The organism is Micromonospora sp. CPCC 205561, from assembly GCF_036906775.1.
Taxonomy (GTDB): Bacteria; Actinomycetota; Actinomycetes; order Mycobacteriales; family Micromonosporaceae; genus Micromonospora.
Genome location: NZ_JBAKHV010000034.1, coordinates 1 through 56,728, shown reverse-complemented (window position 1 = coordinate 56,728; position 56,728 = coordinate 1). Strand labels below are relative to the sequence as shown.

52 protein-coding genes, 1 pseudogene and 1 riboswitch (1 of these 54 cut by a window edge) are annotated in these 56,728 nt (G+C 75.4%); of the genes and pseudogenes, 38 read left to right on the top strand and 15 right to left on the bottom strand.

Annotated features, from left to right (window positions below):
- The 9 genes from V6V16_RS18545 to V6V16_RS18505 form a co-directional block, all read left to right on the top strand.
- Window positions 1-1,544: the 3' portion of an acetyl-CoA carboxylase carboxyltransferase subunit alpha gene (locus tag V6V16_RS18545; protein WP_334563700.1), read on the top strand. 166 nt of this gene lie to the left of the window's left edge; the window shows 1,544 of its 1,710 coding nt (coding positions 167-1,710); its start codon lies off the left edge, out of view; the stop codon is at window positions 1,542-1,544.
- The gene (locus tag V6V16_RS18540) at window positions 1,541-2,149 is read left to right on the top strand and encodes a biotin/lipoyl-containing protein (RefSeq protein WP_442934106.1); all 609 of its coding nucleotides are present in this window, start codon (window positions 1,541-1,543) and stop codon (window positions 2,147-2,149) included. Before V6V16_RS18545 ends, V6V16_RS18540 begins: the two co-directional genes overlap by 4 nt.
- Window positions 2,150-2,165: 16 nt before the next feature.
- On the top strand, window positions 2,166-3,545 hold the full coding sequence (locus V6V16_RS18535; RefSeq protein ID WP_334563698.1) for an acetyl-CoA carboxylase biotin carboxylase subunit: 1,380 nt from the start codon (window positions 2,166-2,168) through the stop codon (window positions 3,543-3,545).
- Window positions 3,542-4,300: an SRPBCC family protein gene (locus tag V6V16_RS18530; RefSeq protein ID WP_334563696.1), complete on the top strand. Its 759-nt coding sequence runs from the start codon at window positions 3,542-3,544 to the stop codon at window positions 4,298-4,300. The genes V6V16_RS18535 and V6V16_RS18530 overlap by 4 nt, the downstream gene beginning before the upstream one ends.
- Window positions 4,293-4,697 (top strand): cupin domain-containing protein, encoded by a 405-nt coding sequence (locus V6V16_RS18525; RefSeq protein WP_334563694.1) that lies wholly within the window; start codon window positions 4,293-4,295, stop codon window positions 4,695-4,697. Before V6V16_RS18530 ends, V6V16_RS18525 begins: the two co-directional genes overlap by 8 nt.
- 203 nt (window positions 4,698-4,900) lie before the next feature.
- Window positions 4,901-6,175, top strand: coding sequence for a beta-ketoacyl-[acyl-carrier-protein] synthase family protein (locus tag V6V16_RS18520; RefSeq protein ID WP_334563692.1), 1,275 nt, complete (start codon window positions 4,901-4,903; stop codon window positions 6,173-6,175).
- Window positions 6,172-7,419, top strand: coding sequence for a beta-ketoacyl synthase N-terminal-like domain-containing protein (locus V6V16_RS18515; protein WP_334563690.1), 1,248 nt, complete (start codon window positions 6,172-6,174; stop codon window positions 7,417-7,419). Before V6V16_RS18520 ends, V6V16_RS18515 begins: the two co-directional genes overlap by 4 nt.
- Window positions 7,416-7,793: an antibiotic biosynthesis monooxygenase family protein gene (locus V6V16_RS18510; RefSeq protein ID WP_334563688.1), complete on the top strand. Its 378-nt coding sequence runs from the start codon at window positions 7,416-7,418 to the stop codon at window positions 7,791-7,793. Before V6V16_RS18515 ends, V6V16_RS18510 begins: the two co-directional genes overlap by 4 nt.
- Before the next feature lie 351 nt (window positions 7,794-8,144).
- Window positions 8,145-9,530: a class I adenylate-forming enzyme family protein gene (locus tag V6V16_RS18505; protein ID WP_334563686.1), complete on the top strand. Its 1,386-nt coding sequence runs from the start codon at window positions 8,145-8,147 to the stop codon at window positions 9,528-9,530.
- On the opposite strand, the gene V6V16_RS18500 is transcribed toward V6V16_RS18505, so the two are convergent.
- Window positions 9,461-10,252: a 4'-phosphopantetheinyl transferase family protein gene (locus tag V6V16_RS18500; protein ID WP_334563684.1), complete on the bottom strand. Its 792-nt coding sequence runs from the start codon at window positions 10,250-10,252 to the stop codon at window positions 9,461-9,463. The two genes, V6V16_RS18505 and V6V16_RS18500, sit on opposite strands and share 70 nt — an antisense overlap.
- Window positions 10,253-10,267: 15 nt before the next feature.
- On the opposite strand from V6V16_RS18500, the gene V6V16_RS18495 reads away from it, so the two are divergent.
- From V6V16_RS18495 to V6V16_RS18440, 12 genes are all read left to right on the top strand, one after another.
- Window positions 10,268-10,534 carry an acyl carrier protein gene (locus V6V16_RS18495; protein ID WP_334563682.1) on the top strand — a complete coding sequence of 89 codons (267 nt, stop codon included), beginning with the start codon at window positions 10,268-10,270 and terminating at the stop codon, window positions 10,532-10,534.
- Window positions 10,534-10,779: an acyl carrier protein gene (locus V6V16_RS18490; protein WP_334563680.1), complete on the top strand. Its 246-nt coding sequence runs from the start codon at window positions 10,534-10,536 to the stop codon at window positions 10,777-10,779. The genes V6V16_RS18495 and V6V16_RS18490 overlap by 1 nt, the downstream gene beginning before the upstream one ends.
- Entirely contained in the window at window positions 10,772-11,854 is a 1,083-nt protein-coding gene (locus tag V6V16_RS18485) for a beta-ketoacyl synthase N-terminal-like domain-containing protein (RefSeq protein WP_334563678.1), read from the top strand. The genes V6V16_RS18490 and V6V16_RS18485 overlap by 8 nt, the downstream gene beginning before the upstream one ends.
- Window positions 11,851-12,423 (top strand): beta-ketoacyl synthase chain length factor, encoded by a 573-nt coding sequence (locus V6V16_RS18480; protein WP_334563676.1) that lies wholly within the window; start codon window positions 11,851-11,853, stop codon window positions 12,421-12,423. The genes V6V16_RS18485 and V6V16_RS18480 overlap by 4 nt, the downstream gene beginning before the upstream one ends.
- Entirely contained in the window at window positions 12,420-14,036 is a 1,617-nt protein-coding gene (locus tag V6V16_RS18475) for a class I adenylate-forming enzyme family protein (protein ID WP_334563674.1), read from the top strand. The genes V6V16_RS18480 and V6V16_RS18475 overlap by 4 nt, the downstream gene beginning before the upstream one ends.
- A complete protein-coding gene (locus tag V6V16_RS18470) occupies window positions 14,033-15,271 on the top strand; it encodes a beta-ketoacyl-[acyl-carrier-protein] synthase family protein (RefSeq protein WP_334563673.1) in 1,239 nt (412 codons plus the stop codon). The genes V6V16_RS18475 and V6V16_RS18470 overlap by 4 nt, the downstream gene beginning before the upstream one ends.
- 68 nt (window positions 15,272-15,339) lie before the next feature.
- Window positions 15,340-16,449, top strand: a complete 1,110-nt coding sequence (hppD, locus tag V6V16_RS18465; RefSeq protein WP_334563671.1) for a 4-hydroxyphenylpyruvate dioxygenase — start codon at window positions 15,340-15,342, stop codon at window positions 16,447-16,449.
- On the top strand, window positions 16,446-17,375 hold the full coding sequence (locus V6V16_RS18460) for a phytanoyl-CoA dioxygenase family protein (RefSeq protein WP_334563669.1): 930 nt from the start codon (window positions 16,446-16,448) through the stop codon (window positions 17,373-17,375). Before hppD ends, V6V16_RS18460 begins: the two co-directional genes overlap by 4 nt.
- A 48-nt stretch (window positions 17,376-17,423) precedes the next feature.
- Window positions 17,424-18,395 carry a thiamine pyrophosphate-dependent dehydrogenase E1 component subunit alpha gene (locus tag V6V16_RS18455; RefSeq protein WP_334563667.1) on the top strand — a complete coding sequence of 324 codons (972 nt, stop codon included), beginning with the start codon at window positions 17,424-17,426 and terminating at the stop codon, window positions 18,393-18,395.
- A complete protein-coding gene (locus V6V16_RS18450) occupies window positions 18,396-19,367 on the top strand; it encodes an alpha-ketoacid dehydrogenase subunit beta (protein ID WP_334563665.1) in 972 nt (323 codons plus the stop codon).
- Between the two features lies 1 nt (window position 19,368).
- Window positions 19,369-20,727, top strand: a complete 1,359-nt coding sequence (locus tag V6V16_RS18445; protein WP_334563664.1) for a hypothetical protein — start codon at window positions 19,369-19,371, stop codon at window positions 20,725-20,727.
- 572 nt (window positions 20,728-21,299) lie between these two features.
- A complete protein-coding gene (locus V6V16_RS18440) occupies window positions 21,300-22,256 on the top strand; it encodes a phosphotransferase (protein ID WP_334563662.1) in 957 nt (318 codons plus the stop codon).
- 102 nt (window positions 22,257-22,358) lie between these two features.
- Here V6V16_RS18440 and V6V16_RS18435 read toward each other — a convergent pair whose 3' ends face one another.
- The 4 genes from V6V16_RS18435 to V6V16_RS18420 form a co-directional block, all read right to left on the bottom strand.
- The gene (locus tag V6V16_RS18435) at window positions 22,359-23,048 is read right to left on the bottom strand and encodes an SGNH/GDSL hydrolase family protein (protein ID WP_334563660.1); all 690 of its coding nucleotides are present in this window, start codon (window positions 23,046-23,048) and stop codon (window positions 22,359-22,361) included.
- Window positions 23,049-23,120: 72 nt separating this feature from the next.
- Window positions 23,121-23,516, bottom strand: a complete 396-nt coding sequence (locus V6V16_RS18430; protein WP_334563659.1) for an MmcQ/YjbR family DNA-binding protein — start codon at window positions 23,514-23,516, stop codon at window positions 23,121-23,123.
- Window positions 23,517-23,525: 9 nt separating this feature from the next.
- A complete protein-coding gene (locus V6V16_RS18425) occupies window positions 23,526-24,755 on the bottom strand; it encodes an MFS transporter (protein ID WP_334563658.1) in 1,230 nt (409 codons plus the stop codon).
- Entirely contained in the window at window positions 24,752-26,347 is a 1,596-nt protein-coding gene (locus tag V6V16_RS18420) for a class I adenylate-forming enzyme family protein (protein WP_334563656.1), read from the bottom strand. The genes V6V16_RS18425 and V6V16_RS18420 overlap by 4 nt, the downstream gene beginning before the upstream one ends.
- A 307-nt stretch (window positions 26,348-26,654) precedes the next feature.
- Here V6V16_RS18420 and V6V16_RS18415 point away from each other — a divergent pair, with 307 nt between their 5' ends.
- The 7 genes and pseudogenes from V6V16_RS18415 (at window position 26,655) to araB (ending at window position 34,828) form a co-directional block, all read left to right on the top strand.
- Window positions 26,655-27,929 (top strand): SGNH/GDSL hydrolase family protein, encoded by a 1,275-nt coding sequence (locus tag V6V16_RS18415; RefSeq protein WP_334563723.1) that lies wholly within the window; start codon window positions 26,655-26,657, stop codon window positions 27,927-27,929.
- Between the two features lie 64 nt (window positions 27,930-27,993).
- Window positions 27,994-29,214, top strand: coding sequence for a cytochrome P450 (locus V6V16_RS18410; protein ID WP_334563654.1), 1,221 nt, complete (start codon window positions 27,994-27,996; stop codon window positions 29,212-29,214).
- A pseudogene (locus V6V16_RS18405) lies at window positions 29,211-30,143 on the top strand (alpha/beta hydrolase); the annotation flags it as partial. The gene V6V16_RS18410 and the pseudogene V6V16_RS18405, both read left to right, overlap by 4 nt.
- 82 nt (window positions 30,144-30,225) lie before the next feature.
- Window positions 30,226-31,338, top strand: a complete 1,113-nt coding sequence (locus V6V16_RS18400; protein WP_334563652.1) for an alpha-hydroxy acid oxidase — start codon at window positions 30,226-30,228, stop codon at window positions 31,336-31,338.
- A gap of 3 nt (window positions 31,339-31,341) precedes the next feature.
- Window positions 31,342-32,664 (top strand): aminotransferase-like domain-containing protein, encoded by a 1,323-nt coding sequence (locus tag V6V16_RS18395; RefSeq protein ID WP_334563650.1) that lies wholly within the window; start codon window positions 31,342-31,344, stop codon window positions 32,662-32,664.
- A gap of 67 nt (window positions 32,665-32,731) precedes the next feature.
- Window positions 32,732-32,992, top strand: a complete 261-nt coding sequence (locus V6V16_RS18390; RefSeq protein WP_334563648.1) for a hypothetical protein — start codon at window positions 32,732-32,734, stop codon at window positions 32,990-32,992.
- Between the two features lie 171 nt (window positions 32,993-33,163).
- Window positions 33,164-34,828 carry a ribulokinase gene (gene araB / locus V6V16_RS18385; protein WP_334563646.1) on the top strand — a complete coding sequence of 555 codons (1,665 nt, stop codon included), beginning with the start codon at window positions 33,164-33,166 and terminating at the stop codon, window positions 34,826-34,828.
- 177 nt (window positions 34,829-35,005) lie between these two features.
- On the opposite strand, the gene V6V16_RS18380 is transcribed toward araB, so the two are convergent.
- Entirely contained in the window at window positions 35,006-36,445 is a 1,440-nt protein-coding gene (locus V6V16_RS18380) for a glycine hydroxymethyltransferase (RefSeq protein ID WP_334563644.1), read from the bottom strand.
- Between the two features lie 17 nt (window positions 36,446-36,462).
- Window positions 36,463-36,552, bottom strand: a riboswitch (ZMP/ZTP riboswitch).
- A 174-nt stretch (window positions 36,553-36,726) separates the two neighbouring features.
- Here V6V16_RS18380 and V6V16_RS18375 point away from each other — a divergent pair.
- Together V6V16_RS18375 and V6V16_RS18370 are read left to right on the top strand one after the other, a co-directional pair.
- On the top strand, window positions 36,727-37,533 hold the full coding sequence (locus V6V16_RS18375; RefSeq protein ID WP_334563642.1) for an SDR family NAD(P)-dependent oxidoreductase: 807 nt from the start codon (window positions 36,727-36,729) through the stop codon (window positions 37,531-37,533).
- 90 nt (window positions 37,534-37,623) lie between these two features.
- Window positions 37,624-38,475, top strand: coding sequence for a metallophosphoesterase family protein (locus V6V16_RS18370; protein WP_334563640.1), 852 nt, complete (start codon window positions 37,624-37,626; stop codon window positions 38,473-38,475).
- A 39-nt stretch (window positions 38,476-38,514) separates the two neighbouring features.
- Here V6V16_RS18370 and V6V16_RS18365 read toward each other — a convergent pair whose 3' ends face one another.
- From V6V16_RS18365 to V6V16_RS18345, 5 genes are all read right to left on the bottom strand, one after another.
- A complete protein-coding gene (locus V6V16_RS18365) occupies window positions 38,515-39,015 on the bottom strand; it encodes a hemerythrin domain-containing protein (protein ID WP_334563638.1) in 501 nt (166 codons plus the stop codon).
- A gap of 113 nt (window positions 39,016-39,128) precedes the next feature.
- The gene (locus V6V16_RS18360; protein WP_334563637.1) at window positions 39,129-40,616 is read right to left on the bottom strand and encodes a S8 family peptidase; all 1,488 of its coding nucleotides are present in this window, start codon (window positions 40,614-40,616) and stop codon (window positions 39,129-39,131) included.
- Between the two features lie 146 nt (window positions 40,617-40,762).
- Window positions 40,763-41,632, bottom strand: a complete 870-nt coding sequence (locus V6V16_RS18355; RefSeq protein ID WP_334563635.1) for an NAD(P)H-hydrate dehydratase — start codon at window positions 41,630-41,632, stop codon at window positions 40,763-40,765.
- On the bottom strand, window positions 41,616-42,347 hold the full coding sequence (locus V6V16_RS18350) for a histidine phosphatase family protein (RefSeq protein ID WP_334563633.1): 732 nt from the start codon (window positions 42,345-42,347) through the stop codon (window positions 41,616-41,618). The genes V6V16_RS18355 and V6V16_RS18350 overlap by 17 nt, the downstream gene beginning before the upstream one ends.
- Window positions 42,348-42,488: 141 nt before the next feature.
- Window positions 42,489-43,196, bottom strand: coding sequence for an alpha/beta hydrolase (locus tag V6V16_RS18345; RefSeq protein WP_334563631.1), 708 nt, complete (start codon window positions 43,194-43,196; stop codon window positions 42,489-42,491).
- A gap of 499 nt (window positions 43,197-43,695) precedes the next feature.
- On the opposite strand from V6V16_RS18345, the gene V6V16_RS18340 reads away from it, so the two are divergent.
- Window positions 43,696-44,667 carry a DNA polymerase domain-containing protein gene (locus tag V6V16_RS18340; protein ID WP_334563628.1) on the top strand — a complete coding sequence of 324 codons (972 nt, stop codon included), beginning with the start codon at window positions 43,696-43,698 and terminating at the stop codon, window positions 44,665-44,667.
- Window positions 44,668-44,686: 19 nt separating this feature from the next.
- Here the strand turns inward: V6V16_RS18340 and V6V16_RS18335 are convergent, their stop codons facing one another.
- Window positions 44,687-45,193 (bottom strand): Lrp/AsnC family transcriptional regulator, encoded by a 507-nt coding sequence (locus tag V6V16_RS18335; RefSeq protein ID WP_334563626.1) that lies wholly within the window; start codon window positions 45,191-45,193, stop codon window positions 44,687-44,689.
- A 104-nt stretch (window positions 45,194-45,297) separates the two neighbouring features.
- On the opposite strand from V6V16_RS18335, the gene pdhA reads away from it, so the two are divergent.
- From pdhA to V6V16_RS18310, 5 genes are all read left to right on the top strand, one after another.
- Window positions 45,298-46,464 (top strand): pyruvate dehydrogenase (acetyl-transferring) E1 component subunit alpha, encoded by a 1,167-nt coding sequence (gene pdhA, locus V6V16_RS18330; RefSeq protein WP_334563624.1) that lies wholly within the window; start codon window positions 45,298-45,300, stop codon window positions 46,462-46,464.
- A complete protein-coding gene (locus tag V6V16_RS18325; RefSeq protein WP_334563622.1) occupies window positions 46,464-47,480 on the top strand; it encodes an alpha-ketoacid dehydrogenase subunit beta in 1,017 nt (338 codons plus the stop codon). The genes pdhA and V6V16_RS18325 overlap by 1 nt, the downstream gene beginning before the upstream one ends.
- A complete protein-coding gene (locus V6V16_RS18320) occupies window positions 47,477-48,832 on the top strand; it encodes a dihydrolipoamide acetyltransferase family protein (RefSeq protein WP_334563620.1) in 1,356 nt (451 codons plus the stop codon). The genes V6V16_RS18325 and V6V16_RS18320 overlap by 4 nt, the downstream gene beginning before the upstream one ends.
- Window positions 48,833-48,969: 137 nt before the next feature.
- The gene (locus tag V6V16_RS18315; protein ID WP_334563720.1) at window positions 48,970-50,634 is read left to right on the top strand and encodes a right-handed parallel beta-helix repeat-containing protein; all 1,665 of its coding nucleotides are present in this window, start codon (window positions 48,970-48,972) and stop codon (window positions 50,632-50,634) included.
- A 259-nt stretch (window positions 50,635-50,893) separates the two neighbouring features.
- Window positions 50,894-52,159, top strand: coding sequence for a L,D-transpeptidase (locus V6V16_RS18310; protein ID WP_334563619.1), 1,266 nt, complete (start codon window positions 50,894-50,896; stop codon window positions 52,157-52,159).
- A gap of 155 nt (window positions 52,160-52,314) precedes the next feature.
- Here V6V16_RS18310 and V6V16_RS18305 read toward each other — a convergent pair whose 3' ends face one another.
- Complete coding sequence (locus V6V16_RS18305) at window positions 52,315-53,334, bottom strand: SMP-30/gluconolactonase/LRE family protein (RefSeq protein ID WP_334563618.1); 1,020 nt, start codon at window positions 53,332-53,334, stop codon at window positions 52,315-52,317.
- Window positions 53,335-53,488: 154 nt separating this feature from the next.
- On the opposite strand from V6V16_RS18305, the gene V6V16_RS18300 reads away from it, so the two are divergent.
- Window positions 53,489-53,839, top strand: a complete 351-nt coding sequence (locus V6V16_RS18300) for an STAS domain-containing protein (RefSeq protein ID WP_334563616.1) — start codon at window positions 53,489-53,491, stop codon at window positions 53,837-53,839.
- 205 nt (window positions 53,840-54,044) lie between these two features.
- On the opposite strand, the gene V6V16_RS18295 is transcribed toward V6V16_RS18300, so the two are convergent.
- Window positions 54,045-54,437 (bottom strand): FKBP-type peptidyl-prolyl cis-trans isomerase, encoded by a 393-nt coding sequence (locus V6V16_RS18295; protein WP_334563614.1) that lies wholly within the window; start codon window positions 54,435-54,437, stop codon window positions 54,045-54,047.
- A gap of 263 nt (window positions 54,438-54,700) precedes the next feature.
- Window positions 54,701-55,276: a hypothetical protein gene (locus V6V16_RS18290; RefSeq protein WP_334563612.1), complete on the bottom strand. Its 576-nt coding sequence runs from the start codon at window positions 55,274-55,276 to the stop codon at window positions 54,701-54,703.
- Window positions 55,277-55,720: 444 nt separating this feature from the next.
- On the opposite strand from V6V16_RS18290, the gene V6V16_RS18285 reads away from it, so the two are divergent.
- On the top strand, window positions 55,721-56,674 hold the full coding sequence (locus V6V16_RS18285) for a TerC family protein (RefSeq protein ID WP_334563610.1): 954 nt from the start codon (window positions 55,721-55,723) through the stop codon (window positions 56,672-56,674).
- Window positions 56,675-56,728: the final 54 nt, after the last annotated feature.

Here is a 56,728-nt window from a genome sequence, read left to right as displayed (position 1 = left end):
ACTCGTTCGTCGCCCTGCCGGACCAGCCGGCGGAGGTCGACCCCATCGACTTCGTCGACCTGGTGCCGTACCCGCACCGGCTCATCGCCGCGCGGGCCGGCACCGGGCTGGCCGAGGCGGTCGTCTGCGGCACCGCCACCATCGGCGGGCACCGCTGCGCGCTCGCCGTCATGGACTTCCGGTTCCTCGGTGGCAGCCTCGGCTGCGCCGTCGGGGAGCTGGTCACCCGCGCCGCCGAGCGGGCCCTGGCCGACCGCGTCCCGCTGGTCCTGGTCACCGCCTCCGGTGGCGCGCGCATGCAGGAGGGCGCGCTGGCGCTGATGCAGATGGCCACGGTCAGCCAGGCGGTCGCGGGGCTGCGGGAGGCCGGGCTGCTCACCGTCAGCGTGCTCACCGACCCGACGTACGGGGGAGTGGCCGCCTCGTTCGCCACCAACACCGACGTGCTGCTCGCCGAGAGCGGCACCCGGATGGGCTTCGCCGGTCCCCGGGTGATCCGGCAGGTCACCGGCGGGGCGCTGCCCGAGGGCTTCCAGACCGCCGACTTCCTGCTCCGGCACGGCCAGGTGGACATGGTGGTGCCCCGGCACGCCCTGCGGGGCCGGCTGGTGTCGCTGCTGGCCGCCGCCGGGGCCGGCCGGCCGGCCGCGTCACCGCCCGGCGTACCGAGGCAGGGGAAGCCGGCGCCGGTCGGTGCCGCCCCGACGGCCCCGGCCGGGCCGGCGGACGGCGACGCCTGGGAGACGGTACGGCTGGCCCGGCACCCCGGCCGGCCGACCACGTTGGACTACCTGGAGACGGCGTTCGACGGCTTCGTCGAGCTGCACGGCGACCGGCTCGGCGCGGACTGCCCGGCCGTGGTCGGCGGGCTGGCCCGGCTCGACGGCCGGCCCGTCATGGTGGTCGGGCACCAGAAGGGGCACAGCACCGCCGAGCTGGTCGGGCGCAACTTCGGCATGGCCAGCCCGGCCGGGCACCGCAAGGCGCTGCGGCTGGTGCGCCTCGCCGCCCGTCTCGGCCTGCCGGTGGTCACCCTGGTCGACACCCCCGGGGCGGATCCCGGCGTGCGCGCCGAGGAACACGGCCAGGCGGCGGCCATCGCGGAGAACATCCTCGCCCTGACCGTGCTGCCCACCCCCGTCGTCGCGGTGATCACCGGGGAGGGCGGCAGCGGTGGCGCGCTGGCTCTCGCGGTGGCCGACCGGGTGCTCATGTTCCAGCACGCCGTCTACTCGGTGATCAGCCCGGAGGGCTGCGCCGCCATCCTCTGGCCCGACCGGTCGGCCGCCCCGCAGGCGGCCCGCGCTCTGAAGCTGACCGGCCCTGACCTGTGTCGCCTCGGGATCGTCGACGCCCTGGTTCCCGAGCCGGCCCCGGCCGCGCACCACGATCCGCAGGGCGCCGCGGTGGCGCTGCGCGCGGCGCTGCTGGTGCACCTGCTGCCGCTGCTCGACGTGCCGACCGCCACGCTGGTGCGCCGCCGCCGGCAGCGTTTCCGGCGCTTCGGCGCCGCCCGCCCCGACACCCGGGCGGGTGTCCGGTGAGCGCCGGCGGGGCCCCGGTCGACGCCGCGTCGCCGGCCCCCCACCCGCCGGGCGGGCGGGCCGCGCCCGGCACGGCACCGGCGCCGGGCGACCCGACGCCGGCACACCGAGCGCAGGCGGGACCGGGGCCGCGACCCGGGACGGACGCCGGGCACGGCGCCGGGCCGGGGCACGCGGTGGACGCCGTACTGGCGGAGCTGCGCCGACACGCCCGGCACCTGGTCGCGGAGCTCGCCGGCCCGCTGCGCCGGGTGCGGCTGCGCAGCGGGGACACGGTGCTCGAGGTGGAGTGGCAGGGCCCCGCCGCGGCCGCCCCCGTCGCGGCACGCCCGGAAACCCCGCCGGCCGTCGCGGAACCGCCCGGGCGGCACACCGTGCGGGCGCCCCTCGTCGGCACCTTCTACCGGGCGCCGGAGCCCGCCGCCGCGCCCTTCGTCTCCGTCGGCGACCTGGTCCGTGCGGGACAGGTCGTCGGCGTCGTCGAGGCGATGAAGCTGATGAACGAGGTGACCGCCGACCGGGGCGGCCGGGTCGCCGAGCTCCTCGTCGCCGACGGCCAGCCGGTCGAGTACGACCAGCCGCTGGTCGCGCTGGACCCGGCGTGAGAGGGGGCGGGCCGCCGTGTTCGAGAAGGTGCTGATCGCCAACCGGGGCGAGATCGCCCTGCGGGTGCTGCGGGCCTGTCGCGAGTTGGGCATGCGTACCGCGGTCGTCTACTCCACCGCGGACGCCGACTCGGCCGCGGTGCGGCTGGCCGACGAGACCGTCCGGATCGGACCGCCGGCGCCCCGGCGCAGCTACCTCGACGCCGCCGCGATCGTGGAGGCCGCCCGGCAGGTCGGCGCGCAGGCGGTGCACCCGGGCTACGGGTTCCTCTCCGAGGACGCCGACTTCGCCGAGATCTGCGCCGACAACGGCCTGGTCTTCGTCGGCCCGCCGCCGCGGGTGATGTCCGTCCTGGCCGACAAGTCCGCCGCGCGGGAGCTGATGCGCCGCGCCGGGCTGCCCCTGCCGCCGGGCAGTGTCGCGCCCGTGCCCACGGCCGCCGAGGCGGCGCGGGTGGCCGCCGAGGTCGGCTACCCGGTGATCGTCAAGGCCGCGGCCGGCGGGGGAGGGCGGGGCATGACGGTGGTCGCCACCCCGGCCGAACTGACCCGGGCGTACGCGCGGACCCGGGCCGCCGCCCAGGCGGCCTTCGGCGACGACCGGGTCTACGTCGAGCGGTTCCTGACCGGCGCCCGGCACGTCGAGGTGCAGCTGCTCTGCGACTCCCACGGCAACGGCGTGCACCTGGGCACCCGGGACTGCTCGGTGCAGCGCCGGCACCAGAAGCTGGTCGAGGAGGCACCGGCGCCGGCGCTGTCGGCGGGCACCCTGGAGGCCGTCGCCGCGTGTGCCCTGCGCGGCGCCCTGTACGCCGGCTTCACCGGCGCGGGCACCGTGGAGTTCCTGGTCGACGCCGACGAGCGGTTCCACTTCCTGGAGATCAACTGCCGGATCCAGGTCGAGCACCCCGTCACCGAGATGATCACCGGGATCGACCTGGTGCACGAGCAGTTCCACATCGCCGCCGGGGTGCCGCTGCGCTGGCGGCAGGAGGACATCCGGCTGCACGGGGTGTCAGTCGAGTGCCGGGTCAACGTGGAGGACCCGGACCGCGGCTTCGCGCCGACGCCCGGCCGGCTGGACCGCTTCGTCCCGCCGGGCGGCCCGTTCACCCGGGTCGACACGCACGGCCACGCCGGCTACCTGTTCGGCCCGCACTACGACTCGCTGCTGGCCAAGGTGGCGGTCTGGGCGCCGGACCGGGAACTCGCGCTCAACCGGCTGGAACGCGCCCTCGACGAGTTCGACGTCGCCGGTCCCGGGGTCCGCACCACCATCCCGTTCGTCCGGCGGGTGCTCGACGACGCCGGGTTCCGCAAGGGCCGCTACACCACCGCCCTGGTCGACCAGCTGCTCGCCGGTCCACCCGACGCACACCACAGGAGGCTCCGATGACCGTCACCCATGGCCGTCCACTGACCGCCGAGATCACCGACATCCTGGTGGCCAACTGCGGGCTGGACGCCGAGGCCGCCGCCCGCGCGCCGGCCGCCACGCTGGAGGAGCTCGGCATGGACTCGCTGGCGCTGCTCGAACTCTCCGCCGTGGTCGCCGACCGGTGGCGGGTGGGGCTCCCCGAGCAGGCCGGGCAGCTCAGCATCGCGGGCGTGGCGGAGCTGGTCGCCCGCCGCGCCGACCCGCCGGGACACACCGAGAACAGCGTCCTGATCGCCGCGCCGCTGCCGCTGGTGTGGGACGTCACCAACGACGTCGCCGGCTGGCCCGGGCTCTTCACCGAGTACGCCCGCGCGGAGATCCTGCACCGCGACGGCGACACCGTGCGGTTCCGGCTCACCATGCGTCCCGACGAGAACGGCACGGCGTGGAGCTGGGTCAGCGAACGCACCGCAGACCCGGTCACCCGACAGGTGCGCGCCCAGCGGGTCGAGACCGGGCCGTTCGAGTACATGCGCATCCACTGGCGCTACACACAGGAGCCCGGCGGCACCCGGATGACCTGGACGCAGGACTTCGCGATGCGGCCCACCGCGCCGGTGGACAACGCGGGCATGACCGAACGGATCAACGCCAACAGCGCGGTGCAGCTCGCCGTCATCAAGGAGAAGATCGAGCGCCTGGCGGCCGGCTCCGCCGACCGCGACCCGACGCCGGCCGACGCCGACGCGGCGACGGGGGCCGGCGATGAGTGAGCGGACCCTGCGGCTGGTCGCCGCCACCGACGTCGCGCCCGACGGCCGCCGCGGCGGTGAGCTGCGGGTGCTGCTCGGCCCGAAGACCGTCGGCAGCACCTCCGGCTTCATGGGGGTGGCGACGCTGCGCCCGGGGGAGCGGATCGCCGAGCACTACCACCCCTACAGCGAGGAGTTCCTCTACCTGGCCCGGGGCGCGATCACCGTCGACCTGGACGACGAGCCGGTGCCGCTGGCCGCCGGAGAGGCGCTGTTCGTGCCGCGCAACGTCCGGCACCGGCTGCGCAACACCGGCGGCGATCCTGCCGAGGTGGTCTTCCACCTCGGGCCGCTGGCGCCCCGACCTGAACTGGGCCACGTCGACACCGAGCTGGTCGAACAGCGGGGCGCGTCGTGAGCGCGAGGAGTGAGCCGGGGTTGCGAGCCCCGCGGTCGCGAACCGAGGTGTCGTCGTGAGCGCGAGGAGTGAGCCGGGGTTGCGAGCCCCGCGGTCGCGAACCGAGGTGTCGTGGTGAGCGCGAGGAGTGAGCCGGGGGTTGCGAGCCGGGGTGTTCCGGTGAGCGCGACGAGTGCGCCGGGGTCGCGAACGGAGGGGACGTCGTGACCGGGCGCCGCACGGTGGTGACCGGGATCGGGGTGGTCGCCCCCGGTGGCGTCAGCCGGGACCGGTTCTGGAAGACGATCACCGAGGGGCGGACCGCGACCCGGCGGATCACCTTCTTCGACCCGTCGCCGTTCCGCTCCCAGATCGCCGCGGAGTGCGACTTCGACCCGGTCGCCGCCGGCCTGAGCGAGGGCGAGCGGCGGCGCGCCGACCGGTACGTGCAGTTCGCCCTCGCCTGCGCCGCCGAGGCGGTCGCCGACGCCGGCCTGGAACTCACCGACGCCGAGCGGGAGCGGACCGGCGTGGTGCTCGGCACCGCCGTCGGCGGCACCACGGCCCTGGAGCAGGAGTACGTCACGGTGAGCGACACCGGCCGACGCTGGCTGGTCGACGCCGCGCGCGGCGGCCCGTACCTGTACCAGGCGCTCGTGCCCAGCAGCCTCGCCGCCGACGTGGCCTGCCGGCACGGGCTGCACGGCCCCGCCCAGGTGGTCTCCACCGGCTGCACCTCCGGCATCGACGCGATCGGGTACGCCCACCAGCTCATCGCCGACGGGGAGGCCGACGTCGTCCTGGCCGGGGCCGCCGACTCGCCGATCTCCCCGGTCACCGTCGCCTCCTTCGACGCGATCAAGGCGACCAGCCCCGACAACGACGACCCGGCGCACGCCTCCCGCCCCTTCGACGCCGACCGGCACGGCTTCGTGCTCGCCGAGGGCGCGGCGGTGCTGGTGCTGGAGGAGGCCGGCCGGGCCCGCCGGCGCGGCGCGCACGTCTACTGCGAGGTGGCCGGCTACGCCAGCCGCAGCAACGGATACCACATGACCGGGCTGCGGCCCGACGGGCTGGAGATGGGGCTGGCAATCTCGGCCGCGCTGAGGCAGGGGCGGATCGCCGCCGAGCAGGTCTCCTACATCAGCGCGCACGGCTCGGGCACCCGGCAGAACGACCGGCACGAGACCGCCGCGTTCAAGCGGGCGCTCGGCCAGGCCGCGTACGGGGTGCCGATCAGCTCGATCAAGTCGATGGTCGGGCACTCGCTCGGCGCGATCGGCTCGATCGAGATGGCCGCGTGCGCGCTGGCCGTCGAGTTCGGCGTGGTGCCGCCGACGGCCAACTGGAGCACCCGGGACCCGGAGTGCGATCTGGACTACGTCCCGAGCGAGGCGCGGGAGCTGCCGGTCGACGTGGCGCTCTCGGTCGGCAGCGGGTTCGGCGGCTTCCAGTCGGCGATGGTGTTCCGCCGGCCGGCCGGACCGGTGCTGTCGTGACGGCGCGGGCCGTGGTGACCGGCATCGGCGTCGTCGCGCCCAGCGGGATCGGCGTGGACGCGCACTGGCGCACGGTGCTCGCCGGCACCCGCCGGGTCGGGCCGATCACCCTGTTCGACCCGGCCGGCTACCCCACCCGCTACGGCGGGGAGGTGCCCGACTTCGACGCGGCCGCGTACGCCGACAACCGGCGGCTGGTGCAGACCGACCGGTGGACGCACCTCGGTTTCGCCGCCACCCGGCTGGCGCTGGCCGACGCCGGCCTGCCCGAGCGGGCCCCCGACCCGTACGGCTACGCCGTGGCCCTGGCCAGCTCCTCCGGCGGGAACCTGTTCGGCCAGCGGGAGCTGCAACGGCTCTGGGGCGGGCCGTCGCGCACGGTCGGGGCGTACCAGTCGATCGCCTGGTTCTACGCGGCCAGCGTCGGCCAGCTCTCCATCCACCACCAGTTCAAGGGGCCGTGCGGGGTGCTGGTGGCTGAGACCGCCGGCGGTCTGGACAGCCTGGCGCACGCCGCGCGGGCGGTGCGCCGGGGCACCCCGGTGGTGATCGCGGGGGCAACCGAGTGCCCGCTGAGCCCGTACGCCCTGGCCTGCCAGCTCCGCTCGGGACTGCTCAGCGACTCCGCCGACCAGGAGCGGGCCTACCGGCCGTTCGACGCCGCCGCCAGCGGCTACCTGCCCGCCGAGGGCGGCGCCGTCTTCGTGGTGGAGGAGCTGGGCCACGCGCTGTCGCGGGGCGCCCGGGTGTACGGCGAGGTGACCGGCTGGGGCGCCACCCACGACGCCGTGCACACCGGCGCGGACACCGCCGGCGACCCGGTGCAGTACGCCCGGGCGATGCGGCTGGCCCTGGGCCGGGCCGGCATCGGGCCGGAGGCGGTCGACCTGGTGCTGCCCGACGCGCTGGGTGTGCCCCGCTACGACCGCAGCGAGGCCGCCGCGCTGCGCGCCGTCTTCGGCGACCGGCCGCCCCCGGTGAGTACCCAGAAGCCGCTGACCGGCCGCGCCCACCAGGGCGGCGCGGCGCTGGACGTGGCCACCGCGCTGCTCGCCTTCGGGCACGACACACTGCCCGCCTCGGCGGGGCCGGACGAGGTGGCCGAGGGCTGCGAGCTGGGCTTCCTGCGGGAGCACCGACGGCCGCGCAGCCGGCTGGCGCTGGTCTGCGCCCGGGGCTTCGACGGTTTCAACAGCGCGCTGGTCCTGCGTGGGGCCGCGCCGACGCGGGGAGTGACGCCATGAGCGGACCGACGCACGAGGCGGGGCCGGCCGGGTCTCCCGGCGGGTCCGCGCGCGGCGGGCAGCGGGCCCGGGTGGTGTTCCTGGTGCGGGTGCCGGCCGCGCGCACGCAGGCGTTCCTCGCCGCGTACGAGGAGGTCCGGCACCTGGTGGCCGGCGGCGTGCCCGGGCACCTCGTCGACCAGGTCTGCCGCTCGTCGGCCGATCCGGAGCAGTGGCTGATCACCAGCGAGTGGTCCAGCCTGGCCGACTTCGAGGCGTGGGAACGCAGCCCGGAGCACCGGGACCTGGTGCGGCCGATGCGGGAGTGCTTCACCGACGCCCGCTCGCTGCGCTTCCTGATCCACGCCCAGACCCCCGCCGCGTTCCCGCGCTGAGCGCGCCTCCCGCCGCGCGGCCGTCGCCCGGCCCCGTCGGGCCGGTTACCACCGGCACCTGACCGCCCCCCTTCACGCCCCTACCGTCGTGCCCGCGGACCGCCATCGGCCGTCCGGTGGACGTCCCGCGCCGTACGCACGATGGGTCATCCGGCGGTTACCCTCAGCCGCCGTACGCGCCCGATCCTGCCCGTCGAACCGGCCGTGGGCAATCCGGCCGGCCGCCCTTTCTGATCTAGCCATTTGCATCTAGCTATGCATCCGAGCGGCGTCGTAAGGTTCCCCGCAGCACCCCGACAGATGCACCTTTTGGGCACTTGTGCCCTGTTGAAGGCTGGGCGGTGAACGGCATTGGACACGGGAAATCCTGCGACGGAGGACGCCGGCTGGGTTGACGAAATCCTGCTCGGCGGCCGATCGACCGACATTTGTCTCCGACTGCCCGAGCCCGTCGACCGGGGCACGCTGCGCCGGCTGGTGACCGACGCGCAGGCCCGTCTCGCCGCCGCCGGACTGCGCCCCGGGGGCGCCGCCGCGCTGCGGATGCCGCCCTCGCTGGCGTACGTGGTGAACCTGCTGGCCACCTGGCGCGGCGGGGCGCAGGCGATCCTGCTCGACCACCGGCTCACCGACCACGAGGTGGAGCGGGCGCTGCGGCGGCTCACCCCGCAGGTGGTGGTGGCGCCGGTGCGTACCGGCGGCGGGGCGCTGCGGATCTTCGTGGACGTCACCGAGGGCGTCACCAGCTACGCCGACCGTCCCGCGGTCAGCGGACACGCGGTGATCCAGCTCAGCTCCGGCTCCACCGGCCCGTCCAAGGTGATCGGGCGCACGGCGCCCGACCTGGTCGCCGAGGTGCACCGCTACACCCGCATCGACGGGGTGGCGCTGCCCGGCGAGCGGATCATCCTGCTCCCCTCGACGGTGCACGTGCTCGGCCTGGTCGGCGGCCTGCTCTACGGCCTGCACGCCGGCGTCGAGCTGGTGCCGCCGCAGCGGCTGACCGGCGACGCCGTGCTGGCCGCGATCGCCGCCGACGACTCGCCGGCCACCGTGCTCGGTGTCCCGTTCCACATCGGACTGCTCGCCTCCACCCGGCCCGCCGGGCCGCTGCCGCAGCTGCGGCGGATGACCACCGGCGGCGAGCTGGTGCCGGCCGCCGTCGCCCGCGCCTTCACCGACCGGTACGGCGTGCCGCTGGGCAACATGTACGGGATGACCGAGGTCGGCGTCATCGGCACCGACCTGCACGGCCGGCACCGCCCGTCGATCGCCCCGGCGCCCGGCATCGAGGTCCGCGAGGTCGACGGCGAACTCCGGGTGAGCTGCCCCGCCTCGCCCTACGTGGGGCTGAGTGACCCGACCCGGTGGGCCGACGGCTGGCTGCACACCCGCGACGCCGGCACCGTCGAGCCGGGAACCGGCCTGGTCACGGTCCGCGGGCGGCTCGACTCACAGGTCTCGGTCGGCGGCCTGAAGGTCGACCTCACCGAGGTGGAGGCGACGCTCGCGGAGCTGCCCGGCGTCGCCACCGCCGTGGTCGTCCTCGACGGCGGCATCACCGCCTACGTGCAGCCGGACGGGCCGCTGTCGGAGGAGACGCTCGACAAGCTGCTCGCCGAGCGGCTGGCCGGCTACAAGCGCCCGCGCACCCTGCGCCTGGTGGATCAGTTGCCCCGCACCACCACCGGCAAGCTGGTCCGCGCGGCCGACGCGCTGCGGGCGGCCGCCACGTGAGCGGTCCGCTGCGCCGTCCCGACCAGACCGTCCGGACCGACCGGCGGCACCTCGACCGGCAGAGCGTCGACGGGCAGGACCTCGACGGGCAGGACCTCGACCGGCACGGCGTCGTCGGCCGCCACCGCGACCGCCAGGACCAGGCCACCGTCCACGGGCGGATGCCCGACGCGCAGCCGCCCGGCGCCGGGTACCGCCCGGCCGCAATCGCCGGGCACCGGCCGCAGCGACCCGCCGCGGTCGTCGGGCACGGGCATGAGCCGGCGCGGGCCGCCGCCGCGCAGCCCCACCGCGAGCGCCTTGCCCACGGCCTCCTTCGCCGTCCAGAGCCGCAGGAAGTCCCGCGACCGCCCGTCGGCGCCGCGCCCGGCGAGCCACGCCGCCTCGGCCGGGGCGAACCACCGCCGGGCCAGCGCCAGCGCGGGCAGCGGGCGGCACCGCTCCACGTCGACCCCCACCGGGCCGGCCGCCCGGGCGGCGACCACGAGCACCCCGTCGGCCCGGCTGACGCTGACCGGCAGCTCCACCCGGGCGTCGCCGCGCAGCCCGACCAGCGGACGCCCGCAGGGGCCGTGCCCCACCACGATGTCCCGCGGCGCGCGGCCCAGGACCGTGGCGCCCGCGTGTCGGAGCAACCACCCGGCCGGGGCCGGCCGACCGCCGGCGCCCCGACCGACCCACACGTACACGGTGTCCCGACCGGGCACCGGTGACTGGTTCACGGAGAGAGGTTAACCATGCGACCCGAGATCCGCGCCTTCGTCGTCGAGCAGCTCGACGACATGAACTACGACGTCGAGGGCATCGACGACGACACCACGCTCGGCCCGTCCGGCGTGGACCTGGAGTCGTTGGCCCTCGCCGACCTGGCCGTGCGGGTCGAGGACCGCTACGGCCTCAAGTTCGCCGACGACGAGTCCGAGAAGCTCGCCCTGATGACGGTCGGTGAGTTCACCACGATGGTCGCCGACCGGGTCGCCGGGGCGACGAGCGACAAATCCTGATGGCCGGTCAGCCCGACCTGCGGCGCGCCGACCTGGTGACCATGCTGGCCGACCTCGCCGGCCGACCCGCCCACGAGGTCGGCGACCGGATCGGCTCGATGGAACTGGCCTGGCTGGTGCACCTCGTCGAACAGCGCCACGACCGGCACCTCGACCTCACCGACGAACAGCTCGCCGGGATCCGCACCGTCGACGACGCCCTGGCGGTCTTCCGGACCTCCCTGACCACCGCCGCCGATGGCTGAGCGGCCCGTCGTCGCCCTGACCGGTCTGCACGCCGTCAGCGCGCTCGGGCGGGGCGCCGACGCCCAGCTCGCCGGCGTGCTCGCCGGCGCCCCGACGTTCCGGCCCGTGGACCGCTTCGACACCACGTCGCGGCGGGTCGACGCCGCCGCCGCCCGCCCCGACGCCGGCGAGCTGGCCGACGAGCTGGCCGAGGCGGTCGACGCGGCGTGCCGGGACGCCCGGCTCGACGCCGGCCGCCGCGCGGGCACCGCGCTGCTGCTGGCCGTGCACGGCGACGCGGCCGTGCCGGCGCTCACCGCCGGGCTGGCCGCCCGCACCGGGCTCACCGGCCCGACGCGGGCGTACACCACCGCCTGCGTCTCGGCGAGCAGCGCCGTCGCCGACGCCGCGGCCCTGATCCGCCGGGGCGACGTCACGCGCGTCGTGGTGGCCGCCGGATACCTGGTCGAGCCGGACCAGTACGCCCTCTTCGACGCCGGCCGCGCCCTCGCCACCGACGGCGCGGTGCGCCCGTTCAGCGCCGGCCGGACCGGGCTGCTGCTCGGCGACGGAATCGCCGCGGTGGTGCTGGAGTCGTCGGCCGTCGCCCGCCGGGCCGTCGCCGACCTGCTCGGCTGGGGCCGGGCCGGGGACGCGTTCCATCCCTGCCAGCCCGAGCCGGGCGGGCGGGGCCTGGCCCGCGCGGTCACCGCCGCGCTGCGCCGGGCCGGGCTGGCGGCGGAGGCCGTCGGATACGTCAACGCCAACGCCACCGGCGCCGGCCACGGCGACGCCGCCGAGGCGGCCGCGTTGCGCACCGCGTTCGGCGCGGCGGCGGCGCGGGTCCCGGTCAGCTCGACCAAGGCGCTGCACGGGCACGCCCTGGAGGCGTCCGGCCTGCTGGAGCTGGTGGTCACCGTGCTCGCCGCCCGGCACGGGAAGCTGCCCGTGAACGCCGGCTGGCTCGGCCCCGACCCCGCCTGCCCGCTGGATGTCGTCCGCGACGCGCCCCGCCCGGCCGCCACCGGCTTCGCGCTGAGTCTCAACGCCGCGTTCGGCGGCGCGAACACGGCGCTGCTCGTCGGTGCGGCATGAGCGCGGCCGCGGCGTACGCCGCCGACCGGCTCGCGGTGCTGGCCGAGGCGGCCTGGCCGGAACCGGGCGACGCAGCCCCGCCGCCGGTTCCCGGCTACCTGCACTCCGACTTCGCGCCGCTGGTCGCGGCGGTCGCCGAGCGCTGCCTGACCCGGGCGTACGGCCGGCGGCCGGCGCCGGACGGCGAGCGCACGGCGATCGTGCTGGTCAGCGCGGCCGGGGACCGGGCCAGCGCGGCGCACGTGCGGGCCACGGTCGCCGGCGGCGGCCGGCCCGGACCGCTGTTCTTCTTCCAGTCGGTGCCCAACAGCGTGGCCGGGCACGTGGCCGCGCGCTGGGGCCTGGGCGGGCCGGTGCTCTGCCTCGCGCCGACCGGCGACCCGCGGGCCGCCGGGACCGCGGAGGTCGACCTGCTGCTGCACGACGGCGACGCCGACCGGGCGTTGCTGGTCCTGATCGAACAGGCACCCGACGACGACGGCGCTGCGGGCCGCCGGGACGAGGGCGGGGGCGGGCAGCCCGCGACCGGCGCGGTCGCGGTGCTGCTGGGGGGAGGAGACGCGCCATGAGGAACAGGGGACTGCGGGCGGTGCTGGCCGCCGACGAGCGGATCGGCGCCGGCAACGTGCTGGCCCGGGTGCTGGCGCACGGCGCCGACCCGGACGGGCCGGGCCTGACCTTCGACACCGCCGTGGACGGCCACCCGGCCGGGCGGGCGCTCACGCTGGGCCGGCTGGACGAGCGGGTCGCCGCCCGCGCCGCCTGGCTGCACCAGCGGGGTGTCGGGCCGCGCGACCCGGTGGCCGTCTGGGCCACCGACGCCGCCGACATGGTGCTCAGCTTCCTGGCGCTGGCCCGGCTCGGGGCGATCCCGGCGCTGATGAACGGCGGGCTGCGCCCCGGGATCGCCGCCGAGTACGTGCGCCGGCTGCGCGGCGTCGGGGTGCTCGCCGACGACGCGCACCTCGCCCTGCTGGCCGGCCACGACCTCGGCGCGCCGGTGCTGGGCACCCCGGCCGAGGCGGGCACCGGGGATCCGGCCGCCGCTCCGGCGCACTACCGGCACCACGGCGACGACCCGGTGGTCGTCACCCACACCTCGGGCACCACCGGCGTGCCCAAGGCGGTGCTGCACTCGCACGCCAGCCTCTTCGCCGCCACCCGGCACCTGCTCACCATGCCGCAGGCGCAGGGCACCCGTCGCATCCTCAGCGCGCTGCCCGCCCCGCACACCGCCACCGTGCTCATGGTCAACCAGGCCCTCGGCAACTCCGCCGACATGCTCCTCCTCTCCGACCAGGGCGGCGAGCGGGTGCTGGAGGCGATCCAGCGCTGGCTCCCCGACGGGGTGTTCGGCTTCTCCGTCACCTGGGCGGAGCTGGCCCGCTTCGACCTGTCCGCGTACGACCTGGACTCGGTGTCGCTGTGGTTCAACACCGGCGACTGCTCGCACGAGCCGCACGTACGCCGGCTCGTGGCGGTCGGCTCCCGCGACGTGATGACCCGCGAGGGGGTCACCCGGGTGCCCGGCTCGGTCTTCATCGACGGGCTCGGCTCCAGCGAGATGGGGCACTCGATGTTCCACATCACCCACCGACCGGACACCGACCGGTACGGCCGCTGCGTCGGCCGGCCCTACCGGTTCGCGAACGTCGCGGTGCTCGACGCCGACGGCGACCCCGTGCCGGCCGGCGAGGTGGGCTGGCTGGGCGTCGACTCGCCGTCGCTGTTCCGCGGCTACTGGAACGACTCCGTCACCACCCACCGGTCCCGCCGACGCGGCTGGTACCTCACCGGCGACCTGGTGTACGCCGACGCCGAGGGCCGCTACTACCACCTGGACCGGGCCGTGGACTCGGTCGAGGCGGGCGACGGCCGGCGGTTCTACACCGCGCTGTCGGAGGAGCGCGTCCTCGCCGCCTGCCCGGACGTCACCGACTGCACGGTCGTGATCGCCTCCGGGGCCGGCGGGGTGGTCACCGACGTGCTGCTGGAACTCGCCGCCGGCGCCGACGCCGGGCAGGACCGCACCGCCCGGGTCCGGGAGGCGCTCGGCCCCGACGTCGGCGCGACCCTGCGCCGGGTGGTGCCGGTCCGCTCCGCCGACATCCCGGTCACCGTCACCGGCAAGGTGCGCAAGGTGGTCCTGCGCGAGCGGTACCTCACCGAGTCGCCGTCATGACCGCCGTCATCACCGGGATGGGGCTGTTCACGCCCGTGGGCAGGGGCGTCGACGCCACCTTCGACGCGTTGTGCGCCGGCCGGTCCGGGCTGACCCGGCCGCCGGCCGGGCACCCCGCCGCCGGGTCGCTGGAGGTCGCCGGCCTGCTCCCGGAGATCGATCCGCGTACCGTCGCCTCCGGACCCGAGACCAGGGTGCTGGACCGGATCGTGGTGCTCGCCCTGCTCGCCGCCGCGGACGCGCTCGCCGACGCCGGCATCGAGGTGGGCCGGGACGTGGACCCGGGCCGGGTCGGGGTGATCGTCGGCGGGGTCGGCGGGATGTCCACGCTGGAGTCCCAGGTGCTGGCCCGGGCCGCGCGCGGCCGGGCGGCGGTCAGCCCGTACCTGCTGACCGGGATCCTGCCGAACATGCCGGCGGCGAGGATCGCCATCCGCCACGGCATCCGCGGCTACACCTCGTCGGTCGGCACCGCCTGCGCCTCCGGCGCGCAGTCGATCGCCGACGCGGTCCGGCTGATCCGCGCCGGGGAGGCCGACGTGGTGCTCTGCGGGGCCAGCGAGGCGCCGCTGTTCCCGACGTTCGCCGACACCTTCGGCAACGCCCGGGCGCTCGCCCGGGGCTGGGCCGACCCGACCGCGGCGAGCCGGCCGTTCGACGCGGGCCGCAACGGCTTCGTCCTCGCCGAGGGCGTGGCCCTGCTGGTGGTGGAGCGCGCCGAACACGCCGTGGCCCGCGGCGCCACCGGCTACGCGGAGATCGTCGGGTACGGGGCGACCACCGACGCGTACCACCCGACCGCCCCCCGCCCCGACGGGGCCGGCGCGGCGGAGTGCATGCGGCGCGCGCTGGCCGGCGGCGGCGTCCGCGCCGCGCAGGTCGGCTACGTCAACGCGCACGGCACCGGCACGAAACTCGGCGACATCGCCGAGACCGCCGCGCTGACCGCGGTCTTCGGCGCGGGCGGCGTGCCGGTCAGCTCCACCAAGGCGCTCACCGGCCACCTGCTCGGCGCCTCCGGCGCGCTGGAGGCGGCGGCCACCGCGTTGGCGCTCGGCCGGGGCCTGCTCCCGCCGACGCACAACCTCGACGACCCGGACCCGGCCTGCCCCGCGGACCACATCCGCGGTGGGCCCCGCGCGACGCGGGCCGGGTACGCGCTGACCAACTCCTTCGGCTTCGGCGGCCAGAACGTGAGCCTGCTGCTCGCGCGGGCGGCCCGGCCGAAGGGCTGACCACGCTCCACCCCGGGCGGGACCGCGCCCGGGCGGCAACCACGGGCAACCGTGAGAGGGCAGAGGACATGGACATCCGTGGTATCGACCACATCGAACTCTTCGTGGGGGACGCCCGACAGGCGGCCTTCTACTTCGATCGGGCGGTCGGCTTCCAGCTGTGCGGTCGCGGCGGCCCCGAGACCGGGCTGGCCGACCAGCGCTCGCTGCTGCTGAGCCAGGGGGACATCCGGATGGTGCTCACCACCGGGCTGACCGCCGAGCATCCGACGTCGCGGTACGTGCAGCGGCACGGCGACGGCGTGGCGGTGGTCGCGCTGGAGGTCGACGACGCCGCCGGCGCGTACGCCGAGCTGCTGCGCCGGGGGGCGGCGGGGGTGACGCCGCCGACCACCTTCGTCGGCGCGGACGCCGAGGTGGTGACCGCCGAGGTGGGCGGCTTCGGCGACGTGCTGCACCGCCTGGTGTCGCGCCGTGGCGACCCGGGCGAGTTCCTGCCGGGGGCGGTCGAGATGACGCCCCCGGACGGCGGCGGCGACAAGCCGCTGGCCGAGATCGACCACCTGGCGATCTGCGTGCCGCCGGGGCAGCTCGACGAGACGGTCCGGCACTACCGGGAGGTGTTCGGCTTCGCGGAGATCTTCGAGGAACACGTCGAGGTGGCCGGGCAGGCGATGAACTCCACGGTGGTGCAGAGCCCCTCGGGGCGGGTCACCCTGGTGCTGCTGGAGCCCGACAGCTCCCGCCGGCCGGGGCAGCTCGACGCCTTCCTCGACCAGCACGTCGGCGCCGGCGTGCAGCACCTGGGGCTGCGCACCGACGACATCGTCACCGCGGTCGCGGCCCTCGCCGACCGGGGGGTGCGCTTCGCCGGCACCCCCGCCAGCTACTACGACGCCCTGGAGGCGCGGGTCGGCCGGGTCGACGCGCCGCTGGACCGGCTGCGCGACCTCGGCGTGCTGGTCGATCGCGACCACGGCGGGCAGCTGCTGCAGATCTTCACCGAGTCCATGCACGTGCGCCGCACGCTCTTCCTGGAGCTGATCGAGCGGCGCGGGGCGCGGACCTTCGGCAGCGGCAACATCAGGGCGCTCTACGAGGCCAAGGAACGGGAACTGGCCGCGGCGGGGGCGAACGCCCCCGTCGCGGCCCCGACACCGCAGGAGGTACGGGCGTGACCACGACCGAGTACGAGCTGGCGCTGACCGCCGAGGAGGAGGCGCTGCTCCCCTCCGAGGAGGACGTGGCGTTCTACGCCGAACACGGCTGGTACCTCTCGAAGAAGCTGCTCACCGACGACGAGGTGGACGCCCTGACGGCGGCCTCCGACCGCTACTACGCCGGCGAACGGCACCGCCGCCTGCCGGTACGCCCGCCGAAGCTCGCCTACTGGGAGCCGTCGAGGGGCGCGGTGCAGCGGCACAACGACTACGTCCACCACGAGCACGACGGGCTCGGCGCGATCCTGCGCAAGCCGCTCATCGGCGCGGTCGCCGCCCGCCTCGCGCGGGCCACCGAGATCCGGATCTTCCAGGCCACGATGATCTACAAGCCGCCGGTCGCCGGGGAGCCGTCGAACATCGTGCCCTGGCACTTCGACAAGCACTACTGGTCGTCCTCGTCGTCCGACGACATGCTCACCGCGTTCATCCCGTTCCACGACTGCGGCGAGGAGATGGGCACCATCACCATGATCGACGGCTCGCACCGCTGGCGCGAGATCGGCGCCGACGACAGGGTGGTGAGCCACTTCGCCGAGCGCGACCGCGACGAGCTGGAGGGGATCCTCGTCGAGAACGCGGCCCACAACGGCGCACCGATCCGCAAGGTGCCGATCGTGATCCCCAAGGGGCACATGAGCTTCCACCACTGCCGCACCTACCACGGCAGCGGCGCCAACGTCAGCGGCCGCCCGCGCCGGGCGGTCTCGCTGCACCTGCAGGACGGCGGGAACGCCTGGCGGGAGTATCCGCTCTCCGACGGCACCTTCGCCGCGTACAACCACGACGTGCTGGTCCGCCGCACCCCCGACGGGCGGCCGGACTACGCGGATCCCGAGTACTGCCCGGTCATCTGGCGCCACCGCGCCCCGCAGGGAGGCTGACATGGCACGGTACGACGTCCTCGCCGCCGCCGGGGAGGGGCGCGAGCGGTGACCGGCGCCGACCCGGTCCGGCTCTACCGCACGGTCCGGCTGGTCCGCCGCTTCGAGGAACGGGCCATCGAGCTGGTCCGTTCCGGGCAGATCGTCGGCGGCATCCACCCGTACCTCGGGCAGGAGGGGATCGCCGCCGGGGTGTGCGCCGCGCTGCGCGCCGAGGACGTGGTCGCCGGCACCCACCGGGGGCACGGCCAGGTGCTCGCCAAGGGCGCCGACCCGGCCCGGATGCTGGCCGAGCTGTGCGGCCGGGTCACCGGCCTCAACGCCGGCCGGGGCGGCTCGATGCACGCCGCCGACTTCGGCGTCGGCGTGCTCGGCGCCAACGCCATCGTCGGCGCGTCCGGGGCCATCGTCACCGGGGCGGTGTGGGCGCGCCGCCGACGCGGCGACGACGTCGTCGGGGTGAGCTTCTTCGGCGATGGCGCCGTCAACGAGGGGATGCTGCTGGAGGCGTTCAACCTGGCCGCGCTCTGGCGGGTGCCGGTGCTCTTCGTCTGCGAGAACAACGGCTACGCCACCACCATGCCCGTCGCGGGCGCGGTCGCCGGCAGCATCCCCGGGCGCGCCGCCGCGTTCGGCATCCCGGCGGCCGTCGTCGACGGCCAGGACCCCGAGGAGGTACGCGACGCCGCGGCCGCCGCCGTCGACCGGATGCGCGCCGGCGGCGGCCCCGAGCTGATCGAGGCCCGGACCTACCGGTTCGACGCCCACCACACCTTCGAGCACGCGGTACGCCTCGACTACCGCCCGCCCGAGGAGGTGGCCCGGGGCCGCTCCCGGGACCCGGTGGACATCCAGGGCGCCCGGCTGCCCGCCGCCGCCCGGGCCGACGTCGACGCCGAGGTGGAGGCCACCCTGGACGCGGCCGTCGCGTTCGCCCTCGCCGGCGCGGAGCCCGATCCGGCCGACGCCCTGGCCTACCTGTACGCCAGCGGCCTGACCGCCCGCACCGGAGGTGGCTAGATGCCCCGGCTCTCCTACCGCAGGGCGCTCACCCGGGCGCTGACCGACGAGCTGGCCCGCGACGACTCGGTGTTCCTGCTCGGCGAGGACGTCCGGGTGGCCGCCTCGGCCGTCACCGCCGGGCTGTTCCGGCGGTTCGGGCCGGACCGGGTGCTCGACACCCCGCTGTCGGAGCAGGCGTTCACCAGCTTCGCCACCGGCGCCGCCCTGGCCGGGATGCGGCCGGTGGTGGAGTTCCAGATCCCGTCGCTGCTCTTCCTGGTCTTCGAGCAGATCGTCAACCACGCGCACAAGTTCCCGCTGATGACCGGGGGGCAGTGCGCGGTGCCCGTGACCTACCTGGTGCCCGGCTCCGGCTCCCGGACGGGCTGGGCGGGGCAGCACTCCGACCACCCGTACGGCCTCTTCGCCCACGTCGGGGTGACCACGGTCGTGCCGGCCACCCCGGCCGACGCGTACGGGCTGCTGGTGTCGGCGGTGCGCTGCGACGATCCGGTGGTGGTCTTCGCCCCGGCCGGGGCGCTGGACGTCCGCGCCGACGTCGACCTCGCCGCGCTAGCCCCGGTGCCGCTGGGCCGGGCCCGGGTGCACCGGAGCGGCGACGACGTGACCGTGGTCGCGGTCGGGCACCTGGTGCACGACGCCCTCGCCGTCGCCGAGGAGCTGGCCGATGAGGTGTCGGTCGAGGTTTTCGACCCGCGCACGCTCTACCCCTTCGACTGGGACGCCCTGACCGCGTCGGTGGCGCGCACCGGGCGGCTGGTGGTGGTGGACGACTCCAACCGCTCCTGCGGCATCGCCGGGGAGATCATCGCGACCGTGGTCGAACGGGTACGGCTGGTCGCGCCGCCGCGGCGGGTCACCCGCCCCGACGGCGCGGTGCTGCCGTTCGCCCCGGGGCTGGACCGGGCCGTGCAGCCCAGCCGCGAGCAGCTCCGGGTCGCCATCGGACACGTCATGAAGGAGGGATGAGATGGACTACGCCGACCACCGCTGGCCCTCCGCCGCGCGCGCGTGGCTCGACCTGCCCGCGCCGGTGCGCGCCGAGATGGTGGCCGCCGGGGCCGAGTCCTGGCGCGAGGTCTTCGCCGGCCGGGCCACGTACAACGAGCGGTGGCGGCTGGCCCGGCCGCCGGTGATGGACGGGACGTCGCTGGGCGTGCTCAACGCCGTCTCCGACCGCCTGGCGCAACTCCTCTTCGAGGCGTGCCGGCGGCGGGCCGGCACGGCGGGGGAGCTGCGCCGGCTGCTCGACGTCGCCGACGGCGAGACGCGGCTGCTCGACGACGACGAGCCGCTGACCGAGGCGCTGCTGGACGCCTTCCGGCCGGACGTGCTGCTCTGCGACGGGGTGCCGCGCTTCGTCGAGTACAACATCGACAGCAGCCTCGGCGGGGCGTTCGACGCGGACACCACCGTGCGCCGTTTCGTCGAGGTCTACCGGCGGCGCGGCCTCACCGACCGGGTCCGGCTGGCGGCGGCGCCCTCGGCGGTGGACCGGCGCTTCGCCGCGATCCGTGCCGGTCTCGGCCTGCCCGAGGGCGCCCGGGTCGCCATGCTGGTCGACTTCGACGCCGAGTACCCGGGGCTCGACGACCCGCAGCGGTTCATCAAGCTGCTGTCGCCGGTGGTCGAGCGGGCCGCCGCATGCGGCATGGACCTGGTCGTCGCGCCGGTCTCGCAGCTCGCTCTCGACGGCCGGCGGCGCCTGGTGGCCGGCGGGGCCCCGGTCGACGCGGTGTTCCGGCTCTTCGTGCCCAACCGGGTCACCCCGAGCGCCGGGGTGGACGCCCTGGAGGCGGCGCTGGCGGCCGGCACCGCGCCGATGTGGGTGTCGGCGGCGGCGTGGCTGGTCGCCAACAAGCGCGCCTTCGCCTGGCTCTGGGAGGACGCCGACACGCTGCCGGCCGCCGACCGGGCCCTGGTCCACCGGTACGTGCCGCGTACCTGGTCGCTGACGGCGGAACTGCTCGACCGGGCGGTGGCCGACCGGGCCGGCCTGGTGGCGAAGCCCTCCGACGGCTCCGCCGGGGTGGACGTGCTGATCGGCCGGGAGACCGACGCCGACGCGTGGCGGGACGGGCTGACCCGGGCCGTGGCGCGGGGCGGCTTCATCCTCCAGGAGTACGTCCGGGCCGACGACGTCCCGCTGGACTTCGTGCACGTCGAAACCGGCGAGACGGTCAGCGCCGAGGTGCCGTACAGCATCGCCCCGTACCTGTTCGGCCGGCGGGCCGCCGGCGCCTGCGTCCGCACCGGCTTCCCCGGCTGCGACGGGGTGCTCAACCTGGCCCGCGGGGTCCTGCTCTCCGGCCTGCTGGTGGTCGACTGACCCGCCACGCCGGTGCGGTGGGGCGGCCGGGGTGCTCGCCGTCCCACCGCGCGTGGCCGCGCGTCAGCGACCGGGTGTCCGGCGTGGCCGGGCCCTCCGCGCCTGCCCGCGTCGGTCACCCCGACGTCTGTGACACCAACGCATCGACCAGGTCGCGTGCGTGCACGCACAGGTCCACGTCCTCCTAGAGGAGGCCGGTCGCATTGAGGGAGATGTGTCCGAACGACGTCTTCCACGCAACCGTGCAACCCGAGCCGCGGGCCTCGATCCCGTCGGCCGCGTCAGGCACGGCCACCTTCCTGCCTCTGACGCGGTACGACGGTCGCAGATCGTAGGCGAGACTGACGGTAGAGCCGCTCGGCCAGCCATCCGGACGTGTCGTCCACGTGGTCGAGACCCTTCGCCACGATCCGGGGCGCGGCCTAGATCACCATGAGCCCGAGGTCGTCAGCCTCCCGTCGGACGATCCCGGGCTCCAATAAGTACCGCCACAGGTCCACCCGGCGGAAGTTCGCTTCCCCGCGGGGCGAGACCAGGGCAGCATCAACGGGGTGGGCGGGGCGCGGGTGGGGTTGACTGTCGATGAGCTGCGGCCGGTGGCGCGGGCGGCGTTCGGGCGGGGGCGCGTGCTGGTCTCGGTGCAGCGGCTGACCGGCGGCACGAAGAAGGGCGTCTACCGGCTGACCCTTGACGACGGGTCCACCAGCGTCGCCTACGTGTGGCACCCGGGGGAGGACTACTGGCCGGGGCAGGCGGCACCGGCACCCGACGATCCGTTCGGACACGCCACCGGGGCCGGCCTGTTCACCGCGGCGCACCGGGAGTTCACCGCCGCCGGGGTGCGGACACCCCGGCTCCTGCTGCATCCCACCGCGACCCTGCTGCCGGGCGAAGTGGCCGTGGTGGAGGACGTCCGCGGCGGCACCCTGCGCGACCTGCGCCAGCGCGACCCGCGCCGCGCCGGGGCGGTGTTGGCCCGGCTCGGCGACGCCGTCCGGAGCATGCACGCCCGGCGTCGCGACCGGTACGGCCGCCCGGGATCCGTGGGGCCGGCGGTACGCCCGCCCGTGGAGCGGCTCGTCCTCGACCGTGCGCTGCGCGACCTGGCCGAGGCCGCCGCCAGGGTCGAGCGGGTCGCGGCCGAGCGGGACCGCCTCGCCGACGCCCTGGCCGAGTGGTACGCCGCCGTGGCGCCTCGATCCCGCCACGGTCTGATCCACGGCGAGCTGGGCCCGGACCACGTGTTGATCGACGACCGCGACCACCCGGTGCTCGTCGACATCGAGGGCACCATGTTCCTCGACGTGGAGTGGGAGCACGCGTTCCTCGAGCTGCGCTTCGGCGACGAGTATCCGGCGCTGGCCGTGCCCGGTCTCGACGAGGACCGGCTGCGCCTCTACCGGCTCGCGACCCACCTGTCGCTGGTGGCGGGCCCGCTGCGCCTGCTCGACGGCGATTTCCCCGACCGTGCCGGCATGCTCGCCATCGTCGCGCACAACACCACCCGGGCGCTGGAGCAGCTCACCTGAGGCGTCTCGCCGGTGCCGGTGGTGGCCGAGGGCGGGCGGTGGCGTCTGCGGGCCCGCGAACTGGACCGTCGTCCAACACCGTCGGGCCGCGTCATCGGTAGGTCACTCCGGCTGTCGGCCAGCCAGATGGGCGCCGAGGCGGCGGACGGTCTCGGCGGCGGCGACCGCGTCGCTGCGGGCGCTGCCGTGCCGCCCGTCGCTGCTGTACATCGACGCGTCGGCGGTGAGGGGATGGTCGGTGAGCCGCACGTGCAGGGTGCCGAGCCGCTCCGCGAGGGCCCCCGTGCGCGCCGAGAGTCGCCGCATCCGCTCGCCGAGGCCGGCGCGGTGCCGATCCGGCACGGCCGGGCTGAGCGAGACGTCGAACATGCCGACGGTGATCACGTCCGCCCCGGCGGCCTGTAGCGCCTCGATCATCGCGGTCAGTTCCACGTCGACCGCGTCGGCGTCGTACCCCCGCCCGAAGGCGTCGTTGCCGCCGCAGACCACCAGCGCCAGGTCGGGGCGGAACGCCAGCGCCGGGGCGAGCTGGGCGGCGCGCACCTCGTGCGCCCGCAGCCCCCGCAGCCCCAGGTTGAGGTACGCCAGCTCCGGCCGGACGGCCCGCAGCTCGGCGGCGATCCGGTCGGCCCACTGCACGTCGGGGTAGCCGTCGACGGGCTCGCAGAGCCCCTCGGCCACGCTGTCGCCCAGCACCGCGAAGCGCCGCCACGGGTGCTCGCGCAGCAGTGCGGCGCTCTCCCCGTCGCGCAGGCACCACGGGTCCGTCGTTTCGGTCAACGTCGATGGCATGGCGGCACGGTAGCCGACGCCGGGGCCGCGCAGAAGGGCCCCGCGGCCGACCCCGGGTGAGCCGTGCCGTGCCTATGGTTGCCGCCGCGCCCGGTAGGCCGCCGCGAGCCGCTTCGGCGCCCGGTCCTGCCACGCCTCGGCGAGCAGCTCGGCCAGCTCGTCGGGGTCGATCCGGTCGAGCCGGACCAGGACCGCCGGATAGCCGTCGAGGTGCGGGACGGTGAAGTAGACGGCGGGCTCGCCGGCGAGCAGCGCCTCCTTCTCGCCCAGGTCCGCCACCCGTACGCCGAGGATCGGGCCGTCCGGCGCGGCGTCGCCGAGGGCGTCCAGGTCGGCCCGGCGCAGCGGCCGCTCCCAGCCGAACGCCCTGTCGCGGACCTTCCACGCCGGTGCCCCCTGATAGGACGGGTGCTCGCTCGTCTCCGGCAGACCCAGCGCGATCCGGCGGACGTCCTCCCACGTGGCCATGCCGTGACCCTACGCGCGACCACCGACACGCGTCCCGCGTCCGGCCGGCGCGGGGGCGGCTCGCGGGCGCAGGGCGGGCAGCAGCGGCAGCAGGGTGACGACGAGGCAGAACGCCGCCATGGCCAGCAGGGCGGTGCCGAGGCCGAGGGCGGTCGCCGACCAGCCGCCCAGCAGGGCACCCACCGGCAGCCCCGCGAACGCCAGCGAACCGGCCAGCCCGATGACCCGGGTCTGCAGCTCGGGCGGCACCCGCTCGTAGATCGCCACCCCGAGCAGCGGGTTCACCGCCGCGATGCCGATGCCCGACGCGAACGTCACCGCCAGCACCACCGCCAACTCCTCGCCCAGCGCCAGGACCAGCAGCCGGGGGGCGCCGCCGACCGCCGCGCCGACGACGAAGGTGAGGTACCGGGGCAGCCGGGGGCCGAGCGCCGTGAAGAGCAGGTTGCCCAGCAGCGCGCCGGCCGAGAACGCGCCGAGGACCAGGCCCAGCCCGGCGGGGCCGCGCAGCACGTCGGCCACCCAGAGCGGGATGTAGACCGCGACGCTCGCGTTGACGGCCATGTTCAGCGCCGCGACGACCAGCAGCATGGTCAGCAGCATCCGGTCCCGGTGCAGGTACCGGAAGCCGCCCGCGAGCGCGCGCAGGTATCCCTCCGGCCGCGCCGCCGCCGGGGCCGACGGGCGGACCAGCAGACCGACCAGCAGCGCGCAGCCGGCGAAGCTGACGGCGTCGATGAGGATCGCCTGGGTCACCCCGAACCGCCAGACGAGCAGCCCGCCCAGGGTGGCGCCGAGCAGGGTGACGAGCCGGCCCAGCCCGTCGTAGACGGCGGTCAGCCGGATCAGGCGCACGCCGGCGGCCTCCGCCACCGGGCGGAACATCACGTGCTTGACCCGGTCGCCGACGCCCCGCAGCGCGCCCACCAGGGCGACCAGCGCGACCAGCGCGCCGAAGCCGAGCCAGGGGGTGAGGGCCACCGCCACCATCAGCCCGGCGCTGCCCGCGTCGGCCAGGATCGAGGTGCGGCGCAGCCCGATCCGGTCCGCCCAGGGCGTGCCGAGGGCGCTGCTGAGCAGGTAGGGCAGCGTCTCGGCGGCGGCCACGGCGCCCATCTTCGCCGGGCTGCCGGTGGTCTCCAGCACCAGCCACGGGATGGCGACCACCGAGACGCGGCTGCCCAGGTTGGAGATCAGATCGGCGGCGACCAGGACGGTCAGTTCCCGCCGGGGGGTCACGCCACGCTGCCGATCGACGCCTCCGGGTGCTCGACGGCCGTCGGATGCTCCTCGGCGTACCGGGCCCGCAGCGCCCGCTTGTCCACCTTCGCGGAGCGGTTCACCGGCAGCCGGTCGACGAACCGCACCCCGCCCGGCGCCCAGGTGTCGCTCAGCTCGGCGGTGACCAGCTCGATCAACTCGTCGGCGGTCACCGTCGCGCCGGGGGCCGGCACCACGAAGGCGTACGGCAGCTCGCCGGCCGAGGCGTCCGGCACCCCGATCACCGCGGCGGCCCGGACGTGTGGGTGCCCCGCCAGGACGTCCTCGATCGGGCGGGAGTAGATCGGCCAGCTGCGCCGTCGGGTCAGGATCCGGTCCTGGAGGCGGTCGACCAGGTAGAGGTAGCCGTCGGAGTCGAGGTGCCCGACGTCGCGGGTGCGGACCCAGCCGTCGACGAGCGTCTCGGCGGTCAGCTCCGGCAGGCCGTGGTAGCCGGCGAAGCGCAGGCCGGTGTGCACCCAGACCTCGCCGTCGGTGCCGGGCGGCAGCACGGTGCCGTCCTCGGCGCGGATCTCCACCCGCACGTCGCCGTACGGCCGCCCGCAGGAGCGCAGCCGCTGCGGGTGCGCCGGGTCGTCGGTCAGCCCCGGCAGGGCGGTGACCACGACCGCCTCGCTGAGGCCGTACACGATGCGCAGCACCGGGCCGAAGCGGGCGACCGCCTGACGCAGCCGGGCGGGCGCGGCGGGCCCGGCGCCGACGTTGAACATGAACATCGCGGAGAAGTCCGCGCCGTCCAGCGCCGGGTGGTCGAGCACCTCGTAGAGCATCGGCGGGGTGACGAAGGTGGAGCTGATCCGCTCCCGGCCGACGGTCTCGATGAACCGCCCCGGGTCCCAGCCGTCGCGCGGGAAGAGCACCCCGCCGGTGAAGAGGTTGAACAGGGTGGTGATCTGGCCGCTGGCCAGCCACATCGGCGAGTGCGACAGGTGTCGCAGCAGCGGGTACCCGGCGGCACGGAAGTCGGCTGCCAGGGCGAGGATCTGCGCGTAGAAGCTCTCCCGGTGGTGCACCAGCTTCGGGGTGCCGGTGGTGCCGCTGGTCTGCAGGAAGGACTCCGGCGCCGGCACCTCGGCCGGCAGCTCGTCCGCCGCGGCGCGCTCGGCCTCCGCGGCGACGTCCGGGCCCGCGCCGCCCGGGCCGAGACAGAGCACGGGTACGCCGGGCAGCCCGGCGGCCAGCTCGTAGCCGAGGCCGGCCGGGTCGCGGGCGTCGTAGACGAACGCGTCGGGGCGGGCGAGCCGGACGAACTCGTGGACCTCCCGGCGGGAGGTGACCGGGGCGATCCACATCGTCCGGCAGCCCAGCAGGTGCAGGGCCAACTGCACGATCGGCCCCTCCACCGGGTTGCCGAGCGCGAGCAGCACCGCGTGCCCCGGCCGTACGCCGTGCCGGCGCAGGGTGGCGGCGAGCCCGCGCACCCGCGCGGCCACGTCGGCGTAGCTGAGCCGGCGTCCGCCGCCGACCAGCGCCTCCCGGTCGCCGAAGCCGGCGAAGAGCTCCAGCGCCTGGTGTACGTAGCCGGCCCGGCACTCCGGTCGGTCGGTCATCCGACAGCCCTCTCGGCGCGAAGAAGTGGCCGTCCCGAGGGCAGCCCAGGGCACGGCGCGGCGGGCGTCCAGGACGACCGCAGCGCCGCCGTCCGTGAGCGTAGCCACCACCGACCGTCACCGGACAGAGTCTGAAACGGCGCTCGGAGCGGACCGCCGGACATTTGATCACGTCGATCAGGTTGATTGACGGTCGTAAAAGGGGGCGGCTAGGTTTCTGGACCATCGTCCAGGCGGTGCCGTCAGCGGACGGCCCTGGGCTGCCCACGATGGAGGTTCAATGTCGACCCCGAAGAGATGGCATGTCATCGCGTCCGCGGCCACGCTGCTCGTCGCCGGCGCCCCGGCGATGGTGGCCAGCGCCGGCCCGTCGGACGCCGAGTCGGCCCGCCAGCGCGCGGTCTGGGCGGGCAGCTGGGCGGCCGCGGTCACCAGGGGCAACGCGACCGGCCTGACGGACAACGGACTGAACGACCAGAGCGTGCGGATGGTCGTGCACACCACGGTCGGCGGGCCGCGGCTGCGGGTGCGGCTGAGCAACATGTACGGGGAGCAGGCCGTCCGCGTCGGCCGGGCCACCGTGGCCCGGCCGAACACCGCCACCGCCGACGACCTGTCCGACATCGACACCTCCACGCTGCGGGAGCTGACCTTCGGCGGCGCCGCCTCGGCCACCATGAACCGGGGCGCCGAGCTGGTCAGCGACCCGGTCGCGCTGCCCGTCGGCGACCAGCAGGACCTGGTGGTGACGGTGCACTTCCCGACCCCCACCGGCCCGGTGACGTTCCACGGCCAGTCCCGGCAGACCAACTTCATCGGCGCCAGCGACCTGACCTCCGCCGCCGGCGGCGCGGGCTTCACGATCCGTCCCAACTGCTGCTGGTTCTTCCTCTCCGGCATCGACGTGCAGCGCCGGCACAGCCCCGGCTCGGTGGTGGTCTTCGGCGACTCCATCGCCGACGGCAACGGCAGCACGGTCAACGCCAACAGGCGCTGGCCGGACCTGCTCGCCGACCGGCTCGTAGACGACCGCCCGGACGTACGCACCCCGGGCGTGCTCAACCTCAGCCTCGCGGGCAACCGGCTCAACCACGAGGGCCCCGAGCCGGGGGCGGGCGGCTTCCCCGGCTACCACGAGCTGGGCCCGAACGCCCTGGCCCGGCTCGACGAGGACGTCTTCGCCCAGACCGACGCCCGGACCGTGATCACCCACCTCGGCATCAACGACATCTGGATGTCGGGCGACTCCGCCGAGCAGATCATCGCCTCGCTGCGCCAGATCGACCAGCAGGTGCGGGCGCGCGGGCTGCGCAGCCTGGTGGCGACGCTCACCCCGTACGAGGGGCACGGCAACCCCGGGGTGTGGACGCCGGAGAAGGAGGCCACCCGGCAGGCGGTGAACGCGTACCTGCGCGGCAGCGGCGAGTTCGACGGGCTGCTCGACTTCGACCGGGTGCTGCGCGATCCGGCGCGGCCGAGCCGGCTGCTGCCCGCGTACGACTCGGGCGACCACATCCACCCGAACGACGCCGGGAACCAGGCGCTGGCGGACGCCGTGCCGCTGCGCCTGCTCGGCCTGTGACGAGGGGCGCGGGCGGCGGGGCCTCCGCCGCCCGCGCCGCCGCTGATGGGGAGACCGATCGACCGTGGACGTCACGCAGCTGCTGACCCGTCTCTACAGCGACGAGGGCCGGCAGGACCCGTACCCCTGCTACGCCGCGCTGCACCGGTTGGGGCCGGTCAGCGCGGCGCCCGAGCGCGCCGAGCACCGGGCGGTCGCCGCGGTCACCGTCGGCTACGACCTGGTCGGTGAGGTGCTGCGCGACCCCCGGTGGTACAAGCAGCCGCCGCCCGGCTGGCAGGAACAGGAGGTGCTGCGCACCTTGCAGACCTCGATGATGTTCGCCAACCCGCCCGACCACACCCGGATGCGGGCGGTCTTCGCGAAGACCTTCACCCCCCGCCGGCTCGGCGCGCTCGAACCGGCCGTGCACCGGGTCGTGGACGGGCTGCTCGACCGGATGGCCGACGCCGGTGACGCCGACCTCGACTTCGTCGCGGAGTTCGCGTACCCGCTGCCGGCCCTGGTGATGGCGGAGTTCATCGGCATCCCCGCCGGGGAGCTGGACTTCTACCGGCAGCGGGTGCGGCGCATCGACGAGTTTCTGGACGTGGCGGGCAAGACCCCGCGGCGGCTGGCCGCGGCCAACACCGCCGCCGCCGAGCTGCGCGGCTTCTACGCGGAGCTGATCGCCCACCGCCGCCGCCGGCCCGGCGCCGACCTGATCAGCGCGCTGGTGGAGGCGGTGGACGCGGGCGACGTGGAGCTGACCGCCGACGAGCTGGTCAGCAACCTGATCGTGCTCTTCAACGCCGCGTTCGTCACCACCGTCCACATGTTCGGCAACGGGCTGCCGCTGCTGCTGGCCCACCCGGAGGTGGCCGCGGCGCTGCCCGGCGACGACGCGCTGACCCGGGGCGCGGTCGACGAGATCCTGCGGTTGGAGGCCCCGGTGCACTTCCTGACCCGGGCCGCGCCCGAGGACACCGACGTCGGCGGGGTGCCGGTCGGGCGCGACCGCAACGTACTGCTGATCCTCGCCGCCGCCAACCGCGATCCGGCGCGGTTCCCCGAACCGGACCGCTTCGATCCACGCCGGAGCGGGCCACCGTCGCTGGCCTTCGGTGCCGGCCCGCACTTCTGCCTCGGTGCCGCGGTGTCCCGGCTGGAGGGCCGGCTCGCGCTGCCCAGGCTGCTGGCCCGCTTTCCCGGCCTCACCGTCGCGGAGGCGCCGACCTACAGCGGCAGCCTCTTCCTGCGCGGCGTCGACACACTGCTCGTCCACACCCGAGGAGGGGCCGCATGAGCGTCCACCCGCAGGTGGCGGCGTACCGGCTCGCCCGCGAGGCGGCCGGCACCCCGCCGCTCTACACCCAGAGCCTCGCCGAGGCCCGCGCCGCCGACCTCGCCGCGATCCGCGCCGGCGCCGGCGCGGTCGAGCCGGTGCACGAGGTACGCGACACGCGCGTGCCCGGCCCGGCGGGCGACCTGCCGGTGCGGATCCACCGCCCGGCGGGGCAGGGGCGGCTGCCCACCGTCTTCTACCTCTTCGGCGGCGGCTGGACGCTGGGCGGCGTCGACACCGCCGACGGCATCTGCCGGCGGCTGGCGAACGCGGTGCCCTGCCAGGTGGTCACCGTCGGCTACCGGCTGGCCCCGGAGCACCCCTTCCCGGCGGCGGTGCACGACTGCCACGCGGCGATCCGGTGGATCGTCGACCACGCGGAGGAGTTCGGCGTCGACGCCCGGCGGCTGGCGGTCGGCGGGGACAGCGCCGGCGGCAACCTGGCCGCCGCCGTCACCCTGCTGGCCCGCGACCACGGCGGGCCCCGCCTCGCCGCCCAGCTGCTGGTGTACCCGAACACCGACCAGACCGACGAGCCCGAGGTCGCCGGCGAGGACCCGCTGCTGTTCAACCGCCGTTCGGTCGCCTGGTACCGGGGCCACTACCTCGCCGACCCCGCCGACGCCCGGCACCCGCTGGCCTCGCCGCTGCTCGCCGACGACCTGACCGGCCTGCCCCCGGCGCTGGTGATCACCGCTGAGCACGACCCGCTGTGCGCGCAGGGCGAGCGGTACGCCGAGCGGCTGCGCGCGGCCGGGGTGGCGACCGTCCGCACCCGCTACGCCGGCATGATCCACGGCTTCTTCGCCATGCCCGGCACGTTCGACGACGGCCGCCGCGCCCAGGACCAGGCCGCCGCCTTCCTCCGCGAGCACCTTCGCCGGCCCGCCGACGGCCAGGACGGGGCCGACCCGGCGGCGCCGGCCACCCGCGCGACGCCGCCCCGGCCGGCGGCGGGGGAGGGCGCGAGCGATGGCTGACGCCGTGTCGCCACCCGCCGGGCCGCCCCCACCCGCCGGGCTGGCCGACTTCGCCGCGCTGGCGCGGGCGGTGCTCCCCGCCGACGTGTGGGACTTCGTCGAGGGCGGCAGCGGCACCGAGACGACCCTCGCGGCCAACCGGCGCGCCCTGGACCGCGTGGCCGTGCTGCCCCGGGTGCTGCGCGGCGTCCCCAGCCCGCGGACCGGGACGCGGCTGCTCGGCGCCCCCTGCGCCATGCCGGTGGCGGTGGCGCCGATGGCGTACCAGCGACTCGTGCACCCCGACGGCGAGACCGCGCTCGCGGCCGCGGCCGGCGCGGCCGGCGTGCCGTACGTGGCCAGCACGCTGAGCAGCGTGCCGATCGAGCGGATCGCCGCGGCCGGCGCGACGGTCTGGTTCCAGCTCTACTGGCTGCGGGACCGCTCCCTCGTCGGCGACCTGCTGGACCGCGCGCACGCCGCCGGCTGCGCCGCGCTGATGGTCACCGTCGACGTGCCGATCCTCGGCCGGCGGCTGCGCGACGTGCGCAACGCGTTCGCCATCCCCCCGCACGTGGTCGCCGCCAACCTGCCGGCCGGGCGGGACGCGATCGCGCACGCCGCCACGCCGGGCGTCTCGGCCGTCGCCGCGCACACCGGAGCGGCCTTCGCCCCCGCGCTGAGCTGGGCCGACCTGGAGTGGCTGCGCGGCCGTACGACGCTGCCGCTGGTGGTGAAGGGCATCCTCGACCCGCGCGACGCACAGCTCGCGGTGGCCGCGGGCGCGGACGCCGTGGTGGTCTCCAACCACGGCGGCCGGCAGCTCGACGGCGCCCCGGCCAGCGTCACCGCGCTGCCCGAGGTGGTGGCGGCGGTGGCCGACCGGTGCGAGGTGCTGCTGGACAGCGGCGTGCGCGGCGGCACCGACGTGCTGCGCGCGCTCGCCCTCGGCGCGCGGGGGGTGCTGGTCGGTCGGCCGCTGCTCTGGGCGCTCGCGGCGGGCGGCCGGGACGCGGCGCGCACGGCGCTGGCGCTGCTGGCCGGCGAGTTCGGCGACGCCCTGGCGCTGGCCGGCTGCGCCGACCCCGGCGAGGTCCGCGAACTGCGCGTGTTGACGGAGGGCTGAGCGGTGACCGAAGCGGTGGACCTGCGCGTCGCGGACCTGCACCCGGCGGTCGACGACCCGGCGCTGAACTCGATGAACTTCCTCAACGAGGTGGCCCAGCACTACCCCGACGCGGTGTCGCTGGCGGCCGGGCGACCGTACGAGGAGTTCCTCGACGTCGAGGCGCCGGGCCGGTACCTGGAGACGTTCCGCCGGCACCTCGCCGACGACCTCGGGCAGAGCCCCGAGCAGGTGCGGCGGACCCTGCTCCAGTACGGGCGCACCAAGGGCGTCGTGCACCACCTCGTCGCCCGCCACCTCGCCGTCGACGAGGGGATCACGGTCGACCCGGAGGCGGTCGTGGTGACCGTGGGCTGCCAGGAGGCCATGTTCCTGGTGCTGCGCGCGCTGCGGGCCGACCCGCGGGACGTGCTGCTCGCCGTCGCCCCCACGTACGTCGGACTGACGGGGGCCGCCCGCCTGCTGGACCTGCCCGTGCGCCCGGTGGCCGGCGGCCCGACCGGGGTCGACCTGGCCGACCTGCGCGAGCAGGTGCGCCGCGCCCGGGCGGCGGGGCTGCGCCCGCGGGCCTGCTACGTGATGCCGGACTTCGCCAACCCGTCCGGGACGAGCATCGCCCTGGCGGACCGGCGGCGCCTGCTCGACCTGGCCGCCGAGGAGGACCTGCTGCTGCTGGAGGACAACCCGTACGGTCTCTTCCCCGCCGGGGACGCCGGGCGGCCGCCCACGCTCAAGGCGCTGGACACCGCGCGGCGGGTGGTCTACCTGGGCTCGTTCGCCAAGACGGTGCTGCCCGGCGCCCGGGTCGGGTACGTGGTCGCCGACCAGCGCGTCGCCAGCGTCGACGGCACGGTGGGCCTGCTCGCCGACCAGCTCGCCAAGATCAAGAGCATGGTCACGGTGAACACGTCGCCGCTCGCCCAGGCGGTGGTCGGCGGCGCGCTGCTGGAGCACGGGTGCAGCCTCGCGGCGGCCACCGTCCGTGAGCGGGCCGCGTACGGCCGCAACCTGCGCCACCTGGTCGACGGACTGGCCCGGCGCTTCCCGGCGGAGACGTCGCCGGTGCGCTGGACCGTCCCGGCCGGCGGCTTCTTCGTCGTGGTCACCGTGCCGTTCGCCGTCGACGACGCGCTGCTGCACCGCTCCGCCCGCGGGTACGGGCTGCTCTGGACGCCGATGGCGCACTTCTACGACGACGGCGCCCCGGTCGACGCGCTACGGCTGTCGGTCAGCGCGGTCACCCCGGAGCAGATCGACCTCGGGCTGGACCGGTTGGCCGCCCTGGTCGCCGACGAGACGGCCCGCCGGGCGACCGCCGTGGGATGACACACCGCGTTCACCGCGCGGCAATGCGCGACGACCCGAGTTCCGCCGTCCTGGATGGACAACCATAATGGACACCATGGTCGCCTGGGAGTACGCGTTGCTGGTCCGCCGTTATCAGGGGCAGGGCCGCAACTTTCATGTCAGCTTCACCTGGTACGGCCCGGACGGCTCCCGTCGGGACATCACCGCGTACGGCGACACGGCGATCGCGCACCTCAACCGGGCCGGCCGGGAGGGCTGGGAGCTGGTCTCCGCCGCCGAGGACGTGAACAACGTCCAGGGCAGCACCGAGGTGCACCGCTACCACCTGAAGCGGCCCGTCGCCTGAGCCACCCGGCCCGCCCGGGCCGCGACCCCGGCGGGCACGCACCCTCCGAACGGCCGGGCCGCGGCCGCCGGTGGTGTGCCGTCCGCACCCCCGTGTTGCTAGCGTTTCCCCCCGCCGCCGCCGATCGGCCGCCCGCCCGGGCCCCGGCGCGCCGCGGCGGGAGGAGGAGCGGTGACGCAGCCGGCAGCCGGGGCGGCCCGGTACGTCGTCGGGGTCGACTTCGGCACCCTCTCCGGCCGGGCGGTCGTGGTCGACGTCGCCGACGGCGCCGTGCGGGGCGAGGCCGTGCACGAGTACCGGCACGGGGTGCTCACCGAGCGGCTGCCCGACGGGACGCCGCTGCCGCCGGACTGGGCGTTGCAGCACCCCGACGACTACCGCGAGGTGCTCCGCGTCGCGGTGCCCGCCGCGCTGCGCGCCGCCGGGGCACGCCCCGGGGAGGTGCTCGGCATCGGCGTCGACGCCACCTCCTGCACGCTGCTGCCCACCCGCGCCGACGGCACGCCCCTGTGCGAGCTGCCCGAGCTGGGCGGCCGGCCGCACGCGTACCCGAAGCTGTGGAAGCACCACGCGGCCCAGCGGCAGGCCGCCCGGATCAACGAGGTCGCCGCCGCGCGCGGCGAGAGCTGGCTGCCCCGCTACGGCGGCCGGGTCTCCGCCGAGTGGCAGCTCGCCAAGGCGCTGGAGGTGCTGGAGGAGGATCCGGAGGTCTTCGACCGGGCGGAGCGCTTCGTCGAGGTCGCCGACTGGCTGGTCCGGCAGCTCTGCGGCCGGGAGACCCGCAACGTCTCCGCCGCCGGCTTCAAGGGGCTGCGGCAGGACGGGCGGTACCCGTCGGCGGAGTTCCTGCGCGCCCTGCACCCCCGCCTCGACGGGCTGCTGGCGCGGATCGACGGCCCGCTCGTCCCCCTGGGGGCCCGGGCCGGCGGGCTGAGCGCCGAGGCGGCCCGGTGGACGGGGCTGCCGGCGGGAGTCGCCGTCGCGGCCGGCAACATCGACGCGCACGTGACCGCGGCGGCGGCCCGCTCGGTCGAGCCCGGCCGGATGCTGGCGGTGCTGGGCACCTCCACCTGCCTGATCATGAACGCGGACGCGTACCGCGAGGTGCCCGGGGTCTGCGGCGTGGTCGACGGGGGCGTCACCACCGGGGCCTGGGGCTACGAGGCGGGGCAGAGCGGGGTCGGCGACATCTTCGCCTGGTACGTCCGCGCCGCCCTGCCGGCCGGCTACGCCGACGAGGCGCGCCGCCGAGGGCTGAGCCCGTACGAGCTGCTCGACGCCCTCGCCGCCGACCAGCCGGTGGGCGGGCACGGGCTGCTGGCCCTGGACTGGCACAGCGGCAACCGCTCGGTGCTGATGGACCACGAGCTCAGCGGCGTACTGGTCGGGCTGACCCTGGCCACCCGGCCGGAGGAGATCTGGCGGGCGCTGCTGGAGGCCACCGCCTTCGGCGCCCGGACCGTCGTCGACGCGTTCACCGTCGCCGGGGTGGACGTCGACGAGCTGACCGTGGCCGGCGGGCTGACCCGCAACCGGCTGCTGCTGCGCGTCTACGCCGACGTGATCGGCCGGCCGCTGCACGTGGTCGACTCCGCGCACCCGGCGGCGCTCGGCGCGGCCATCCACGCGGCGGTCGCCGCCGGGGCGTACCCGGACGTGCCGACCGCCTCTGCGGCGATGGGCGCCGCCCGGCGCGAGACCTGGCAGCCGGACCCCGCCCGGGCGGCCGTCTACGACGAGCTGTACGCCGAGTACCGCGCCCTGCACGACCACTTCGGCCGGGGCGGCACCGACGTCCTGCACCGCCTACGCGCCCGGCGCCACCGCAACCGCTGAGCCCGCTCGGCACGAACCCCGGTACGGGCGTTCCCCGCCGCTTGGGTCGCGTCCGACGGTCCTGCCCTCGCCCGTGCACCGGCGGGTCGGCCCGCCGGTGCGGGGCCGGTGGCCGGGCGGGACGGCGACGCCCCCGTCCGGGCGGGGCCGGGCGGGGGCGTCGGGGCGGACGCCGGATCAGCCGAGGTCGACGGCCGGGTAGAGCGGGAAGCCGCTGAGCAGGTCGGCGGCCTGCTTGCCGACCCGCTCGGCGACGGCGGCGTCGAGGACGTACTTGGCCTTGGACGGGGTGCCGTCGGGGTTCACGCCCGGCCTGGTCTGGCTGAGCACGGTGTGCATCAGCTCGGCCGTCTCGTCCATCTGGGCGGTGCCCAGGCCGCGGCTGGTCAACGCCGGGGTGCCGACCCGGATGCCGGAGGTGTACCAGGCGCCGTTGGGGTCCTGCGGCACCGAGTTGCGGTTGGTGACGATGCCGGAGTCGAGCAGCGCCTGCTCGGCCTGCCGGCCGGTCAGCCCGTAGCCGGAGACGTCGATCAGCACCAGGTGGTTGTCGGTGCCGCCGGTGACCAGCTTCCCGCCCCGGCGCAGCAGCCCCTCGGCGAGGGCCCGCGCGTTGTCGACGATCCGCTGGGCGTAGTCGGCGAAGTCGGGGCGGCGGGCCTCGGCGAGGGCGACGGCCTTGGCGGCCATCACGTGCGGCAGCGGACCGCCCAGCACCATCGGGCAGCCCCGGTCGACCTGGTCGGCCAGCTCCGGCTGGCAGAGCACCATGCCGCCGCGCGGGCCGCGCAGCGACTTGTGGGTGGTGGTGGTGACGATGTGCGCGTGCGGAACCGGGTCGAAGTCGCCGGTGAAGACCTTGCCGGCGACCAGGCCGGCGAAGTGCGCCATGTCGACCATGAAGGTGGCGCCGACGGAGTCCGCGATCTCCCGCATGATCCGGAAGTTGACCTTCCGGGGATACGCCGAGTAGCCCGCCACCAGGATCAGCGGCTTGAACTCGCGGGCCGCCTCGGCGACCTTGTCGTAGTCGACCAGGCCGGTGACCGGGTCGGTGCCGTAGCTGCGCTGGTCGAACATCTTGCCGGAGATGTTCGGCCGGAACCCGTGGGTGAGGTGACCGCCGGCGTCCAGCGACATGCCGAGCATCCGCTGGTCGCCCAGCTCCCGGCGCAGCGCGAACCAGTCCGCCTCGGTGAGGTCGTTGACCTGCCGCACCTGGGCCTTCTTCAGCGCGGGCGACTCCACCCGGTCGGCCAGGATCGCCCAGAACGCCACCAGGTTGGCGTCGATGCCGGAGTGCGGTTGCACGTACGCGTGGGCGGCGCCGAAGAGCTCCCGGGCGTGCTCGGCGGCGAGCGCCTCGACGGTGTCGACGTTCTGGCAGCCCGCGTAGAAGCGACGGCCGACGGTGCCCTCGGCGTACTTGTCGCTGAACCAGTTGCCCATGGTCAGCAGGGTCGCCGGGGAGGCGTAGTTCTCGCTGGCGATCAGCTTGAGCGACTCGCGCTGGTCGGCGAGCTCGGCGCCGATGGCGTCGGCCACCCGCGGTTCGACGGCGCGGATCACCTCGAGGGCGCTGCGGAAAGCGGTGGATTCGGCGTTCGGCGACGACATGCGACCTCCAGTGACGTGCGGAAGGCCCAGGCGCTCGGCATGCGTCCTCATGACGGGACCGCTTCCCGATGGTTCTCCATCCCCACGCGCCAGTCACGGCCCGGTGCCGATCCTAGCGGGTCCGCCTGGCCCGGCCCACCTCGCCCGTGCGGCGGGACCCGGCGAGCGGGCGGGGGTCGATGTGGGGGATCGGGGGATTGACCGGCCCGAACCGGGAAACAACACACCCGGGACGGCCACGGCGCGCGGGGCCGCCCGTCGACGAGGGGAGTGGCGAGCAGATGAGCACATCGGGCACGGACCGGCCGTCGGCCGTGGTGACCGGCGCGTCCAGCGGCATCGGCTACGAGCTGGCGGTCCAGTTCGCCGAGCACGGGTACGACCTGCTGATCGCCGCCGAGGACGAGGGGATCGTCACGGTGGCGGAGCGGCTGCGACGCGACGGCGGGCCGCGGGTGCATCCCGTCCGGGTCGACCTGACCCGGGCCGAGGGGGTCGAGGAGCTGGCCGCGGCGGTGGCGGCGACCGGCCGCCCGGTCGACGCGCTGGCGCTCAACGCCGGGCGGGGCGCCGGCGGGGAGTTCGTCGGGGGCACCTCGCTCGCGGACGAGCTGGCCGTCGTCGACCTCAACGTGCGCTCTACGGTGCACCTGGCAAAGCTGCTGCTGCCCGGCATGGTCCGGCGCGGCACCGGACGGGTCCTGTTCACCTCGTCGATCGCCGCCACCATGCCGGGTCCCTTCCAGGCCGTCTACAACGCCTCGAAGTCGTTCGTGCAGTCCTTCGCGGAAGCGCTGCGCAACGAGCTGAAGGACACGGGGGTGACGGTGACATCCCTGATGCCGGGCCCGACCGACACGGAGTTCTTCGCCCGTGCGGAGATGGAGGACACCCGGGTCGGCTCGGGGCGCAAGGACGACCCGCGCACCGTGGCCGAGCAGGGCTTCGCGGCGATGCTGCGGGGCGACCAGACGGTGACCGCGGGTTCGCTGCTCAACAAGGTGCAGACCGCCGCCGGCAAGATCGTCCCGGACAAGCTCAAGGCGGCGCAGCACCGCAGGATGGCCGAGCCGGGCTCCGGGGACTGAGCCCTCGCGGGCCCGGCGGCGGCTCGCGGGGGGCCACCGTCGGCGGCGCAGGCCTCGCGGCCGCGCGCGCCGCTGCCTAGGATCAGCCGCATGGCGGGGGAGGACGGCGAGGATGGCAGCCTGCTCGCCATCAGCGACCTGCACGTCGGGCACCGGGACAACCGGGCGGTGGTCGAGGGGCTGCGCCCCGGGTCGCCGCGGGACTGGCTGCTGGTCGTCGGGGACGTGGGGGACACCGCGGCCCAGGTCGAGTGGGCCCTCGGGCTGTTGAGTCACCGCTTCGCGCGGGTGATCTGGGTGCCGGGCAACCACGAGCTGTGGACGCCCCCGTCCGACCCGGTGACGTTGCGGGGCACCGCGCGCTACGCCCACCTGCTCGACGTCTGCCGACGGCTGGGCGTGCTGACGCCGGAGGACCCGTACCCGGTGTGGCGGGGTCGGGGCGGCCCGGTGCTGGTGGCGCCGCTGTTCCTGCTCTACGACCACAGCTGGCGCCCCGACGGGTTCGACACCCCCGAGGCGGCGCTGGCCGAGGCGTACCGGACGGGGGTCGTCTGCACCGACGAGTTCCTGCTGCATCCCGACCCGTACCCGAGCCGGTCGGCGTGGTGCGCCGCCCGGGTCGCCGAGACCGCGCGGCGACTCGCCGAGCGGGAGCCGGGCATGCCGACGGTGCTGGTCAACCACTGGCCGCTGCTGCGCGAGCCGACCCGCGTCCTGCGTTACCCGATCTTCGCCCAGTGGTGCGGCACGGAGTCCACCGCCGACTGGCACCTGCGCTTCGACGCCGCCGCCGTGGTCTACGGCCACCTGCACATCCCCCGGACCACCTGGCACGACGGGGTGCGCTTCGAGGAGGTGTCGGTGGGCTACCCACGGGAGTGGCGGCCCCGCGGCGGGCCCCCGGCGCCGCGGCGGATCCTGCCCGCGCCGCCGACATGACGACGGGCCCCGGCGTGCCGGGGCCCGGGTCTCGTCCGTTCAGGCCGTCACGGCGTCCAGCGACTTCTTGATCGCCTTGGGGTCGGTCGGCTTGCGCGGCGCGTCCGCCCGCAACTCGATCATCCGCTCGCCGATCTCCTGGAGCTGCTTACGGCCTAGCGCCTCGCGGACCTTGGGGAACCACTCCTGCTCCTCCTCCTCGACGTGGTGCAGGACGTTCTCGATCAGCACCGTGGTCTTGGCGTTGAAGCGCTCGTCGGCGGCGTCCATGGCGAACAGTTCGGCGCAGAGCACGTCGGCGACGTGGTGCTCCTCGTAGGACTCGAGGATGTCGTCCTCCAGGTCCGGCAGGAGCTTGCGGACCTCGGGGTACATCACCTCGTTCTCCAGGTAGGTGTGGACGGTGAGCGCCTCCAGGATCTCGTTCACCAGCTTCTGCCGCCGCGCCGCCGGGCCCTCCTCGGCCTCCTGGAAGGCCTTGAACAGGCGGCGCATCTCCTTGTGGTCCTCTTTCAACAGCACGATGGCATCGGTGGACACCGTTGACCTCCTCGGCTCGTCTGACGCCTCCTCCCGTACCCCCGGTGTGAGCAGCGAAAACGGGTGGGGCCCGGCGGATCACCGCCGGGCCCCACCACGGGTCGTGCCGTGCGCTACCGCACCGCGTTGTACGCGTTGACCATGCCGGCGCCGTAGAAGCCGTTGCGCTTGCCGCCGGAGCAGGTCGCGTCGTAGGCGTTCGGGCCGGCCGCGATCAGCGGCACCGGGTTGTAGACGCCGCCGGGGCAGGGGATCGACTCGGCGGTGTTCGCCAGGAAGGCCGACAGCTGACCGGGGGTCATGCCCGGGTGCGCCGACACGGCCAGGGCGGCCACGCCGGCGGCGTGCGGCGAGGACATCGAGGTGCCCTGCTTGTAGCCCCAGCCGTTGGTCCTCGTGGCGGTGTTGAAGGTGGTGGAGAGGATGCCGTCGGTGGGGGTCGAGCTGGCGCCCCGCGTACGGAATCGGGTGTCGCCGCCCGGCGCCGTCACCTCGACCACGCCCTGCCCGTACGAGGAGTAGTAGCTCTTCTCCCCGGTCGGGCCGACCGCCGACACCGTCACCACGCCCGGCGCCTCGCCCGGCAGGACGAGGCAGGCGTTGGTGAGGTTCCTGCGCTCCTCGGGCGTCCCGTTGTTCGGGCTGCCCGTGTCGGTGATCTTGTGGGCGAGGTCGAAGTTGGAGTTGCCCGCGGACGCCACGTGCAGCACGCCCTTGCTCTGCGAGTAGCGCAACGCCCGCTGGATCGCCTGCCACACCGGACGCTGGCGGGGGTCGTTGCGGCAGTTGAGCTGCCACGGGTCGATGTAGTAGCTGTTGTTGGTCAGCCGCATGCCCTGCTCCGCGGCCCACATGAAGCCGCAGACGGCGGCCTCCGGCAGGATGTAGCCGCCGTCGTTGACCACCTTGACGGCGGCCACCTTGACGCCCGGGGCGATCCCGGCCACCCCGACGCCGTTGACGGCGGCGGCGATGGTCCCGGCCACGTGGGTGCCGTGGTCGGAGGTGGTCGGGTTCCAGGCGGCCTCGGTGGTGTCGGGGACCCCGCCGATGCAGGACGTGCTCTTGTCCTTCGCGATCTGGCTGGCCAGATCGGGGTGGCTGGAGGAGATGCCGCTGTCCAGCACGCCCACCACCACGTCGGCGCGGCCGGCGTTGACGGCGTGGGCCTGCGGGACGTCGATCATCGGCAGGTCCCACTGCTGACCGTAGAGAGGCTCCTCGGTCGGGTCGGCGGTCGTACCGGCCGCCCCGGCCGCCGGGACCTCCAGGGTCGCGCCCTCGTCGAGGGCGGTGCCCAGGCCGGCGGTGGAGGCCACCGAGTCGACGCCCGCGCCCGCCACGTCGGTGACGAAGGCGGGGTTGGCCGACCGGACGACGAGCACGCCGATCTGGTCGTAGCTGGCCACCACGGTGCCCTCGGCGGCGGCCACGCGGGCGGCCGCCCGGTCGGTGCCGGCGCCCTGCGGGGCGAGCACCAGGAAAGTGGTGTCCGGGCCCGCGGCCGAAGCCGCCGGGGCCAGCCCGCCGGTGACGACGAGGCCGACACCGAGCGTCACGGCGGACGCGGCAGCCAGTGTCTTGCGACGGAGGTTCTTCACACAGACTCCCAGGGGGCTGTTCCAGCCGGGAGCGCCCCCTGGCGGGAGGCGACCGGCGGGAGGCGGGCGGGACGCACGCCTCCACATCCACCAGCGTCGCGGCGTCGGGTGGCGTTACGCCCTCCGGTGGGGCCGGGCGGAAGGTGTCAGACGGTCGCCAGGGTGTGCGGGATCTCGTCGAGCAGCTCCCGGGCGAGGAACCCGATCCGGCCGAACTGGGGCACCAGCCGCTGGCCGCTCACCGCGTGGGCGAACGCCGCCCAGCACGCGGCCTGCGCCGGTTCCGTGCCGCGCGACAGCAGGCCGGCCAGCAACCCGGCGCGGACGTCCCCGCTGCCGGAGGTGCCCAGCCCGGCGTCGCCGCTCTCCTCCCGCCAGCCCCGGCCGTCGGGGGTGGCGATGTGGCCGTAGAGGGAGACGACCGCGTCGTAGCGGCGGGCCAGCTCGGCCGACTCGGCGTCCAGGTCGTCGCCCGGGTCCCGGCCGAGCAGGTGCCGGGCCTCGGTGAGGTTGGGGGTGAGCACCACCGGCCGCCCGGACCCGACCAGCAGGTCCGGGGCGTGGCTGAGGGCCCCCAGGGCGTACGCGTCGAGCACCAGCGCCGTCCCCCGGCCGGCCGAGTCCAGCACCACGCGCAGCAGCCGACCGGTCTCGTCGATGTCCTTGAGACCGGGGCCGAGCGCCACCACGTCCGCCTCCGCCACCAGGTTGCCCAGCAGCTCCCCGGGCCGGCCCGCGACCGCGCCGTCGGGGGTCTCCGGCAGCCCCACCACCAGCGCCTCGGGCACCTGGATGCTCAGCGCGGCGGCGGTCGACTCGGCGGCGGCGAGCTGGAGCACGCCGGCCCCGGCCCGCAGCGCCGCCACGCCGGCGAGCAGCACCGCGCCGGGGGTGAACCGCGAACCGCCCACCACCAGCACCGTGCCCCGGGCCTCCTTGCCGCCGGTCGGCACGGGCAGCGCCCAGTCCCGCAGCAGGCCGGGGGTGATCACCCGGGTGTCAGACCGGTTCGGCATGGACCTCGTCCTCCCTGGTCGGCCGGGCACCCTGCTCACGCAGGTGACCGACGTCGTTGAACACGTCCGGGGTGAGCCGGCCGTCGTCTCCGGCGGACCAGCCGGTGATCGAGCAGTTGGCGATGACGTGCTCGCGGGTCAGCGCCATCAGCTCCGTCTCGGTGAGGCCCTCCACGAGGTAGCGGGTCAGGAAGACCAGGGCGTCGTGGCCGAACAGCAGCACCCGCCGGCCCTCGTGGTCGCGGCGCAGGTCGCCGAGGAGGGCGCGTAGGCGCAGCGCCACGTCCGTCCAGGACTCGCCACCCGGGGGCCGGTAGTAGAACTTGCCGAGCCGGTCCCGGCGGGCCGCCTCGTCCGGGTACCGCCGGCGTACCCCGCGCCCGGTCATTCCGTCGAGGATGCCCAGCTCCCGGTCGCGCAGCCGCTCGTCGCGGCTGACCGGGATCCCGGTGCCGGCCAGGGCCAGCTCGGCGGTCCGCACCGCCCGCAGGTACGGCGACACGACCGCCACGTCCGGCCGGCGGGCCTCGGGCAGCCCGGCCAGCCACCGCCCGGTGGCCCGGGCCTGTTCCTCGCCGGTCGGGCTCAGCGGCACGTCGGCGTCGCGGTGGGTCAGGTCGATCGACTCGGCGCCGGACGCCTCGGCCGCCGTCGCCGCCACGTTCGCCGTGCTCTCGCCGTGCCGCACGATCCACAGGGTCGCCAGTTCCGCCATGCGGCAACCCCTACCCGCACCCAGCCCCGGGTAACCGCGCGTCCTCCCGCCGGGGACCGCTCGGCCCGGCTGCGCGGTCCGCAGCCTCCGCCGGGACCCCTCAACCCCGCCGCGGTCCGCAGGCCTCCCGCCGGGGACGCGTCAGCCCCGCCGCGTCGTCCCGCAGACCTCGCGCCGGATCTCCTCCAGGCGGTCGGCCAGCTCCCGCGGCCGGCTCAGGGCCACCGGGTGCCCGCCGTCCATCTCGTCGGGGACGACGCCCAGCCGGTCCGACACCAGCTTCCGCAGGAAGTCGATCGGGAAGAACCGGTCGCCCCGGCAGAGCAGCGCCCGGGTCGGCACCCCCGGCCAGGCGGCGAGCGGCCAGGGCTTCTCGAACGGCGTCCCCGACTGGTCCCGGGCGTTCGCCACAACCTGCTCGACCAGGGATGGCGGCAGCTCGTGGAAGAAGACGACGTCCGGGTCCTGGTCCTGCTCCGCCGTCCAGCCCTCGCGCTCCGCCTGGATCCGCCTCGCCCGCGCGTGACCGGTGCTGCTCCACCACTCGCCCGGCGACTCACCGGGGGCGGGCACCATCGGGGTCAGCAGCACGAGCAGGTCCGCGCGGACCCTCTCGCACACCAGCGGACCGGTGAACGCGCCGAACGACTGGGCGACGACGACCAGGTCGCCACGGTCCCCGACGGCCCGGACGGCGGCGTCGGCGTACTCCGCCAGCCCCGCCGAGTCGTCGGCGCACGGCAGGTCGACCGCCACCACGTCGTGCCCGCGGTCACGCAACTGCTGCGCCAGCAGGTGCCAGTACCACGGCCCGCTGGCCGCGGGGGGAATCAGCGCGTACGTCGCCATTGCCGGTGAACCTCCAGGTCCGTCGAGTGCCGATATCCGAGGTGGGGTGGGGGCGGAGCACCGGTGCGGTGGCGTCGGTGGACGCACCGGCCGCGCTGCCACCCCCGGCGGCGCACCCTCGCCACGAACCCCTCGCCACGACCCCTCGCGCCGCGACGCCCCGGCCCGTGGTGACCCGCCGTGCCCGGACCGTAGCCCACAGGTGTGACGTCCGCCGCCAGCGCCGCAGCGCCACCGCCCGCCGCCCCAGCCCGCACCCGGCGTTGCCCCGCCGCTCCCTGCCCCCCCGCTCCCTGCCCGCGTCCCGCCCTGCCTCGCCCGCGATCTTGCACTTCGCGCCCGCACGAAGCGGACATGTCGCTCGAACCGAGGGCTGAAAGTGCAAGATCGCGGGGCGCGGGGCGCGGGGCGCGAGGCGTGAGGCGTGAGGCGCGGGGGCGCGGGGCGCGGGGTGGTGTGACGGGGGGTGTCGGGTGGGTGGGCGGGTTACGGTGTGGGCGTGGCGACGCCGGCCGAGGAGATTCGGGTGGGGGAGCGGCTGGTCCGCCTCTCCAGCCCCGACAAGCCGTACTTCCCCGAGCTCGGGCTCAGCAAGCGGGACGTGGTGTCCTACTTCCTGGCCGTCGGCGACGGCATCCTGCGCGCCCTACGGGACCGGCCGACCATGCTGGAGCGGTGGCCGCGCGGCGTGTTCCCGGGGGCGAAGATCGGCACCCGGCAGGACAACCGGGGCGACGCCTTCTACCAGAAGCGGTTGCCGGCGGGGGCGCCCGAGTGGGTGCGTACCGCCCACATCACGTTCCCGAGCGGGCGTACGGCCGACGAGATCGCGCCGAGCGAGCTGGCGGTGGTGATCTGGGCGGCCAACCTGGGCACCCTGCGGTTCCACCCGTGGCCGGTCTCCGCCGGCGACGTCGAGCGGCCCGACCAGCTCCGCATCGACCTCGACCCGATGCCGGGGGTGGGTTTCGAGCAGGTGGTGCCGGTGGCCCACGAGGTGCGCGCGTTCCTCGCCGAGCTGGGCCTGACCGGGCATCCGAAGACCACCGGCGGGCGGGGCCTGCACGTCTATCTCTCGATCGAGCCCCGGTGGAGCTTCGGCGACTGCCGCCGGGCGGTGCTGGCACTGGGCCGGGAGATGCAGCGCCGGCTGCCGGAGCTGGTGACGACCACCTGGTGGCGCGAGCAGCGGGACCGGCCGGTATTCATCGACTACAACCAGATGTCGCGGGACCACACGATGGCCTCGGCGTACTCGATCCGCCCCACCCCGCGGGCGCTGGTCTCCGCGCCGCTGGACTGGTCGGAGCTGGACGACGCCCGGCCGGAGGACTTCGACGTGCGTACGATGCCCGCCCGGTTCGCCCGGCGCGGCGACCCGCACGCGGGCCTGGACGACCGGCGCTTCTCCCTGCAACCGCTGCTGGAACTGGCCGACCGGGAGGGGCTGGAGGCTCCGCCGGAGCGCTGAGCCCGCCGGCCGCGCCGGTTCAGCGCCACGGGCTGCGCTCGCCGTCGAACTCCTCGAACACCAGCCACGTGCGGGTGGAGAGCACCCCGGCGATGCTCTGCACCCGGCCCAGCACGACGTCGCGCAGGGTGGCGTTGTCCGGCGCCCGGACCAGGGCGAGGACGTCGTGGTCGCCGCCGAGCAGGGCGGCGTGCTCGATGTAGCGCACCCGGGCCAGCTCCGCCGACACCTCGCGCCAGGTGTTCTGCTCGATCTTCAACGCCACGTACGCCGAGGTGCCCAGCCCCGCCGCCTCGGGCGCGACCTGGGCCCGGAAGCCCCTGATCACCCCGTCGCGCAGCAGCCGCTCCACCCGGGCGTACGCGTTGGTGCGGGAGATGTGGATCCGCTCGGCGAGGGTGCGTACCGAGGTGCGCCCGTCGCGGACCAGCTCGTCGAGGATCCGCCGGTCGACCTCGTCCAGCGCTCGCGCCGAACGTCCCGTTCCGGCCGCCGGCTCCGCTGCGCCACCGGACTCCTGGCTCACTGTGCCGCCCTTTGCATGCCGTCCGTCCCGCGTTTGGCCCGGATCTTGAGTCAATCATCCGACAGCAGGAGCATAGGCCCACCACACGTCCAGGAGGTCCCGCCGTGACGACCACACCCCAGGCGGTCCGCAGGGCATCCCCGCGCAACCGCCGGGCGGCCACCCCGCCCGACCCGGCCAAGCCGCTGCTCCCGGCCACCGAGCCCGTCCGCCTGCTCGACCCGGACGGCACGCCGCTGCCGGCCCCCGCCGACTACCCCGAGCCGCCCGTCGAGGCGCTCGTCGAGATGTACCGGCGGATGATCGTCGGCCGCCGCTTCGACGTCCAGGCCACCGCCCTGACCAAGCAGGGCCGGCTGGCGGTCTACCCGTCCTCGCGCGGGCAGGAGGCCTGCCAGGTCGGCGCCGTCCTCGCCCTGCGCGACACGGACTGGGTCTTCCCGACCTACCGTGAGTCGATGGCGCTGGTCGCCCGGGGCATCGACCCGGTAGAGGTGCTGACCCTGCTGCGCGGGGACTGGCACTGCGGGTACGACCCCGCCGCCCGGCACACCGCCCCGCAGTGCACCCCGCTGGCGACCCAGTGCGTGCACGCCGCCGGGCTGGCCTACGGCGAGTCGTACCAGGGGCGGGAGACCGTCGCGCTGGCGTTCATCGGCGACGGGGCGACCAGCGAGGGCGACTTCCACGAGGGCGTCAACTTCGCCGCCGTGTTCAAGGCCCCGGTCGTCTACTTCGTGCAGAACAACAAGTACGCGATCAGCGTCCCGCTGTCCCGGCAGACCGCCGCGCCGTCGCTGGCGTACAAGGGCGTCGGCTACGGCGTGCCCAGCGAGCAGGTCGACGGCAACGACCCGGTGGCCGTGCTGGCCGTGCTCACCCGCGCGGTCGAGCACGCGCGTTCCGGCAAGGGCCCGTTCCTGGTCGAGGCGCACACCTACCGGATGGAGGCGCACACCAACGCCGACGACGCCACCCGCTACCGCGACGGCGCCGAGGTCGAGGCGTGGCGGGACCGCGACCCGGTGGCCCGGCTGGAGACCTACCTGCGGGCCCGCGGCGCGCTCGACGACGCGCGGGTCGCCGCGGTCGCCGAGGAGGCCGAGGCGTACGCCGCCGACCTGCGCACCCGGATGAACGCGCAGCCGACGGTCGACCCGCTGAGCCTCTTCGATCACGTCTACGCCGAGCCCACCCCGCAGCTGGTCGAGCAGCGCGAGCAGGTCCGCGCCGAGCTGGCCGCCGCCCAGGACGAGGAGGGTGAGCGCTGATGGCGACCCTGACCATGGCGAAGGCGCTCAACGCGGCGCTCGCCGACGCGATGCTCGAAGACGAGCGGGTGGTCGTCTTCGGCGAGGACGTCGGCGCGCTCGGCGGCGTCTTCCGGATCACCGACGGCCTCCAGGCCCGCTTCGGCGACAAGCGCTGCTTCGACACGCCGCTCGCCGAGGCCGGCATCGTCGGCTTCGCCGTCGGCATGGCCATGTCCGGGCTGCGCCCGGTGGTCGAGATGCAGTTCGACGCGTTCGCGTACCCGGCGTTCGAGCAGATCGCCTCGCACGTGGCGAAGCTGCGCAACCGCACCCGGGGCGCGCTCAGCGTGCCGATCGTCATCCGGGTGCCCTACGCCGGCGGCATCGGTGGCGTCGAGCACCACTGCGACTCCAGCGAGGCGTACTACGCGCACACCCCCGGCCTGAAGGTGGTCACCCCGGCCACCGTCGAGGACGCGTACTCGCTGCTGCGCCAGGCGATCGACGATCCCGACCCGGTCGTGTTCATGGAGCCGAAGAAGCTCTACTTCTCCAGCGCCCAGGCGGAGCTGCCGGCCAGCACCGCGCCGATCGGCCGGGCGGTCGTGCGCCGCGCCGGCCGCGACGCCACCCTCGTCGCGTACGGGCCGGCGGTGCCGGTCGCGCTGGAGGCCGCCGAGGCCGCCCGTGAGGAGGGCTGGGACCTGGAGGTCGTGGACGTACGCAGCGTCGTGCCGTTCGACGACGAGACCGTCACCGCCTCGGTGCGGCGTACCGGCCGGTGCGTGGTGATCCAGGAGGCCCAGGGCTTCGCCGGGGTCGGCGCCGAGATCGCCGCCCGGGTGCAGGAGCGTTGCTTCCACGCCCTGCACGCCCCGGTGCTGCGGGTGTCCGGCCTGGACATCCCGTACCCGGCGCCGATGCTGGAGCACACCCACCTGCCCTCGGTGGACCGGGTCCTCGACACGGTGGCCCGGCTCCAGTGGGACGACCAGCCCGACGAGCGCTGGCTGGACCGGGGGAGCGCGGCGTGACCACCGTGGACGGGACGCAGGTCTTCCTCCTGCCCGACCTGGGCGAGGGGCTGAGCGAGGCCGAGATCGTCGAGTGGCGGGTCGCCGTGGGCGACGTGGTCACGGTGGACCAGAGCGTCGTCGAGGTGGAGACCGCCAAGGCCGTGGTCGACGTCCCCTGCCCGTACGCCGGGCGGGTCGTGGCCCTGCACGGCGCGGCGGGCGAGACGCGCCCCGTGGGCCAGCCGTTGATCACCATCGCGCCGCTCGCCGCGGACGGCACGGCCGCTGCGGAGCCCGCCGGGCACGCCACCTACCGCGAGGAGGAGCGCGCCGGCTCCGGCAACGTCCTCATCGGGTACGGCACCGGCCACGGCGGCGCGGGACGGCGGCGGCGCCGGCCCCGCCTGGCGGTGGCCCCCGAACCCGCCCCGGCCGCCCCGGTGCCGGCGACCCCGGTCGCCGAGGCGCCCGGCGCGGCGGCACCCCTGGTCATCTCGCCGATCGTGCGCCGACTGGCCCGCGAGCACGGCGTCGACCTGGCCGCCCTGCGGGGCACCGGCCCGGGCGGCGTGGTGCGGCGGGCGGACGTGGAGGCCGCGGCGACCCAGGCGGCGACGCCGGCCGCCCGGCTGGCCGCGGTGCCGGACGAGGCCGCGACGCCGGCGCCCTCCGGCGGGGAGGATCTGGTCGTTCCGCTGACCGGCATCCGCAAGGCGATCGCCGACAAGCTCTCCCGCAGCCGGCGGGAGATCCCCGAGGTGACCATCTGGGTGGACGTGGACGCCACCGCGCTGTTGGAGACCCGCGCGGCGATCAACGCCGCGACCCCGGACGCGCCGGTGGGCGTCCTGGCCCTGCTGGCCCGGATCTGCCTCTCCGGGCTGCGCCGGTACCCGCAGCTCAACGCCCGGGTCGACACCGAGGGCCAGCGGATCGTCCAGTCCGCCGGGGTGCACCTGGGCATCGCCGCCCAGACCGACCGGGGGCTGGTCGTGCCGGTGCTGCGCGACGCGCAGCGGCTCACCACCGCGGAACTGGCCGCCGAGCTGGCCGCGACCACCGCGGCGGCCCGGGCGGGCACGCTGGCGCCGGCGCGGCTGACCGGCGGCACGTTCACGCTCAACAACTACGGTGTCTTCGGCGTGGACGGCTCCACCCCGATCATCAACCATCCGGAGGCGGCGCTGCTCGGGGTGGGACGGATCGTGGACAAGCCCTGGGTGGTGGACGGGCAGCTCGCGGTGCGGAAGGTGACCCAGCTCAGCCTGACCTTCGACCACCGGGTCTGCGACGGCGGGGTGGCCGGCGGCTTCCTGCGGCACGTCGCCGACTGCGTCGAGCGGCCGGCGCTGCTGATCGCGAACTCCTGACCCCGGCCACGACGGCCCCGGCCCGCCACCCGGCGGGCCGGGGCCGTCGCCGTCGCGGGCCGCGTTTCCCCGCGCCGGGGCCGGGAACGCGGGCCGGGCAGTCTCGCCGAGGGGAGGACGAGGTGACCGACCTGCACATGCCCTCCGCCGGCGGCGTGCGCCGCCACCCGGTCGCGGGTGCCCCGCTGCTCTGCGACGCCCGGGAGCACGGCATGACCGGCGACGGGGCGAGCAACGACCAGCCGGCCCTGGCCGCGCTGGTGGACCGGCTGGGCGACGCGTACGCCGCCGACGGCCGGGTCCGGATCATCTACTGCCCGCCCGGGGTCTACTCGATGCGGAACGCGGGCACCGTGTGGCGCAGCGGGGTGTCGCTCGTCGGGGCGGGACCGGGCGCGACCCGTTTCGTGCTCAGCAACGCCGGCAACCGGGCCGACCCCGCGCCGCTCGCCTTCCACACCACGCTCCTGCACGGCGCCGACCGCGACCGGCACCTGGCCGACTGCACCTTCGCGGACTTCGAGATCGACGGTTCGGAGGTGGCGTCGGCGGACTACAACCCGCTGGCCAAGGGCCTCGGCCTGCAGTACGTCGTGCGGGGCGTCTTCCGCAACCTCTACATCCACCACACCGCCGCCACCGGCCTGGGCTGCGACTTCCTCCAGGACTGCCTGATCGACGGGGTGCTGGTGGTCGGGTGCGGACGGCTGGACAACGGCACGGAGATGGGCGGCGCGGGCATCGGCGTCGGCGTCGGCGGCTGGGGCAGCGTCGAGCGGTTCAACGTCGTCAACTGCAGCGCGGTGGGCAACGCCACCAACGGCATCTTCCTGGAGCTCCAGGAGGCGGACCACCTGCGTCCGCGCGGGATAAGGATCATCGGCTGCCACGCCCAGGGCAACCGCTTCGGCATCTCCGACTGGGGGGCCAACGGCCTCATCGTCTCCGCCTGCACGATGACCGGCAACCTGGAGGCGGGCTTCCACGTCTCCGCGAAGGGCACCACGCACACCGCCGGGCGCGGCGGCATCCTCACCGACTGCGTTATCGACGGAAACCTGCGCGACGGGGTCAGCATCGGCGACACCCCCGGCCCGTACACGATCCGCGGCAACCGGATCAGCGGCAACGGCCGGTACGGCTACCACCAGCGCGACCTCGGCGGCTCGGAGGAGCACGTCGCCGAGGAGATCGTCATCGAGAGCAACGACTTCTACGGCAACAGCGCCGACGCGATCCGCATCGACCGCCCGCTGCGCGACGCGATCGTGGTCGGCAACCGGATCCGCAACAACGGGCGGCAGTGGGCGCCGGCCACGAGCGGGCAGGGCGACTCGGTGCGGTACACCGAGAAGTCGGTGGTGGACCGGCGGGCGACCTGGCCCAACGACGGTCACCGGGGCAAGGTGCTGCGGGTCGGTGCCCGGATCGCCGTGGTGGCGGCCAACGACGACACGGAACTCACCCTCGCGCCCATCCGGCCCGACTCCCACAGCGGGTGGAGCGGGGGCACGCCGCATCCGGGGACCCGCTACGAGCTGCCCGCCGGGCCGCCGGTGCGCGCCGGTATCGCGATCAACGCGACCGTCGACTCGGCCACCATCCGGGACAACCGGATCTGGGACAACCGGGACCCGAGCCGACAGAACCACGGTCTGTGGATCACGGAGCGGGGCAGGTGTGTGGACTGCCGGGTCGAGGAGAACGACCTGGCCGGCAACGCGGACGCCGCCATCCGGATGGACACCCCGCCGGTCGGCGGCCGCTGGGAACGCAACCACGGCCACCACGACCGGACGTGAATTCGCCGAGGCGGGCCCGCTCGGGGCCGGAACCGCCCGTACGCCCGCAACCGGGACGGAGCGGCACGCCGGGCCACGACGACAGCGGGCGGACGGAACCGGGCGCGATTCGGTAGGCGGGGACGGACACCCATATCCCGGTGCAGTCCGGTAATTGCTTCCCGCAATTGACGCGCCGATTCCGTGGAAATTGCGATCCGGTCCCGCGTGGAGTGGAGAGAATGTGGCCCAGGGACACCAATCAACGGGGGGACGCATCATGAAGTTGAGGCGGCGACTGACGGTGCTGGCCGTGACTATCGCGGCCACGCCGTTGGCCCTCGGCGGGTGCACCGCCGACCGTGAGCCGGACGCCCGGCCCGCGCAGGGGCGGGTGGCGGCCCCGGAACTGACCGTTACACCCGCCGACCGCTCCCGCGAGGTGCCGGTCACCGCCGAGGTGGGCACCGCGGTCAGGAACGGGAAGGTCACCGCCGTCCGGATCACCGACGACAAGGGCGCGCGGGTCGCGGCGGAGCCCCGGGAGGACGGCTCGGCCTGGGTACCGTCGACTGCCCTGCAGCCGCGACGGACCTACACCGCGGAGGTGACGGCCACGGGCGACGCGGGGACGACCACCACCAGGAAGACCACCTTCACCACGATGCCGAAATCGAACAAGCCGCAGATCACCAGCACCCTGTATTTCGCCGGTAAACGGACGTACGGCACCGCCATGCCGGTGAGCGTCGCCTTCGACCCGCCCATTCCGAAAGAGGCCAGGGCCGACGTGCAGCGCCGTTTGTTCGTGAAGACGGACCCGCCCCAGCCGGGTGTCTGGTCGTGGGTCTCCGACGGCAGTCAGGCCTATTACCGGGCCCCCGACTTCTGGCGTCCGGGAACCACCATCAGCGTGCGGGCCGGGCTGGAGGGGCTGCCGATCGGCAAGGACCACGTCGGCGACTCCGACCGCACCGCCACCTCGCGGATCGGCCGGCAGGTGGCGCTGGAGATCGACAACTCGACCAAGCAGATGTCGGTGCTGCGCGACGGCAAGGTGGTCCGCAGGATCCCGGTCAGCCTCGGCAAGCCGAGCACGCCGACCTCCAGCGGCAAGATGGTGATCATGGAGAAGCACCAGCAGACGACGTTCGACACCCGGGGGTCGGCCGATCCCTACGTGGTCGACGTCGAGGACGCCCAGCGGTTGACCTGGGGCGGCGAGTTCATCCACGGCGCGCCCTGGTCGGAGGGGGACCAGGGCAGCACCAACGTCTCGCACGGGTGCACGAACGTCTCCGCCGCCGCCGCGGACTGGCTGATGGGGGTCACCCAGGTCGGCGACCTGGTCACCGTCAAGGGCACCGAGGTGCCGCTCGGCGAGGGCAACGGCTGGACGGCGTGGAACGTCGGCTGGGCCGAGTTCGTCAGGGGCAGCGCGCTGCCGGTGCCCGCCGCGCTCGGGCCGGCGCCGTCGGCGGTCCCGCACCCGGGGGCGGTGGCCGGGGGCTCGCCGGCGCCGGCGCCGTCCGTCCGGGGCGGCTGACCGACGGTACGCACACCCGGGACCGGTCCGCCGCCACGCGGACCGGTCCCGGACGTGAGCGCCCCGTCCCGCAGGCGCCCTGCCGCAGACGGCCGCTCCGGCCGCTCCGGCCGGTCCGGACGCGCCGGCCGTTCAGGGCCGGGGTCGACGTGGGCTCAGGCCAGCGGCACCCGGGCGACCGCGCGGCCGGTGAGGGTGCCCAGCCAGAGCCGGCCGCCGTGCTGGCGTACGCCGGTGATCATGTCGTATCCGCCGCGCGGGCCGTGCAGGCTGCGCAGCACCCGTCCCTCGCCGTCGACCAGCGCGACCAGGCCGTAGCGCAGCGGCTTCGGCTGCGCCGCGGCCGGCAGCAGCGCCACCAGCTGGCGCAGCCGCGGGTGGGGCAGCAGCCGCTCGACCAGCGGCACCCGGGGGCTGGGCAGCGCGATCCAGTACGTGCCGTCGCCGACGGCGGTCAGGTTGTCCGGGTACGCCGGCAGGTCGGCCAGCACGGTGACCACGCCGCCGGGCAGGGAGACCCGCACCAGCCGGTGCGCGGCGGTCTCCACCAGCATCAGCGCCGACTCGTCGGGGGTGAGCGCGATCCCGTTGGGGAAGTAGAGGCCCGCGCAGACCACGTCGGTGCGCCCGCTGCGCCGGTCGTAGGCCAGCACCCGCCCGTTGGGGCGGTGCTCCAGCAGGTCCCGCTTCCAGTGCGACAGCGGGAACCGGTCGGACGAGTCGGTGAAGTAGACCGTGCCGTCGCGGGCGACGGCGGCGTTGTCGGCCAGGTGTGCCCTCGCCCCCACCCCGCCCAGCTCCCGCACCGCCCCGTCGTCGGTCACCCGCAGCAGCCCCCGGTACGCGTCGCAGACCACCAGGCTGCCGTCGATCGGGTCGACCTCCACGCCCAGCGGTCGGCCGCCGGTCTCGGCGAGCGGCCGGGGCAGGGTTCCCGGCGCGGCGTCCACGGGCCACCACCAGAGCCGGCCGTCCGCCGTCCCGCTGACCACCCGGCCGGACGGGTCGACGACCACGTCCTCCGGGCCGGACGCGCCGTCGGGCAGGGGCAGCAGCTCGACGGAGTCGAGTCGCCGGTCGACCGGCGCCCACGGGCCGTCGAGGGGCGGCGCGACGGTGGCGGGTTCGCGGACGGGACGGATCAGCCGGGGCACCCGGGGACGGGGAGGGACCATCGGCCCATTCTCGCCCGCCGACGTCATCCCGGCGAGGCGGCGCGTATCCCCCCTGAGAGGGATCGGGGGAGCCCCCGGGTCTGACCCTGGGCGTACCCGGATCCGGTCCCTGGGCAGGGCGGAAATGTCGGTGGCGGGGGCTAGATTCGTGGGCATGGGACAGCGCGACGACCGGCTCCACGTGGAGATGAGTGTGGCCGACGACGCGGTGGACGTGCGGGCCGTCGGGGAGATCGACATCGCCACCGTCCCCGCGTTCCGCTCCGCGCTCTGGGCCGCCCCGGTCCGGCCCGTGCTCCGGCTCGACCTCTCCGGCGTCCGCCTGCTCTCCGCCGCCGGGCTGCGGACGCTGGTCGCCGCGCACCTGCGCGTCCGCGCCCGGGGTGGGGAGCTGGTGCTGCTGCACCCCGACCCGGTGGTCGGGCGGGTGCTGCGGGCGACCGGCCTGCACCGGGTCATCCCGATCGTCGACCGGTGCGCCGAGCGGGAACTGGTGCCCTGCTGACCCGGGGCTGACCGTGGCGGCCGTGGGTGCCGGGAACGAGACGGTCACCGCTTCGCGGGGCGGGCCGGTGCCGACGGCGCTCTCCGCCATCCGCACCGGCCCGGGCCCCGGCGGTCAGCCGGCACCGGCACGCCCGTGCCGGAGCGGGCCTTCGCCTACCCGCGCGCCGAGCGCCTCGCCGTCCGCCCGGCGGGCGGCCGTCCGCTCAGCGGACGTCGAGCAGGTCCACGACGAAGACCAGGGTCTCGCCCGGCTTGATGACGCCGCCGGCGCCCCGGTCGCCGTAGCCGAGGTGCGGCGGGATGGTCAGCCGGCGCCGGCCGCCGACCCGCATGCCCACGACGCCCCGGTCCCAGCCGGAGATGACCTGTCCGCCGCCGAGCGGGAACTCGAACGTCTCGCCCCGGTTCCACGAGGAGTCGAACTCGCGGCCGGTGGAGTGCGCCACCCCCACGTAGTGGACGCTGACCAACTGCCCCGGCTCGGCCTCCGGCCCCTCGCCGACGGTGATGTCGTCGATGACGAGATCGGCGGGCGGCGCGCCCTCGATCGGCCCCACCTCGGGCTTGCCCGAGCCCGCGCCTGCTGCCTGGTTCATTCGGGAGTCTCCTGCCGCTTCGGTACTGATGTCCGGTCACCAGAGATCCTGCCGGACGGCCGCCGGCCGGTGCACGCCGGTCCCGGAATCCGGCCGACCAGGATGCCTCCGGTCGCACCGGGCCGCGGCCGCGGGCACACCGGCAGGCGGGACGCGGCCGCGGGCACCGGCGGGCGGTGCGGGAGGGGGCCGCAGGCGTGGCGGGGCGGCTGGGAGCGGGCGTCACCGGTGGCGACGCCCGCTCCCAGGTGGTGTCGACCGGGTCACCGCAGCCAGGGGAACCGCCGTACGACGGGCAGCTTCGCCCACGGTCCGCCCAGGCCGAGGGTGGCGCCGGCGTCGACCAGCGCGAGGCCGACCAGCAGCGCCGCGTGGATCAGGTGCTCGTCCATGAACGGGTTGGTCTCGGGAGGCAGGACGACCGTCCACATCATCACGTAGAGCGCCGCGCCGGCGACGGCGGCGACCCGCATCCCGATGCCGAGCAGCAGCGCCACGCCGATCGCGGCCAGGCCGATCATGAAGAGCACGTCCGCCCAGGCGGCCCCGGCGATGCCGCGGTAGAAGCCCGCGAACGGGCCCGCCGCGCCGAAGCTCAGGAAGCCCTTGGTGGGGCTGCCCCCGTTGATCCAGGCGTTCTTCGCCTCGGTGGCGTACCCCAGGCCGAAGAGCTTGTCCAGGAACGCCCAGAGGAAGGTCCAGCCGAGGGCGATCCGGATGCCGGCGAAGACATAGCGGATGGCCCGCTCCCGGGCGCCCTCGGCGACGTGCCGGGGCTGCGCCACCGCGGTGTCGGTCCCGGCGGTGCTCCGCTCACTCGTCGCGGTCATCGTCCCCACGTCCCTTCGTGTGCCTCGCACCGCGCTTTCCCGGTGGCATCTCCATTGGACGCCCCCCGGCGTGGGCCCGGCAGGGCCGACCGGGCCCCCTCGACCCGGGACCTTGGACCCGTCCCGCGCCGGCCCGTCCGGCCGTGCCGGAGCGGTCCCTCGGCCCTGATCCGCCGGGCCGCGACGGCCGTAGCGTCGCCGGTGGGCGAGGCGCGGGACCGTCCCGCACGGCTCGTCTCCCGTCGCCCGGCGGCGGCCGGCCGGGGCCGCGACGTCGGGGCGGGGCGGACCGGCCCTCGGCGCGGACTTCGCCGGACCGCCGTCGGCCGGTGGGCGGCTCGCCTAGGCTCGGCAACGGAGGCGTTCCCGGGTCGTCGCCGGGACGCGGGTGTCGCGCCCGAGGCCGGGGCGCGGCCGGGCAGCAGCCGCCGTCGTGGATGCGGAGGACGCCGGGTGGACGAGGCGACGTTCGCGGCGCCCTTCTGGGCCTGGGCGGCGGTGAGCGCGGTCATCGCCGTCATGCTCGCCGTCGACATGCTCTCGCACCGCGACAACCACGTGATCGAGCTGCGCGAGGCGCTGGTGTGGAGCGGCGTCTGGATCACCGCGGGGCTCACCTTCGGCCTCGTGGTCTGGCTCTGGCGGGGCGGCGAGCCGGCCGTGGCGTACTACTCCGGCTACCTGCTGGAGAAGGCGCTCTCGGTCGACAACGTCTTCGTCTTCGCGCTGCTGTTCGGATACTTCCGGGTGCCCGCCGCGTACCAGCACAAGGTCCTCTTCTGGGGCGTGCTCGGGGCGCTCGTCTTCCGACTGGCCTTCATCTTCGCCGGTGCGCAGCTGCTGGAGCGGCTGACCTGGGCCGGGGTCGTGCTCGGCGCCTTCCTGATCTGGACAGGGTGGCGACTCGCGGTGCGGGGTGAGCCGGACGTCGACCCGGACCGCAACGTCGCGGTCCGGGCCTTCCGGCGGCTGGTGCCCACCGAGCCGCGCTACCACGGCGGCCGGTTCACCACCCTGGTCGACGGCCGGCGCAGGGCCACGCTGCTGCTGGTGGCGCTGGTCGCGATCGAGGCCACCGACGTCATCTTCGCGATCGACTCGGTGGCGGCCATCCTGGCCATCACCACCGACACGTTCCTGGTCTGGACAGCGACGGCGTTCGCGGTGCTCGGCCTGCGCAGCCTCTACTTCTGCCTGGCCGGGCTGCTGCGGCACTTCGGCCACCTGCGCTACGGGCTGGCCGTGCTGCTGGCCTTCGCGGGGGCCAAGCTGATCCTCGCCGAGACGCCGGTGGGGAAGCTGCCGGTCTGGCTCACCCTCGCGGTGGTGGTGCTGACGCTCGCCGTCGCCATCGGGTGGAGCGTCGTCGGCGCCCGCCGGGAGCGACGCCGCCGGGCGGCCGGCTGACCCGCGCGGCCGCCCGACCGGGGCCGGCGCGTCGGCTCGGCCCCGGGCGAGCCT

Coding starts and splice junctions, on each gene's coding strand:
- V6V16_RS18310 (WP_334563619.1), top strand. CDS start 50,894: ATGAAGTTGAGGCGGCGACTGACGGTGCTGGCCGTGACTATCGCGGCC.
- V6V16_RS18400 (WP_334563652.1), top strand. CDS start 30,226: ATGGCTGACGCCGTGTCGCCACCCGCCGGGCCGCCCCCACCCGCCGGG.
- V6V16_RS18355 (WP_334563635.1), bottom strand. CDS start 41,632: ATGCCGAACCGGTCTGACACCCGGGTGATCACCCCCGGCCTGCTGCGG.
- V6V16_RS18510 (WP_334563688.1), top strand. CDS start 7,416: ATGAGCGGACCGACGCACGAGGCGGGGCCGGCCGGGTCTCCCGGCGGG.
- V6V16_RS18435 (WP_334563660.1), bottom strand. CDS start 23,048: ATGCCATCGACGTTGACCGAAACGACGGACCCGTGGTGCCTGCGCGAC.
- V6V16_RS18345 (WP_334563631.1), bottom strand. CDS start 43,196: ATGGCGACGTACGCGCTGATTCCCCCCGCGGCCAGCGGGCCGTGGTAC.
- V6V16_RS18295 (WP_334563614.1), bottom strand. CDS start 54,437: ATGAACCAGGCAGCAGGCGCGGGCTCGGGCAAGCCCGAGGTGGGGCCG.
- V6V16_RS18495 (WP_334563682.1), top strand. CDS start 10,268: ATGCGACCCGAGATCCGCGCCTTCGTCGTCGAGCAGCTCGACGACATG.
- V6V16_RS18525 (WP_334563694.1), top strand. CDS start 4,293: ATGAGTGAGCGGACCCTGCGGCTGGTCGCCGCCACCGACGTCGCGCCC.
- V6V16_RS18490 (WP_334563680.1), top strand. CDS start 10,534: ATGGCCGGTCAGCCCGACCTGCGGCGCGCCGACCTGGTGACCATGCTG.
- V6V16_RS18390 (WP_334563648.1), top strand. CDS start 32,732: ATGGACACCATGGTCGCCTGGGAGTACGCGTTGCTGGTCCGCCGTTAT.
- V6V16_RS18445 (WP_334563664.1), top strand. CDS start 19,369: ATGGACTACGCCGACCACCGCTGGCCCTCCGCCGCGCGCGCGTGGCTC.
- V6V16_RS18375 (WP_334563642.1), top strand. CDS start 36,727: ATGAGCACATCGGGCACGGACCGGCCGTCGGCCGTGGTGACCGGCGCG.
- V6V16_RS18420 (WP_334563656.1), bottom strand. CDS start 26,347: ATGACCGACCGACCGGAGTGCCGGGCCGGCTACGTACACCAGGCGCTG.
- V6V16_RS18350 (WP_334563633.1), bottom strand. CDS start 42,347: ATGGCGGAACTGGCGACCCTGTGGATCGTGCGGCACGGCGAGAGCACG.
- V6V16_RS18530 (WP_334563696.1), top strand. CDS start 3,542: ATGACCGTCACCCATGGCCGTCCACTGACCGCCGAGATCACCGACATC.
- V6V16_RS18315 (WP_334563720.1), top strand. CDS start 48,970: ATGCCCTCCGCCGGCGGCGTGCGCCGCCACCCGGTCGCGGGTGCCCCG.
- V6V16_RS18485 (WP_334563678.1), top strand. CDS start 10,772: ATGGCTGAGCGGCCCGTCGTCGCCCTGACCGGTCTGCACGCCGTCAGC.
- V6V16_RS18470 (WP_334563673.1), top strand. CDS start 14,033: ATGACCGCCGTCATCACCGGGATGGGGCTGTTCACGCCCGTGGGCAGG.
- V6V16_RS18300 (WP_334563616.1), top strand. CDS start 53,489: ATGGGACAGCGCGACGACCGGCTCCACGTGGAGATGAGTGTGGCCGAC.
- V6V16_RS18480 (WP_334563676.1), top strand. CDS start 11,851: ATGAGCGCGGCCGCGGCGTACGCCGCCGACCGGCTCGCGGTGCTGGCC.
- V6V16_RS18305 (WP_334563618.1), bottom strand. CDS start 53,334: ATGGTCCCTCCCCGTCCCCGGGTGCCCCGGCTGATCCGTCCCGTCCGC.
- V6V16_RS18325 (WP_334563622.1), top strand. CDS start 46,464: ATGGCGACCCTGACCATGGCGAAGGCGCTCAACGCGGCGCTCGCCGAC.
- hppD (WP_334563671.1), top strand. CDS start 15,340: ATGGACATCCGTGGTATCGACCACATCGAACTCTTCGTGGGGGACGCC.
- V6V16_RS18370 (WP_334563640.1), top strand. CDS start 37,624: ATGGCGGGGGAGGACGGCGAGGATGGCAGCCTGCTCGCCATCAGCGAC.
- V6V16_RS18475 (WP_334563674.1), top strand. CDS start 12,420: ATGAGGAACAGGGGACTGCGGGCGGTGCTGGCCGCCGACGAGCGGATC.
- V6V16_RS18380 (WP_334563644.1), bottom strand. CDS start 36,445: ATGTCGTCGCCGAACGCCGAATCCACCGCTTTCCGCAGCGCCCTCGAG.
- V6V16_RS18450 (WP_334563665.1), top strand. CDS start 18,396: ATGCCCCGGCTCTCCTACCGCAGGGCGCTCACCCGGGCGCTGACCGAC.
- V6V16_RS18430 (WP_334563659.1), bottom strand. CDS start 23,516: ATGGCCACGTGGGAGGACGTCCGCCGGATCGCGCTGGGTCTGCCGGAG.